The organism is Pseudomonas sp. 8AS, assembly GCF_902506505.1.
Classification (GTDB): Bacteria; Pseudomonadota; Gammaproteobacteria; order Pseudomonadales; family Pseudomonadaceae; genus Aquipseudomonas.
The window spans coordinates 55,602-110,654 of sequence record NZ_LR733406.1 but is presented as its reverse complement, the minus strand read 5'-3'; the positions used below and the strand labels follow the sequence as shown (position 1 = coordinate 110,654).

Genomic DNA, 55,053 nt, shown 5'->3' with positions numbered 1-55,053 from the left:
GTGACCGGCAGGTCGATCGGCTGGCCGGGCAGGCAAGAAAAAGCCGGGTCATGACCCGGCTCGTTCAATGCGGCACAACCGTCAGCGGGGCAGCTTCAGGTTGTTCCAGATCGCCAGGCTCGGCTCGGCCTGGTTCAGGGTGTAGAAGTGCAACCCCGGGGCGCCGCCCTGCAGCAGGCGTTCGCACATCTCGGTCACTACCTGCTCGCCGAAGGCCTGGATGCTCTCCAGGTCGTCGCCGTAGGCTTCCAGCTGCTTGCGGATCCAGCGCGGGATTTCCGCGCCGCAGGCGTCGGAGAAGCGCGCCAGCTTGCTGTAGTTGGTGATCGGCATGATGCCCGGCACGATCGGCAGCTCCACGCCCAGCTTGCGCACGCGTTCGACGAAATAGAAGTAACAGTCGGCGCTGAAGAAGTACTGGGTGATGGCGCTGTTGGCACCGGCCCGGCACTTGCGCACGAAGTTCTGCAGGTCGTCCTCGAAGCTGCGTGCCTGCGGGTGGACTTCCGGGTAGGCGGCCACTTCGATATGGAAGTGGTCGCCGGTTTCGCTGCGGATGAACTCGACCAGTTCGTTGGCGTAGCGCAGCTCGCCGCTGGCCATGCCCATGCCCGACGGCAGGTCGCCGCGCAGGGCGACGATGCGCTTGATCCCGGAGTTCTTGTACTGGCTGAGCAGGCTGCGCAGTTCGTCCTTGCTGTCACCGACGCAGGACAGGTGCGGTGCGGTCGGCACGCCGACTTCGCCGTCCAGTTGCAGCACGGTGTTGAGCGTGCGGTCGCGGGTCGAGCCCCCGGCACCGTAGGTGCAGGAGAAGAAATCGGGGTTGTAGGTCGCCAGCTGACGGGCCACGTTCAGCAGCTTTTCATGCCCGGCTTCGGTCTTGGTGGGGAAGAACTCGAAGCTGTAACGGCGTTCTTGAGACATAAGAAAATCCCGTAGGGTGGGTTAGCCGAAGGCGTAACCCACCGTGGCTCTTGATGGGTTACGCCGCTGCGCGGCTAACCCATCCTACGCATCAGTAGCGGTAGGCGTCCGGCTTGAACGGGCCTTCCTGGGTGACGCCGATGTACTCGGCCTGCTGCTTGGTCAGCTGGGTGACCACGCCGCCGAAGCCGCGGACCATTTCCAGGGCCACTTCCTCGTCGAGTTTCTTCGGCAGCACTTCCACGGTCAGGCGCTCGGCTTTCTGCGCGGCCGGCAGGTCGGCGAACTTCTGGCCGAACAAGAAGATCTGCGCCAGCACCTGGTTGGCGAAGGAGCCGTCCATGATCCGGCTCGGGTGGCCGGTGGCGTTGCCCAGGTTGACCAGGCGGCCTTCGGCCAGCAGGATCAGGTAGTCCTCGTTGCGCGGGTCGAAGGTGCTGGCGCCGGTGCGGTGGATCTTGTGCACCTGCGGCTTGACCTCTTCCCAGGCCCAGGTCTTGCGCATGAAGGCGGTGTCGATCTCGTTGTCGAAGTGGCCGATGTTGCACACCACGGCGCGCTTCTTCAGGGCCTTGAGCATGTTGGCATCACAGACGTTGACGTTGCCGGTGGTGGTGACGATCAGGTCGATCTTGCCCAGCAGGGCCTTGTCGATGCTGGCTTCGCTGCCATCGTTGAGACCGTTGAGGTAGGGCGATACCACCTCGAAGCCGTCCATGCAGGCCTGCATGGCGCAGATCGGGTCGATCTCGGAAACCTTGACGATCATGCCTTCCTGACGCAGCGACTGCGCCGAGCCCTTGCCCACGTCGCCGTAGCCGATCACCAGGGCCTGCTTGCCCGACAGCAGGTGGTCGACGCCGCGCTTGATGGCGTCGTTGAGGCTGTGACGGCAGCCGTACTTGTTGTCGTTCTTGCTCTTGGTCACCGAGTCGTTGACGTTGATCGCCGGGACTTTCAGGGTGCCGGCCTTGAGCATGTCGAGCAGGCGGTGCACGCCGGTGGTGGTTTCCTCGGTGATGCCGTGGATCTTCTCCAGCATGGCCGGGTAGCGCTCGTGGATGATCTGGGTCAGGTCGCCGCCGTCGTCCAGAATCATGTTGGCGTCCCACGGCTGGCCATCCTTGAGGATGGTCTGCTCGATGCACCACTCATATTCTTCCTCGGTCTCGCCCTTCCAGGCGTAGACCGGGATGCCGGCGGCGGCGATGGCGGCGGCGGCCTGATCCTGGGTGGAGAAGATGTTGCAGGACGACCAGCGCACTTCGGCGCCGAGGGCGATCAGGGTCTCGATCAGCACGCCGGTCTGGATGGTCATGTGGATGCAGCCGATGATCTTCGCGCCCTTGAGCGGCTGTTCGCCGGCGTACTTGCGGCGCAGACCCATCAGGGCCGGCATTTCCGACTCGGCGATGATCAGTTCTTTGCGGCCCCAGTCGGCCAGGGAAATATCGGCGACCTTGAAATCGTTAAAAGTGGCGCTCATGCAATAGCACTCCATTCGTTGTCTGCGAATGGGCGCCGTTGATGCGTATGGTTAACGCCCCATCCGAGCCTGACAGGCGCAAGCCTGATTCGAATCCGCCACGGTGCCAGGCTGGAATGCCGGGCTTGGGGGTCAAAACAGATTTGCAGCCTGCTGCAGCGCCCCTCGGATGGGTGGCGGGAGCGACCGGACTGCGCCGGCCGCGTGAAGCGGGGGGATTATAGCCAGGCAAGCGGGCAAGCCCAAGGCTTTCCGTCGCGTGCCCGGGGTACGCAGGCGACCTGCGGCAATCATCCCACTTGGCCGCAGGCCGGTGGGTGGCGATACTGGCGGCCCTTTTCCCAGCCTGTCCGCGCGCCCCATGAAAGCCCAAAGCCTGTTGTTGCTCTGTGTCTGTGCCCTGCTCGTCGCCTGCGGCGGCGTCGACCCCAATTCGCCCCAGGGCCAGCGCCAGACCCTGTTCAAGCAGATGCTGAAGACCAGCGAAGACCTCGGCGGCATGCTGCGCGGGCGCCTGCCGTTCAACGAGCAGCGCTTCGCCCAGGGCGCGCAGCAGCTCGATGAGCTGTCGCGCAAGCCCTGGCAGCATTTCCCGCAGCTGGCCGAAAGCGAGCGCAGCAGCGCCAAGCCCGAGGTCTGGCAGGAGCAGGCGCGCTTCCAGCAGCTGGCCCGTGAGCTGGAGGCGGCCACCGCGACCCTGCGCACGGCCAGCACCCAGAAGCCGCTGGCGGCAGCGGCCATGGCGCCGCTGGTGCAGCGCGTGGAAGACAGCTGCGAGGCATGCCACAAGGCGTTTCGCGCGTACTGACGCCCGCAGTGCGCTTTGCTGGTCGGACGTAGGCCTAGAAGCCGGCCACCCCGGCCGCGTGCAGGCGCTGACGCAGGGCCTGCACGTCCGGGTGGCGGAAGAACGCCACCAGCTGTGCGGCCCGCTGCGGGCCGATGCCGTTGAAGGCATCCCAGGCCTGGGCATCGCGTGCGGCCAGCGTGTCCCAGTCGGTACCCAGCGCTGCCGCGCCGCTGGCCGGCAGGCCGAGGGCCTTGAGCCACTGGGCGAAGGGGCGCCGGCGGGCGCTGGCGAAACTCTGCTGCAGGGTGCGCGCGCGGGTGGCGGCGAAGCCCGGCGTGCGCGCCAGCTCGGCTTCTTCGAGATCGAGCCAGGCGAGCAGGTTGGGCAGCTTTCCCGCCTGTTGCAGCTTGGCCCAGGTTCCCGGCCCGACACCCGCCAGCTGCAGCCCCTGCTTGCCGCCGAGCCAGGCCAGGCGCGCGCTGAACTGGCTGGTGCAGCCTGTGCTCGGCCGCCAGCAGCTCAGGGCGTGATAGGCGGCGGGATCGGGGCCGGCCAGTGCCGGGCGTTCGGCGCTGCGCCAGACCACGCCGTCCAGGCGCGGGATGGTCAGGCCGGCCAGGCTGATCGCCACCTGGTCGCCGGGGCGGATATCCAGCGCCTGCCAGCGCTGCAGCGAACCCAGGCTGACCCGCTGGATGCTGCGCTGTTCCAGGCGCACCGGCTGCAACTGCAGCACCGGGGTGATGCGCCCGCTGCGGCCGATCTGGAAGTGCACGCCGCGCACCTGGGCCAGGGCCTGGCTGAGCGGGTACTTCCAAGCCGCCGCCCACTGCGGCGGTTCGGCGGCCCAGCTGCTGGCGGGCGGGCGTGAGCCCTGGCGCAGCACCACACCGTCGCTGGCGAACGGCAGCGGGCTGCGGTACCAGTGCTCGCGCCAGTGGCGGGCCTGGGCCAGGTCGGTGATGGCCAGGGTCAGTTCGGCGCTGTCGGCGAAACCGAGGGCGCGCAGGCCCCGCTGGCGCTCGTCCATGCTGCTCGGGCCATTGGCCCAGTCCCAGACGAACAGGCCGATCCGCGCGGCGCTGTCGGCATCCAGCCGGCTGCGCTGCAGCGCCCCGGCCACCTGGCTGCGCGCCGTGCCGCTGCCGTCCCGGGCCTGCACATGGCCGGGCAGGCGCCAGTACAGCTCGCCCTGCAGGATCAGCTCGTCGTTACGCGGCAGCTGCTGCGGGATGGCGGCGACCAGCCGGGCCTGGGTCGTCCAGTCCTGGCCGCGCTGCCCGTCGCCGCGGCTGATGGCCTGCAGCAGGCGGCCGTCGCGGTAATGCAGGGTCACGGCCACGCCGTCGACCTTGGGCTGGATCCAAAGTCCACGGCGGCCGTGCAGCCACTGCTGCACGGCCTGCTCGTCGCGCAGCTTGTGCAGGCCGGTGTGGGCGATGGGATGTGCTTGTGTGCCGGGCGGCCCGAGGTCGGCGGGCGCCGCGCTCGGTGCCTGCGGGGCGAAGCACTGCTGCCAGTCCTGCAGACGTTCGCGGGCCTGGTCATACAGCTCGTCGCTGATCGGCGAGCGGCCCTGTTGGTGGTAGGCCTGGTCCCAGCCCTTGAGCTGATGCTGCAAGGTGGTCAGCTCGGCGCCGGCACGGCTGGCGGACCAGTCGGGACAGGGGGCGGCGAGCAGCGGGCAGGCGAGGCAATAGAGGGATAGCGCGATCCAGCGTGGCATCTTGAGCATCCTTGCTCGGTACTTGAACCGGCAAGCCTAGTTCAAGTCGATGCCTTTGCCTGCGGGTGCACCAGCCGGGCGGCTGGTGCAGGGGGGATCAGCCGGCCGGCTGCTGCTGGGTGATGCAGTGGATATTGCCGCCGCCGAGAAGGATCTCGCGGCCCGGCACCATCACTACGCGGTGCTCGGGGAACAGGCACTGCAGGATGGCGCGGGCTTCCTCGTCCTTGGGGTCGTCGAAGCTCGGCGCGATGATGCCGCCGTTGACGATCAGGAAGTTGACGTAGGAACCGGCCAGGCGCACTTGCGGGCTGCGTTCCTGGCTGCCGGCGACCAGGTCGACGCCGGCGCACTCTTGCGCCGTGGCATGCAGCGGGCCGGGAATCGGCATCTTGTGCACGACGAACGCGCGCCCCTTGGCATCCCGGGCGTTTTCCAGCACGCGCATGGCGGCCTGGCAGCGCGGGTAGTTGGGGTCGCCTGCGTCGTCGGTCCAGGCCAGCAGCACTTCGCCGGGGCGCACGTAGCAGCAGAAGTTGTCGACGTGGCCGTCGGTCTCGTCGTTGTACAGGCCGTCCGGCAGCCAGATCACGGTGTCGATGGCCAGGTGCTCGCGCAGCATGTCCTCGATCTGCTCGCGATCCAGGTGCGGGTTGCGGTTGCGGTTGAGCAGGCATTCCTCGGTGGTGATCAGGGTGCCTTCGCCGTCGACATGGATCGAGCCGCCTTCCAGGACGAAGCCTTCGGTGCGGTAGCGATCGCAGCGCTCAATCTCGAGGATCTTGCTGGCCACCTGATCGTCGCGCTGCCAGGGCGCATAGAGGCCGCCGTCGAAGCCGCCCCAGGCGTTGAAGCCCCAGTCCACGCCGCGCACGCCGCCCTGGTCGTTGATCACGAAGGTCGGCCCGGTGTCGCGCACCCAGGCATCATCCGTGCTGATTTCCACCAGGCGGATATTGCCGTGGTCGAGGCGCGCGCGGGCGTTCTCGTACTGGCCGGCGGAAACGCAGACGGTCACCGGTTCGAATTCGGCGATGGCGCGGGCCACTGCGGCGAAGGCGGCCTGCGCCGGCTTGCCGCCGAGGCGCCAGTTGTCCGGGCGCTCGGGCCAGACCATCCAGGCCTGGCTCTGGGTTTCCCACTCGGCCGGCATGCGGAAGCCGTCGGCGCGTGGGGTGCTGGTGAGAGTGGTCATCGGATCTACCTATGTATGGGCTGTTGCCGGAGCCAGCTGGCTGGCTCCGGCCGGGGATGTCAGGACTCGAGGCTGCCGTCGAGGGTCTTGAGCGGGCCGTACAGGTTCGGCCGGCGGTCGCGGAAGCTGCCCCAGGCGCTGCGGATGTGTTCCAGCTGGTCCAGGTCGAAGCGGTGCACCAGGATGCCTTCCTCGGTCTCGTTCAGCTCCTCGACCTTCTTGCCGAACTGGTCGGCGATGAAGGAGGAGCCGTAGAAGTTGATGTGGTAACCGTCCTGGTCTTCGCGACCGATACGGTTGGACGCTACCAGCGGCATCAGGTTGGCGCCAGCGTGACCTTGTTGCACGCGCTGCCAGTGGTCGCGCGAGCTGATGCTCGGGTCGTGCGGCTCGCTGCCGATGGCGGTCGGGTAGAACAGGATCTCCGCGCCGAGCAGGGCCATGCTGCGCGCGGCCTCGGGGAACCACTGGTCCCAGCAGATGCCCACGCCGATCTTGGCGTAGCGGGTGTTCCACACCTTGAAGCCGGTGTCGCCCGGGTTGAAGTAGTACTTCTCATGGTAGCCGGGGCCGTCCGGAATGTGGCTTTTCCGATAAATGCCGAGGTTGCTGCCGTCGGCGTCGATGATCGCGATGCTGTTGAAGCGGGCGCGCCCGGCGCGCTCGTAGAAGCTGATCGGCAGCACCACCTGCAGCTCCCTGGCGACTTTCTGGAAGTGCGCGATGGCCGGGTTTTCCTCGGTCGCGGTGGCCAGCTGCAGGTAGTCCGGGTTGGGCTTCTGGCAGAAGTACGGGGTCTCGAACAGCTCCTGGATCAGGATGATCTGCGCGCCTTCGGCGGCAGCCTGACGGACCAGTTTCTCGGCATTGGCGATATTCGCGGCGCTGTCCCAGGAACAGGCCATCTGGGTGGCGGCGACGGTAACGATACGCGACATGGAACACCTCGTAGCAGCGTTTGAGGAGCATCTGCAGCCTGCAGAACCCCGTGACTGTGCCGTGGCGGTGCGGTGCCACCCGGCAGCGGATGGTCATTTTATATCCGATAAAAATCGGCTTAGGAAGCTATTTTTAGTCTTGGATAGCGAATTTAATCGATTTATATCGAATTAAATCCGGATTTATGACTAGGCAGGGCCAGGCCGAGGCGCGCTGCTCGGGGTTCGGCTGCTGCTGGGGTGTGGTGGGCGGTTGCGCCTCAGCCGAGCGGCTGGCGGCGCTTGGGCAGGGCGGGCGGCAGGTAGAGGCCGAGGTAGGCATCGAACACGCGCATGCCTTCCTCGGCCAGGCGCGGGGTGATCGCGCCGTGCAGCTGCATCGAGCGGGCATAGACGCGGTCGCCCAGTTCCATGGCCAGGGCGAACACGTCGATGTCCTCCGGCAGTTGCGGCAGGGGGAAATGCCGCTCGAACAGGGCCTGCATCAGGCGGCCCAGCTCCAGGTCGTGCTGGCGGTCGGCCTGCAGCACTTCGGCCAGGCCGTGCTGGGCGAGGATCAGCTGGCGCGCGGCATTGTCGCGGGCGTAGATGACCAGCATGCGCTCTTCGACGATGCGCGACAGGTCGCGCCAGTCGCGTAGCGCGGCATGCTCCACCGGCTGCAGCAGGCAGGCGCGGAAGGCGCCGTGGATGTCGGCGGTCAGCGCTTCGAGCAGGGCCGGTACGCTGGCGAAGAAGTGGTAGACGGAGGACGGCGGGATGCCGGCGCGTTCGGCCACGCTGTAGATCGACAGGCCGCTGAAGCCCTGTTCGCCGAGCAGGGCGCGCGCGGCGTCGAGGATCAGGGCGATGCGCGCCTGGCTGCTGGCGCGGGGTTTGCGGGGGCTGGCGGTACGGGTCATGCCGGACTCCTGTCCATCGGAGGCGCTATTGGACGCCAGAGCGACAGGGGAGGCAAGCCGCCAGTGGTGCAACCGGGGCACAGCGCCCCGGTCGGTCGCCTGGCTACTGCGGCGCGGGTGCTGCCGCGCCATCACGGAAGCGGCTCCACACCTCGTCGCGGCTGGCCTTGAGCTTGTCCGGCAGCGGCATGAGGGCGAACAGGCGGCGCTTGGTGTCGCGGTCCGGATACAGCCCCGGCTGGTCGCGCAGCGTCGGATCGAGGAACTCGCGGGCATCGGCGTTGGCGCTCGGGTAGAGGGTTTCCTCGGTGATCTTCGCCGCCACCTTGGGTTGCATCAGGTAGTCGATGAACCGGTGTGCCAAGTCGGCGCGGCGGGCGCTGGTGGGGATCACCAGGTTGTCGATGAACAGCGAGGAGCCTTCCTGCGGCACTACGAACTGCACCGCCTGGCCGGCCTCGCTGGCCGCCAGGGCATCGCCGACCCAGGCCAGGGCGACGCACAGCTTGCCCTGGTTGAGATCGGCGATGTAGCGCTCGCTGTCGACGTAGCGCAGGTTCGGGCGCAGGCCGTCGAGCACCGCGCCGGCCTTGCGGATGCGCCCCGGCGAGCTGTTGTTGAGGCTGCGTCCCTGGTAGTTGAGCAGGCTGTAGAGCAGCTCGTCCGGGGCGTCCAGCACGCTCATGCCGCAGCCTGCCAGGCGCTGGCTCTGCGCGGGGTCGAACAGCAGGCTCCAGCTGTGCGGCAGCGGCCCGCCATAGGCGGCCTCGGCCAGCGGCGTGTTGATCGCCAGGCCGACGGCGCCCCACAGGTAGGGCACGGCGTGGCGGTTGTTGGGGTCGACGGCGGCCAGTTTGTTGAGCAGCTGCTTGTCGAGGTGCTGGCGATTGGGCAGGCGGCTGAAGTCCAGCGGCTGCAGCTTGCCGGCGCGGATCAGCGCCGGCAGCTCGTCGTGGGAGGGCACGGCGACGTCGATGGCGGTGTCGCTGGCCAGGGCCTGGTCGAGTTCGTCGTCGGTGCTGAAGGTGCGGTATTCGACTTCGATGCCGGTGTCCTTGGTGAAGTCGGCCAGCACCTGGGGGGCGATGTAGTCGTTCCAGTTGTAGACCCGGATGCTCTCGGCGGCGGCCGCCAGTCCCGGGGTCAGTGCCAGCAGTAACGGAGCAAGAACGCGAAACATGACAACCTCCTTGGTGTGATGTAGGCAATGCAACGGCAAAGCTTCGCCAAGCCGTGCAGCGGGGCTGACGGCGGGGCGGGAAAGGCGGGCAGCGGATAAGGCGACGCCGGCTCGGGAGCCGGCGTCGGGGTGGTGCTTATACGGTGTGCAGGTACCAGTTGTACTCGAGGTCGGAGATGGTGGTCTCGAACTCCTCGAGCTCGGCTTCCTTGCACGCGACGAAGATGTCGATGTAGTCCGGGCTGATGTACTGGTTCAGCACTTCGCTGTCGTCCAGCTCGCGCAGGGCGTCGCGCAGGTTGTTCGGCAGGCTCTGTTCCAGCTGTTCGTAGGAGTTGCCTTCGATCGGCTCGCCCGGTTCCAGCTTGTTGGTCAGGCCGTGGTGAATGCCGGCGAGGATCGCGGCCATCATCAGGTACGGGTTGGCGTCGGCACCGGCCACGCGGTGCTCGATGCGTACCGAGTCCGGGCTGCCGTTGGGCACGCGCACGGCCACGGTGCGGTTGTCGATGCCCCAGCTCGGCGCGTTGGGCACGTAGAACTGGGCGCCGAAGCGGCGGTAGGAGTTGACGTTGGGGCAGAGGAAGGCCATCGACGCGGGCATGGTTTCCAGGACGCCGCCGATCGCATGACGCAGAGCGTCGTTCTCCATGGGGTCATCGGCGGTGAAGATGTTCTTGCCGGTGGTCTTGTCGAGCAGCGAAATGTGCACGTGCAGGCCGTTGCCCGCCTGGCCCGGGTAGGGCTTGGCCATGAAGGTGGTGTCCATCTCATGGTCGTAGGCGATGTTCTTGATCAGGCGCTTGAGCAGCAGGGCGTAGTCGCAGGCCTTGATCGCGTCGTCGACGTGATGCAGGTTGACCTCGAACTGCGCCGGGGCGCTTTCCTTGACGATGGCGTCGGCCGGGATGCCTTGCTCCTTGGCCGCTTCCAGCATGTCCTGCAGGCAGTCGACGTATTCGTCGAGATCGTCGATCAGGTACACCTGGGTGGAGATCGGGCGCTTGCCGGACAGCGGCGAGCGCGGCGGCTGCGGGCGGCCGTTCACGTTCTCCTGGTCGATCAGGTAGAACTCCAGCTCGAAGGCGGCACAGATGGTCAGGTTCATCTCGTCGAACTTGGCCACCACCTGGCGCAGCACTTCGCGCGGGTCGGCGAAGAAGGGTTGGCCGTCCAGCTCGTGCATGGTCATCAGCAGCTGCGCGGTGGGGCGCTTCTGCCAGGGCTCGTTGCACAGGGTATTGGGGATCGGGAAACAGATGCGGTCGGCATCGCCGATGTCCAGGCCGAGGCCGGTGCTCTCTACCGTGGAACCGTTGATGTCGAGGGCAAACAGGGATGCGGGCAGGTTGATGCCCTTTTCGTACACTTTATGCAGGCTGTTGCGGTCGATGCGCTTGCCGCGCACCACGCCGTTCATGTCTGCAATAAGAAGGTCGACGAACAGGACCTCAGGATGTTCCTTAAGGAACGCGTTCGCTTCGTTGAGCTGAACGGCACGCAGGGGTACCGACATGATGCAACACCTTTTTTGTTAAAAATTTCAATCATGCAATTGCACAAGTATGAGTCAATCTTAAACACCCTGTGCTGTCAATAGCCGCCAATTTTGCCCTGAAATGGGGCTTGATGGCCAGTTTTGGGGCGTTTCAGGGCATCGCAGGCCCCTGCAACGCCTTGCCTGGCGCAGCGCTCAGCGGGCTGTGTTCAATTTTTTACAGGGCTATTGTGTAAAAAATCGAACAAGGCTAATCTCGGCCTCAACCTAATAACAGCAATAAAACAGGTGTTCCATGTCGCGCCTGCCGTTGATCGGCGTAACCGCCTGCACCAAGCAGGTAGGCCTGCATCTCAATCACATCGCCGGGGACAAATATGTCCGTGCGGTGGCGATCGGTGCCGGTGGCCTGCCGCTGGTGATCCCGTCGCTGGGCGAACTGATCGATCAGCCGACTCTTCTAGCCAGTCTAGACGGCCTGCTGTTCACCGGCTCGCCGTCGAATATCGAACCTCATCATTATAGTGGCCCGGCCAGTGCGCCCGGTACGCCGCACGATCCCGAGCGTGACCAGACCACCCTGCCGCTGATGCGTCAGGCGGTGGCGGCCGGCATCCCGGTGCTCGGCATCTGCCGCGGCTTCCAGGAAATGAACGTGGCCTTCGGCGGCACCCTGCACCAGAAGGTGCACGAGGTGGCCGGCATGCTGGACCACCGCGAGCCGGCCGATGAGCCGGTCGAAGTGCAATACGCTCCCCGCCACCCGCTGCGGGTGCAGCCGGGTGGCCTGCTCGCCGGCCTCGGCTTGCCGGACGAGATTCAAGTCAATTCCATTCATGGCCAGGGCGTTCAGCGTCTGGCGCCGGGCCTTCGCGTAGAAGCACTGGCGCCTGACGGGTTGATCGAAGCCTTCTCCGTCGAAGGTGCGCCAAGCTTCGCGCTCGGGGTGCAATTCCACCCGGAGTGGCAGGTGCGATCCAACCCGAATTATCTCGCCATCTTCCAGGCCTTTGGTGAGGCTTGCAGGAAGAGGGCGGGGCAACGCTGAGTAGGTGAGGCAACCGGCGGGCGGAACTGGGAGGTTTCGCCAGGCTGTACCGGTCCGCAGAAGCCGCTCTGAAACCCTGAGGTCTTTATGACTAGCAAGCTCGACCAGCTCACCAGCTGGCTGAAAGAACGCAAAATCACCGAAGTTGAATGTCTGATCAGCGATCTCACCGGCATTGCCCGTGGCAAGATTTCGCCGACCAACAAGTTCCTCGACGAGAAGGGCATGCGCCTCCCCGAGAGTGTGCTGCTGCAGACCGTGACCGGCGACTACGTCGAGGACGACATCTATTACGAGCTGCTCGACGAGGCCGACATCGACATGTTCTGCCGCCCCGACGAGAACGCCGTGTTCCTCGTGCCCTGGGCCATCGAGCCGACCGCGATGGTGATCCACGACACCTTCGACAAGCAGGGCAACCCGATCGAGCTGTCGCCGCGCAACATCCTCAAGAACGTGCTCAAGCTCTACGCCGCCAAGGGCTGGAAGCCGATCGTCGCGCCGGAGATGGAGTTCTACCTGACCAAGCGCAACAGCGACCCGGACTTCCCGCTGGAGGCGCCGATGGGCCGCTCCGGGCGCCCGGAAGTCGGTCGTCAGTCGTTCTCCATCGATGCGGCCAACGAATTCGACCCGCTGTTCGAGGACGTCTACGACTGGTGCGAGCTGCAGGAGCTGGACCTCGACACGCTGATCCACGAAGACGGCCCGGCGCAGATGGAAATCAACTTCCGTCACGGCGACGCCCTGCACCTGGCCGACCAGATCACCGTGTTCAAGCGCACCATGCGCGAGGCCGCGCTCAAGCATGACGTGGCGGCCACCTTCATGGCCAAGCCGATCACCGACCAGCCGGGCAGCGCCATGCACATTCACCAGAGCGTGGTGGACGTGGAAACCGGCAACAACCTGTTTTCCAACGAAGACGGCAGCATGAGCGAGCTGTTCATGCACCACATCGGTGGCCTGCAGAAGTACATCCCCGAGCTGTTGCCGCTGTTCGCGCCGAACGTCAACTCGTTCCGCCGCTTCCTGCCGGACACCTCGGCGCCGGTGAACGTCGAGTGGGGTGAGGAGAATCGCACCGTGGGCCTGCGCGTGCCGGAAGCCGGGCCGCAGAACCGCCGCGTGGAAAATCGCCTGGCCGGAGCCGATGCCAACCCCTACCTGGTGCTGGCCGCCTCCCTGCTGTGTGGCTACATCGGCATGCTCGAAGGCATCAAGCCGAGCGCGCCGGTCAAGGGGCGTGGCTACGAGCGCCGCAACCTGGCCCTGCCGGTGACCATCGAAAGCGCCCTGGAGCGCATGGAAGCCTGCAAGGACGCCGAGAAATACCTGGGCGAGAAGTTCGTCCGCGGCTATGTCGCGGTCAAGCGCGCCGAACATGAAAACTACAAGCGGGTGATCAGCTCCTGGGAACGCGAGTTCCTGCTGCTCTCCGTCTGATGGGGGTGGGTGCCGGCGTGCAATCCGCCGGCACCTCACCGATTGCGTTATCTGAGGTGAAGTATGACTAAGCAAGCGAACAACCCGAAAACCCGCGAGTGGCAGGCCATGAGCCGTGAGCACCACCTCGCGCCGTTCAGCGATTACCAGCAGCTGCACGAGAAGGGCCCGCGCATCATTACCAAGGCCGACGGCGTCTACCTGTGGGACAGCGAAGGCAACAAGGTGCTCGACGGCATGGCCGGCCTGTGGTGCGTGGCGGTCGGCTACGGCCGCGAGGAACTGGTCGAGGCCGCCGCGGCGCAGATGCGCGAGCTGCCGTTCTACAACACCTTCTTCATGACCGCCCATCCACCGGTACTGGAGCTGGCCAAGGCCATCGCCGAGATCGCCCCGCAAGGCATGAACCACGTGTTCTTCACCGGCTCCGGCTCGGAAGGCAACGACACCATGCTGCGCATGGTTCGCCACTACTGGGCGTGCAAGGGCCAGCCGAACAAGAAGGTGATCATCAGCCGCCTCAACGGCTACCACGGCTCCACCGTGGCCGGCGCCAGCCTGGGCGGCATGAAGTACATGCATGAGCAGGGCGACCTGCCGATCCCGGGCATCGTGCACATCCCGCAGCCGTACTGGTTCGGCGAAGGCGGCGATATGAGCCCTGAAGAGTTCGGCGTGTGGGCCGCCGACCAGCTGGAGAAGAAGATCCTCGAAGTCGGCGAAGAGAATGTCGCCGCCTTCATCGCCGAGCCGATCCAGGGTGCCGGTGGCGTGATCATCCCGCCAGACAGCTACTGGCCGCGCATCCGCGAGATCCTCGCCAAGTACGACATCCTGTTCGTCGCCGACGAAGTGATCTGCGGTTTCGGCCGTACCGGTGAGTGGTTCGGTAGCGACTACTACGGCAACCAGCCGGACCTGATGACCATCGCCAAGGGCCTGACCTCCGGCTACGTGCCGATGGGTGGCCTGATCGTCAGCGACAAGGTGTTCGAAGTGATCAATGCCGGTGGCGATTTCAACCACGGCTTCACCTATTCCGGGCACCCGGTGGCGGCCGCCGTCGGCCTGGCCAACATCCGTCTGCTGCGCGAAGAAAAGATCATCGAGCGGGTCAAGGCGGAAACGGCACCATATTTGCAGCAACGTCTTCGTGAGCTGGCGGATCATCCGCTGGTGGGCGAAGTCCGCGGGGTGGGCATGCTCGGCGCCATCGAACTGGCGAAGAACAAAGAGACCCGCGAGCGTTTCCCGAGCGAGCTGGGCGTGGGCATGATCTGCCGCGGCCACTGTTTCGACAACGGGCTGATCATGCGCGCCGTGGGCGACACCATGATCATCGCGCCGCCACTGGTTATCAGCAAAGCCGAGATCGACGAGCTGATCGAAAAGGCCCGCAAGTGCCTCGACCTCACTGCCCGCGCAGTATTGGTCTAGAGCTTGAGAGACGCGCCAGACCTTGCCAGACTGCAGGGTGCGTTGGCCAGGCTCACCGGAGGGTGCGTCGCTCAGGCGACGCAGCTTTCGGATACTTCAAACGACAATGGAGCTAACCCGCATGATCAAGACCTTCGGTAAAACTCTGCTGGCCATGACCCTGGCCGGCGCTGTAGCTGGCGTGGCTCAGGCCGACGACAAGGTGCTGCACGTATACAACTGGTCGGACTACATCGCCCCGGATACCGTCGAGAAGTTCACCAAGGAGACCGGCATCAAGGTCGTCTACGACGTATTCGACAGCAACGAAACGCTGGAAGCCAAGCTGCTGGCCGGCAAGTCGGGTTACGACATCGTGGTGCCGTCCAACAACTTCCTGGCCAAGCAGATCAAGGCCGGCGTCTACCAGCCGCTGGACAAGTCCAAGCTGCCGAACTGGAAGAACCTCGACGGCAATCTGCTGAAAACCCTGGAAGTCAGCGACCCGGGCAACCAGTACGCCTTCCCCTACATGTGGGGCTCCATCGGCATCGGCTACAACGCCGAGAAGGTCAAGGCCGTGCTGGGCGCCGACGCGCCGGTTAACTCCTGGGACCTGCTGTTCAAGCCGGAGAACATCGAGAAGCTGAAAGGCTGCGGCGTGTCCTTCCTCGATTCGCCGACCGAGATTCTGCCGATCGCCCTGCACTACCTGGGCCACAGCCCGGTCAGCCAGGACCCGAAGGAACTCAAGGAAGCCGAGGCGCTGTTCCTCAAGATCCGTCCGCACGTGACCTACTTCCACAGCTCCAAGTACATCTCCGACCTGGCCAACGGCAACCTGTGCGTGGCAGTCGGCTACTCGGGTGACATCTACCAGGCCAAGTCCCGTGCCGAAGAGGCCAAGGCCGGCGTAGCCGTTTCCTACAACATTCCGAAAGAAGGTGCCGGTACCTTCTTCGACATGATCGCCATGCCGAAGGATGCCGCCAATCCGGAAGCCGCCTATGCCTTCATGAACTTCCTGATGAAACCGGAAGTGATGGCCGAGATCACCAACTTCGTGCAGTTCCCCAACGGCAACGCCGCGGCCACTGCGCTGGTTGACGAGGCGATCCGCAACGACCCGGGCATCTACCCGAGCGCGGAAACCATGGCCAAGCTGTATGCCTTCCCGGATCTGCCGGCGAAAGTGCAGCGGAGCATGACCCGCAGCTGGACCACCATCAAGTCCGGTAAGTAACCGACAACAGCGACACCCTCCGGCGGGTGTTCCCGCCGGGGACCCGCCTGGAGGCTCATGTGCCATTTCCGTCTACCGTTACACACGAGCCCCCACACAGCTCCGTGCGCGGGCGGCTGGGCGATTGGTCTGAAGTTCCGGGTCGGTAGGACGAGTTATCAAGCCCCTGGTCGTGTGCAGCGACCTGTAATAGCAACAATAAAGAGGACTGACGTGTGCGAAATTCCTTCCGCAACACCCTGATCACAGCAGCGGTTACCCTGGGCATCGCCGGCGCCGCCCAGGCGGCCCCGACCGTGCACATCTACAACTGGAGCGACTACATCGGCGAAACCACCCTGGCCGACTTCGAAAAGGCCCAGGGCATCAAGCCGGTCTACGACGTGTTCGACTCCAACGAGACCCTGGAAGGCAAACTGCTGGCGGGCCGCTCCGGCTACGACGTGGTGGTGCCGTCCAACCATTTCCTCGGCAAGCAGATCAAGGCCGGTGCCTTCCAGAAGCTGGACCGCGCCCTGCTGCCCAACTGGCAGAACCTCGACCCGGCGCTGCTCAAGCAGCTCGACGTGAACGACCCGGGCAACCAGTACGCCGTGCCTTACCTGTGGGGCACCAACGGCATCGGCTACAACGTCGAGAAGATCAAGGCCGTGCTCGGTGTCGACAGCATCGACTCCTGGGCCACCGTCTTCGACCCGGCCAACATGCAGAAGCTCAGCGCCTGCGGCGTGGCCTTCCTCGACTCCGGTGACGAGATGATCCCGGCGGCGCTCAACTACCTGGGCCTGCCGCCCAACAGCACCAATCCGGACGACTACCAGAAGGCCGAGCAGACGCTGATGGCCGTGCGTCCCTACGTGACCTACTTCCACAGCTCCAAGTACATCGGCGACCTGGCCAATGGCGACATCTGCTTGGCCGTCGGCTTCTCCGGCGACATCCTGCAGGCCGCCGACCGCGCCGACGAGGCCGGCAAGGGCGTGCAGATCGCCTACGCCATTCCCAAGGAAGGCGCCAACCTGTGGTTCGACATGCTGGCCATCCCGGCCGACGCGAAGAACGTCAAGGAAGCCCACGCCTTCATCAACTACCTGCTCGACCCGGCGGTGATCGCCCAGGTCAGCGACTATGTTGGCTATGCCAACCCGAACCCCAAGGCCGGGGCTCTGATGGACCAGGACGTGCGCAACGATGAGTCCGTATACCCCCCCCAGGCGGTACTGGATAATTTGTTCATCTCGGCTGAATTGCCACCGAAAGTACAACGCCTGATGACCCGTAGCTGGACCAAGGTCAAGTCGGGTAAGTGAGTCTTTGCCCGGTCCTGATGACCGGGCCCTAAATGTTCCGGGAGTTTTGCAAAATGGCCGTTGCCTCCAGCGCCTACAAGAAAGCCCTTGAGGGCAACCAGCAACCCAAAGAGGTGCTGGTGAAAATCGATCGCGTGACCAAGAAGTTCGACGAAACCATTGCCGTCGAGGATGTCTCGCTGACCATCAACAAGGGTGAGATCTTCGCCTTGCTCGGCGGCTCCGGCTCCGGCAAGTCGACCCTGCTGCGCATGCTCGCCGGCTTCGAGCGTCCCACTTCCGGGCGCATCCTGCTGGATGGCGTGGACATCACCGACATGCCGCCCTACGAGCGGCCGATCAACATGATGTTCCAGTCCTACGCGCTGTTCCCGCACATGACCGTGGCGCAGAACATCGCCTTCGGCCTGCAGCAGGACAAGCTGCCCAAGGCCGAGATCGACGAGCGCGTGGCCGAGATGCTCAAGCTGGTGCACATGACCCAGTACGCCCGGCGCAAGCCGCACCAGCTGTCCGGTGGCCAGCGTCAGCGCGTGGCCCTGGCCCGCTCCCTGGCCAAGCGTCCCAAGCTGCTGCTGCTCGACGAACCCATGGGCGCGCTGGACAAGAAGCTGCGCTCGCAGATGCAGCTGGAACTGGTGGAAATCATCGAGCGGGTCGGCGTGACCTGCGTGATGGTGACCCACGACCAGGAAGAGGCCATGACCATGGCCCAGCGCATCGCCATCATGCACCTCGGCTGGATCGCCCAGATCGGCAGCCCGGTGGACATCTACGAGACCCCGGCCAGCCGCCTGGTCTGCGAGTTCATCGGCAACGTCAACCTGTTCGACGGGGTGATCACCACCGACGAAGCGGACCACGCCATCATCAGCTGCCCGCACCTGGACAGGCCGATCTACATCGGCCACGGCGTCAGCACCCGGGCCGAGACCAAGTCGGTCAGCTACGCCCTGCGTCCGGAAAAACTGCTGATGGCCACTCAGTTGCCGGCCGACCACGAGCACCCCAACTACAACTGGTGCAGTGGCACCGTGCATGACATCGCCTACCTCGGCGGCCACTCGGTGTACCACGTCAAGCTGTCCTCCGGGCAGATCGTGCAGTGCTTCATCGCCAACGCCGAGCGCCGCGGCAAGCGCCCGACCTGGGATGACGCGGTGGTGGTGTACTGGGAAGACGACAGCGGCGTGGTACTGCAAGCATGAAAATCTCTCGACTCAAGCGCTACCTGCCGAGGGGGCGGCATGCCGTGATCGGCGTGCCCTTCCTCTGGCTGTTCATGTTCTTCCTGCTGCCGTTCTTCATCGTCCTGAAGATCAGCTTCGCCGAAGCGGACGTGGCCATTCCTCCGTACACCGAGGTCTGGACCTGGGCCGAGAATCAGCTGTCGCTGGTGCTCAACCTGGGCAACTACATCTTCCTCACCGAGGATGAGCTGTACGTGGCGGCCTACCTGGGCTCGCTGAAAATGGCGACCATCAGCACGCTGCTCTGCCTGCTGATCGGCTACCCGATGGCCTATGCCATTGCCCGCGCCAGCAAGGAAATGCAGACCACCCTGCTGCTGCTGATCATGATGCCGACCTGGACCGCGATCCTGATCCGCGTCTATGCCTGGATGGGCATCCTCAGCAACAACGGCCTGCTCAATGGCTTTCTGCAGATGCTCGGCATCATCGACGAGCCGCTGCAGATCCTCAACACCAACCTGGCGGTGTACATCGGCGTGGTCTATTCGTACCTGCCGTTCATGATCCTGCCGCTCTACGCCAACCTGGTGAAGCACGATCACAGCCTGCTGGAAGCCGCCGCGGACCTCGGTTCGAGCAACTTCAACAGCTTCTGGAAGATCACCGTGCCGCTGTCGAAGAACGGCATCGTCGCCGGCTCCATGCTGGTGTTCATTCCGGTGGTCGGCGAGTTCGTCATCCCCGAGCTGCTTGGCGGCCCGGAGACCCTGATGATCGGCAAGGTGCTGTGGCAGGAATTCTTCAACAACCGCGACTGGCCTGTGGCTTCCGCCCTGGCAGTGGTGATGCTGGCGATCCTGATCGTGCCCATCATTCTGTTCAACCGTAACCAGGCGAAGGAAATGGAGGGCAGAGCATGATGAATTCTCTCTGCACCATGCCCGGGTCTTTCCTGTTCAACTGTAACCAAGCCAAAGAGATGGAGGGCCGCGCATGAAACGTTTCAGTTTCTCCAATGTAATGCTCTGGGCCGGCCTGACGTTCATCTACCTGCCCATGCTGATCATGGTCGTCTACTCCTTCAACGCCTCCAAGCTGGTCACCGTATGGGGCGGCTGGTCGCTGAAGTGGTATGCCGGCCTGCTCGACAATAGCCAGCTGATGGGCTCGGTGATGCGCTCCCTGGAGATCGCCTGCTACACGGCGATCGCCGCCGTGGCGCTGGGCACCGTGGCGGCCTTCGTGCTGACCCGGGTGACCCGCTTCAAGGGCCGCACCCTGTTTGGCGGTCTGGTCACCGCGCCGCTGGTGATGCCGGAAGTGATCACCGGCCTGTCGCTGCTCCTGCTGTTCGTGGCCATGGCCCAGCTGACCGGCTGGCCGGCCGAGCGCGGTATCCTGACCATCTGGATCGCCCACACCACCTTCTGCGCCGCCTACGTGGCGGTGGTGGTGTCGGCGCGTCTGCGCGAGCTGGACCTGTCCATCGAGGAGGCGGCCATGGACCTGGGCGCCAAGCCGTGGAAGGTGTTCTTCCTGATCACCATCCCGATGATCGCGCCGTCCCTGGCGGCCGGCGGCATGATGTCCTTCGCCCTGTCGCTGGACGACCTGGTGCTGGCCAGCTTCGTCTCCGGTCCGGGCTCCACCACTCTGCCCATGGAAGTGTTCTCCGCCGTGCGCCTGGGGGTGAAGCCGGAGATCAACGCGGTGGCCAGCCTGATCCTGCTGACCGTGTCGATCTTCACCTTCTTCGCCTGGTACTTCGCCCGCCGCGCCGAGGAAAAGCGCAAGCGTGCGATCCAGCAGGCCATGGAAGAAACCACCAGCGAGACCTGGTCGGCGCAACCGGCCTGAGTCTCTTCGGCAACACCGCAAAAGGGCCACTGATGTGGCCCTTTTGTTTTTTCGGCATCCGCTCCCGCTGCACTCGGCTGGAGTGCTAGTCGGTCCGGAAGGGGATCTGTAGGTGGGGGAGATGGCCTGCGCGCGGGCCGGCCACTGCGCACCCCCGGTCATTGCTGCCGGCCTGGTTGTGGAGCGGGAGCGGGGTTTCAGCTCTGGATGGTCGCCGCCGGGTTGATCACCCGGCCCAGGCCGAGGTTGCGCAGGGCCAAGTGCAGGGTGCTGTGGATCACCTGCGGGTTGTCCATGCGCAGCAGCTGCTCGAGCAGTTCCCGGGCCTTGCTCAGGCTGATCTGGCGCAGCAGCCACTTCACCTTGGGCAGGTTGGTGGCGTTCATCGACAGGCTGTCGAAGCCCATGGCCAGCAGCAGCACGGCCGCGGCCGGGTCGCCGGCCATCTCGCCACAGATGCTCACCGGCTTGCCCTCGGCGTGGGCGCCGGCGATGACCAGGGTCAGGGCGTGCAGCACGGCCGGGTGGAGGAAGTCGTAGAGGTCGGCGACCCGCGGGTTGTTGCGGTCGACCGCCAGCAGATATTGGGTCAGGTCATTCGAGCCGACCGAGAGGAAGTCGACCTGGCGCGCCAGGTCGCGCACCTGGTAGACCGCCGCGGGAATCTCGATCATCACCCCCACCGGCGGCAGCGGCACGTCGACGCCTTCGTCGCGCACTTCGCCCCAGGCGCGGTGGATCAGGTGCAGGGCCTCTTCCAGCTCCTGGATGCCGGAAATCATCGGCAGCAGGATGCGCAGGTTGTTCAGGCCCTCGCTGGCCTTGAGCATGGCGCGCACCTGGACCAGGAAGATTTCCGGATGGTCGAGGGTGATGCGGATGCCGCGCCAGCCGAGGAAGGGGTTGCTTTCCTTGATCGGGAAATAGCTCAGCGCCTTGTCGCCGCCGATGTCCAGGGTGCGCATGGTCACCGGTTGCGGATGGAAGGCGGCCAGCTGCTCGCGGTAGGTGGCCAGCTGTTCCTTCTCGCTGGGGAAGCGCTCGCCGTTCATGAACGGCACTTCCGTGCGGTACAGGCCGACGCCTTCGGCGCCACGTTCCTGGGCGCGCTTCACATCGGCCAGCAGGCCGGTGTTGACCCACAGCGGCAGGCGCCGGCCGTCGAGGGTCTCGCAGGGCAGCTCGCGCAGGGCATCGAGGCCCTGGGCCAGCTGGCGTTCTTCCTCGACCACTTCGGCGTACTGCTTGCGCAGCAGTTCGCTGGGGTTGGTGAAGACCTCGCCGTGATAGCCGTCGACGATCAGCTGGATGCCGTCGACCTTGGAATAGGGCAGGTCGACCACGCCCATGACCGTGGGGATGCCCATGGCGCGGGCGAGAATGGCCACGTGCGAGTTGCCCGAGCCCTGCACCGAGACCAGGCCGACCAGCTTGCCTTCCGGCACCTCGCCGAGCATGGCCGGGGTGACTTCCTCGCTGACCAGGATGGTCTGGTCGGGGTAGACCAGGTTCTGCTTGCGCTCTTCCTGCAGGTAGGCGAGCAGGCGCCGGCCGAGGTCGCGCACATCCGAGGCGCGCTCGCGCAGGTAGGCGTCGTCCATCAGCTCGAAGCGCTTGACGTGGTCCAGCACCACCTGGCGCAAGGCGCCCTGGGCCCACTGGCCGGTGGTACGGATCACGCGTTTCACTTCGAGGCCCATGGAGGCGTCGTCGAGCATCATCAGGTAGACGTCGAACAGCGCGCGTTCTTCCGGGCGCAGCTGGTTGGCCAGTTTGCTGGACAGCGCGCGCATGTCAGCGCGGACGGCCTCCAGGGCCAGCTTGAAGCGTTCGACCTCGGCCTCGACATCGTCGATCGGCTTGTCCGGCACCACGTCCAGATCGGCCGGCGGCAGTACCACCACGGCGCTGCCGATGGCGGCGCCGGGCGAGCCGGGCACGCCGACGAAGCGCGCTTCCTGGATGCCCTTGCCCTGCTTGCCCAGGCCGCGGATCGAGCCGGTCGCCTCGGCATGGGCGATGACCCCGGCGAGCTGGGCGCTCATGGTCACCAGGAAGGCTTCCTCGCCTTCGTCGAACTGGCGGCGCTCCTTCTGCTGCACCACCAGTACACCCATCACCCGGCGGTGGTGGATGATCGGCGCGCCGAGGAAGGAGGCGTAGCGTTCCTCGCCGGTTTCCGGAAAGTAGCGGTAGCGCGGGTGTTCGGAGGCGTGTTCGAGGTTGAGCGGCTCCTCGCGGGTGCCGACCAGGCCGACCAGGCCCTCGTTCAAGGCCATGCTGACCTTGCCGATGGAGCGCTTGTTCAGGCCTTCGGTGGCCATCAGCACGAAACGCGAGGTCTCCGGGTCGAGCAGGTAGACCGAGCAGACCTGGCTGCCCATGGCCTCCTTGACCCGCTGCACGATGATCGTCAGCGCTGCCTTGAGATCCTTGGCGGCGTTTACTTCCTGGACGATCTTGCGCAGCGTGTTGAGCATGCTCGTTTCCGTCAGTCGCGCGCCAGCAGGCGCGGGGCTAGTTCCTTGAGGGCGCGACGGTAGACCTCGCGCTTGAATGTAACGACCTGGCCCAGCGGGTACCAGTAGCTGACCCAGCGCCAGCCGTCGAACTCCGGCTTGCCGGTCAGGTCCATGCGCACCCGCTCTTCGGCGCCGGTCAGGCGCAGGAGAAACCATTTCTGTTTCTGGCCGATGCACAGCGGCTGGCTGTGGGTGCGTACCAGGCGTTGCGGCAGACGATAACGCAACCAGCCCCGGGTGCAGGCGAGAATCTTCACATCCTGCTCTTCGAGGCCGACTTCTTCGTTGAGTTCGCGGTACAGGGCCTGCTCCGGCGACTCCTGGGGGTTGATGCCACCCTGCGGGAATTGCCAGGCATCCTGGTTGATCCGCCGCGCCCAGAGCACCTGGCCAATATCATTGGTCAGGATGATGCCGACATTGGGGCGGAAACCATCGGAATCGATCACGACAAAACACCTTGAAAACGCATATGCCCGCATTGTTCCACAAAGGCCGCGGGCGCAGCAAACGCGCGGCCCGGCGAATGGGCAGCGAAGGCAAAAGCGGCTATTCTGGCGCCCTTTTCGACCCCCAGATTCAGGTGAAACGACGTGCGCCTCGCCCTCTTCGACCTCGACAACACCCTGCTCGCCGGCGACAGCGACCACAGCTGGGGCGAATTCCTCTGCCAGCGTGGCCGGGTCGATGCCGCCGAGTACCAGGCGCGCAACGATGCCTTCTATGCCGACTACTGCGCCGGCAAGCTCGACGTGGTGGCCTACCAGAACTTCAGTCAGGCGATTCTCGGTCGCACCGGCGCCCAGGAGCTGGCGCAGTGGCAGGCGGAGTTCATGGCCGAGGTGATCGAGCCGATCATCCTGGCCAAGGGCGAGGCGCTGCTGGCGCAGCACCGCGAGGCTGGCGACAAGCTGGTGATCATCACTGCCACCAACCGTTTCGTCACCGCGCCGATTGCCGCGCGCCTGGGCGTCGACACCCTGCTGGCCACCGAGTGCGGCATGCAGGACGGCCGCTACACCGGGCAGCTGGCCGGCATTCCCTGCTACCAGGAGGGCAAGGTGGTGCGCCTCGACGAGTGGCTGCAGGACAGCGGCCTGAGCCTGGATGACAGCTACTTCTACAGCGACTCGCGCAACGACCTGCCGCTGCTGGAACGGGTCGCCCACCCGGTGGCGGTGGACCCGGACGACACCCTGCGCGGCATCGCCAGCGAGCGTGGCTGGCCGGTGATTTCGCTGCGTTGAGCGTCGATTCGGTCAAGGCACCCTACGCCATAGTTCCGCTGCTACAGCGGCTTGGCCACCATCAGCCAGAAGATCGCGATAAAGGCCAGGAAGGCCGGCCAGCCCAGCACGAACCAGATGCGCATATAGCGGTTGGCCCGTTCCGGCAGCGGCGTGCCGTTGCGCAGGGCCTGGCCGGCCAGGTTGCGCACGCGGATCTGCAGCCACAGCACCGGCAGCCAGCACAGCCCGGCGAACACGAACAGTCCCGCGCTCCACAGCAGCCAGAACTGGCTCAGCGGCCAGCCGGCCAGTCTGGCCAGGGCCAGGCCGCTGAGCGGCTGGAACACTGCCGTGGTGGCGATAAACAGCCAGTCGGCGGTGACCAGATGGCGGAAGGTCGTGGCGATCACCTGCACTTCGCCGCTGCGCCAGGCGCGCAGGGCGTAGTAGGCGGACCCCAGCCCGGTGCCGAACAGCAGGGTGGAGGAGAGGATATGCAGGGTCTTGAGCAGCAGGTACAGGCTCATCGGTGTCTCGTCGTGGAAGTGGAAAGTCCCAGCAGCCAGGCACTCAGCAGCAGGACCGCGAAATTCTTGCCCAGCGCCATGTAGGGGTCGAACCAGTAATGGGGCAGCAGCAGGCTGATGATCAGGCTATAGACCAGCATCAGGCCGATCTGCGCCTGCAGGGCCCGGCTGCGCCAGCGCCGGGACAGCAGGGCCAGGCCGAGTACGCCGTCCAGCAGGGCGCCGCCGATCACCGCCAGCCTGGCCGGCCGGCCGTCGATGCCGGCTTCCGCCATGATCCGCAAGCCCCAGTCGAAGCCCGGTCCCAGGCAGACCACCGCCGTGCCCAGCCAGATCAGCGCGAGCACCAGCAGTACCAAGGGTTGCAGCGCCAGGGCCAGGCTCTGTGCCGGCTGTGGCCAGTGGCGCAGGCGGCTGGCCAGGGGCGCGGTGCGGTAGCCGCAGGCCTGTTCCAGGGCCGCGGGATCGGCGAGGTTGTCGTGCTGGCTCAGCTGCAGGGTCTGGCGATTCAGGGCTTGCCAGCCCAGGTGATCGCCCAGCACCGCGCCGAGTCGTGCGAGCGGTTCCGGCACTGTCAGATAGCGAGCCGGGCGCCAGCCCTGGGCCTGGCGCAGCATATCGAGCAGTTCGCTCTGGGTGAATGCCTGCGGGCCCACCAGCGGCAGCAGGGTCGGTTGTACCGGCCAGCGGCGCAGCAGGGCCAGCACGGCCGCGCAGAGGTCGTCGATATGCAGCGGCTGCAGTCGTGCCCGGTTGCCCAGCAGCGGTATCAGTGGCCAGGGCGACAGGCGCTGCAGCCATACACTGCTGGTGCCGCCAGGACCGACGACCAGCGAGGGCTGCAGCACCACGGCAGGAATGCCTAGGTTCAGGAGATACCGGTCGGCCTCGGCCTTGCTGGCCAGGAAGGGGATGTCGGGATGCTCGCCGGCGCCCAGGGCGGAAATCTGCAGCACCGCGGCGCCATGCTGCCTGGCCAGCTCGAACAGGGCGCAGGCGCCATCGTGCTGCAGGCGCTGCATTTGAGCTGCATCGGTGGACAGTTCGCCGCTGGTGTTGATCACCAGCTCGATGCCCTCCGGCCAGGCGAAGCCGTCCGGTTGCAGCAGATCGAGGCAGCGCCATTCCACCCCCGGCAGAGTCTCTGTCGTCGGGGTGCGGCGGGTGGCCACCAGCGTATGGCCGGCCAGTATCAGGGCGTCGAGCAGGTGCCGGCCGATGAAGCCGCCGGCACCGACCAGCAGGATGCGCATCAGGCCGGCTTGGCCCCCATCAGGGCGAAGATCGCCAGCAGCAGGATCAGCACCAGCACGCCATAGGCGCTGACGAAGTGCAGCAGGGTCACCGGTACCGCGCCGTCGACCGCGGCCTGCCAGGCGCCCAGGCGGCCATGCAGGAGCAGGCCGGCCAGCACCAGCAGGGCGAACAGGATGGCGCTGAGCAGCAGCCACAGCTGGCCCAGCGGCCAGCCGGCACCATGCACCAGCCACCAGCCGCTGACCGGCAGGCTCAGGGCCAGCACGCCGAGGGCCGGCAGGCTGTACCGGCGGGTCACGCGCAGCTTGCGCGCGAGCACGGCGGCATCGCCGCTCTTGTTGGCTTTCCACAGCATGAAGGCGTGTGCCAGCACGCCGAGCAGCAACAGCGCGGCCGGCAGGCTGTGGGCGATCTTCAACAGCAGGTAGTGCTCCATCACTAGGCTCCGTTATCCGAGAAACAGCTGGTAGGCCGGGTTGTCGGTCTCGTCCCAGTAGGGATAGCCGATGGCATCCAGCGCCGCCGGAATCAGCTGGCGCTGGTCCTGCGGTACCTGCAGCGCGGCCAGCACGCGGCCGTCGGCGGCGCCGTGGTTGCGGTAGTGGAACATGCTGATGTTCCAGCGCCCGCCGAGTTTGTTGAGGAAGTTGAACAGCGCCCCCGGGCGCTCCGGGAATTCGAAGCGGAACACGCATTCGTCCGGCACCGCCGCCGCGTGGCCGCCGACCATGTGGCGGATGTGCAGTTTGGCCAGCTCGTTGTCGGTCAGGTCCAGCACCGGGAAGCCCTGGTCGCGCAGGCCCTGCACCAGGGCGGCGCGCGGGTCGTTCTCCGGGTGGGTCTGCACGCCGACGAAGATGTGCGCCTCGCCGTCGGTGTGGTAGCGGTAGTTGAACTCGGTGATCTGGCGCTTGCCGATCGCCTCGCAGAAGGTCTTGAAGCTGCCCGGCTGCTCGGGGATGGTCACCGCGATGATCGCCTCGCGCTTCTCGCCCAGCTCGGCGCGCTCGGCCACGTGGCGCAGGCGGTCGAAGTTGACGTTGGCGCCCGAGTCGATGCCGACCAGCACCTGGCCGCTGACGCCTTCGCGTTCCACGTACTTCTTGATTCCGGCCACGCTCAGCGCGCCGGCCGGCTCGGTGATCGAGCGGGTGTCGTCGTAGATGTCCTTGATCGCCGCGCAGATCTCGTCGGTGCTGACGGTGATCACCTCGTCGACATAGTGCTTGCACACATCGAAGGTGTACTGGCCGATCTGCGCCACGGCCACGCCGTCGGCGAACAGCCCGACGGTCGGCAGCACCACGCGCTCGCCGGCCGCCATGGCGGCCTGCAGGCAGTTGGAGTCGTCCGGCTCGACGCCGATCACGCGGATCTCCGGGCGCAGGTATTTGACGTAGGCGGCGATGCCGGCGATCAGGCCGCCGCCGCCGCACGGCACGAAGATGGCATCCAGCTGGCCCGGCTGCTGGCGCAGGATCTCCATGGCCACGGTGCCCTGGCCGGCGATCACCAGCGGATCGTCGTAGGGGTGGATATAGGAATAGCCCTTCTCCTCCACCAGTTTCAGCGAATAGGCCAGGGCCTCGGGGAAGGCGTCGCCGTGCAGCACCACCTTGCCGCCGCGCGAGCGCACGCCCTGGACCTTGAGTTCCGGGGTGGTGCGCGGCATGACGATGGTGGCCTTGACCCCCAGGTGCTTGGCCGCCAGGGCCAGGCCCTGGGCGTGGTTGCCGGCCGAGGCGGTGACTACGCCGCGCGCCAGTTCCTCGGGCGACAGCTGCGCCAGCTTGTTGTAGGCGCCGCGAATCTTGAACGAGTACACCGGCTGCAGGTCTTCGCGTTTCAGCAGAATCTGGTTGCCCAGCCGCTCGGAGAGCTGACGGGCAGGCTGCAGCGGGGTTTCCACGGCGACGTCATAGACGCGCGAGGTGAGGATCTTCTTTACGTACTGTTCGAGCATCGCGGCTTCACTGGCGGGCATTTCACGGAGTCTGGAGTCTACCCCAGCGCTTCGGCCGGCGGCCACCGACAGTCGGCCCTGAAAACCCCATAACAGTAGGGCGCGTCGATAAAACGCAGCCGCAGGGCCGGGTGGCGAGGCTATAATTCGCCCCTTCCCGTACTCCCCAGGCGCAGACTCCGTGATGACCCAGGATCAGCTCAAGCAGGCCGTGGCCCAGGCCGCCGTCGACCATATCCTTCCCTTTCTCGACAGCAAGAGCGTGATCGGCGTCGGCACCGGCTCCACCGCCAACTGCTTCATCGACGCCCTGGCCCAGCACAAGATGGCCTTCGACGGCGCCGTGGCCAGCTCCGAGGCCACCGCCGCGCGGCTCAAGGGCCACGGCATCCCGGTGTACGACCTGAACAGCGTCAGCGAGCTGGAGTTCTACATCGACGGCGCCGACGAGAGCGACGAGCACCTGCACCTGATCAAGGGCGGCGGCGCCGCGCTGACCCGCGAGAAGATCGTCGCCGCGGTGGCCAAGACCTTCATCTGCATCGCCGACGCCAGCAAGCTGGTGCCGGTGCTGGGCGCCTTCCCGCTGCCGGTGGAAGTCATCCCCATGGCACGCAGCCACGTGGCGCGCCAGCTGGTCAAACTGGGCGGCGACCCGGTGTACCGCGAGGGCGTGCTGACCGACAACGGCAACATCATCCTCGACGTGTTCAACCTGCAGATCACCAATCCGGTGGAGCTGGAGCGCGAGATCAACGCCATAGTCGGCGTGGTCACCAATGGTCTGTTCGCCGCGCGCCCGGCCGACCTGCTGCTGCTTGGCACCGCGGACGGGGTGAAGACCCTCAAGCGTGACTGAGCGGCGCCGCGCCTGACCCGGCAGCCCCGCCACGCTCGGGGTTGGTGGTAGGGTCCGGGGCTGGCGGGGTGGAGGCGAGCGACTAAGCTTGCCTGACACCCCGTCCGACAGGAGCTCTGACATGGCCGCGAAATTTCATCTGAAGCAGGCCGCCGACGGCCAGCTGCATTTCAACCTGCTGGCCGGCAACGGCGAGATCATCCTCAGCAGTGAGCTGTACAAGAGCAAGGCTGCGGCGCTGGCCGGCATCGAGTCGGTGCGCAAGAACTCGCAGCGTGAGGGGGCCTTCGAGATCAAGGCGGCAGCTTCCGGCAAGTTTCACTTCGTGCTCAAGGCCACCAATGGCCAGGTGGTCGGCAGCAGCCAGCTATACGCCAGCGAAGCCGGCGCCGTGGCCGGCAGCGAGTCGGTCAAGCACAACGCCGCGCCGGCATCGCTGCAGGACGACAGCTGAGTGCCACCTGGGCCGGCTCAGTCGCCGGCCTGTTTCTTGAATACGTAGAACAGGTTCGGCTCGCTGACCAGGTACAGGGTGCCGGCATCATCCATGGCCACCCCTTCGGCCTGCGGTACAGCCTTCTTCAGGTCCTGCCGGCCGCCGAGCAGCGACAGGCTGCTGATCGGCCGGCCATTGGCATCCAGCTCCAGCACCAGGCGCGACTCGTCGGACAGCGCCAGCAGATGGCCGCTGGCCTCGTCGTACTGCAGGCTCGACAGGTCGCGCACGAACAGCCGCGCATCGCGCTTGGCGTCGCCGGCCACGTGCACGGCGAAGGGCTTGTCCGGGTTGGTGTGCGGAAAGCCGTGGATTTCGTAGATGCTCACCGGGTCGCGCTCCTTGGCGACGAACAGGCGCTGCCCCCGGCTGTCGTAGGCCAGTCCCTCGAAGCCCTTGTTGCCGTTGCGGTCGATGCCCAGGGACAGCTGCTGGGAGTCGGCGGCGTCGATGAAGCGGGTGTGGTCGTCCAGGCGCACCTTGATCAGGCGCTGCAGGCGCTCGTCGGTGATCACGTAGATTCCGCGGCTGATGTATTCGATGGCCTCCGGGTCGCCGAAGCCGACCAGCGGGACCTGGCGCAGGATCCGCCCGTCCAGCGACAGCTCGATCAGCTGCGGCTTCTGGTTGGTCACGGTGAACAGGCTGCGCCGGTCCGGGTCGTAGGTCAGTGCCGAAACGTCGTCGTCCAGGCCGGCGATCGGCTGGGCCTGCAGGGTGGCGACATAGTCCGGCAACCAGATCGAGCGTTCGCGCCACTCGGCGGCATGCCGCCATTCCTGCAGCATGAACCAGGCCCGTTCGAACAGGCGGAACTGCTGGGCCGCCACCGCGCCGAGCAGCAGGGCGGCCAGCAGCAGGGTGGCCACGATGAAGCGGGCTGGAGTCGGGCGTGGCATGGAGGGCACCTTGTCGATAGGGGGGGCATCAATAGCACAGTCCAGCTGAATTCAAGCTTAAAGAGCGTTACCGCAGTCTTCCAGGCTGTCGTCCCGCGCTGCGACGCCTGGTCGCGCGCTGCCGCGCCCCGGCCATGACCTCGGGCAAGGTTTGCCCGTCCTGGCGCGCCTAGACTCGCTGCACTGTCAGTTACCCTGGGGGAACGCTCCATGTTCTGCGATGTCGCCATCATCGGTGCCGGCCCGGCCGGCCTGTGCCTCGCCCGCGCCCTGTCGGGCCACGGTCTGTCCATCGTGCTGGTCGAGCGCCAGGGCGAGCAGAGCCTGGCCGAGCCGGCCTTCGACGGCCGCGAGATCGCCCTGACCCATGCTTCGCAGGCGCTGCTGGAGCGCCTCGGCCTGTGGCAGCGCCTGCCGGCCAGTGAAGTGGCGATCCTGCGCGATGCCCAGGTGTTCAATGGCCCCTCGCTGTTCGCCCTGCAGATTCGCGCCGAGCAGGCCGGCGCCGAGCGTCTCGGCCACCTGGTGGCCAACCAGGCGCTGCGCCGGGCGGCCTATGCCGCGCTGGAGGACTGCGCCGATGTGCAGCTGCTGTGCGACAGCCAGGTGCGGGCGATCCGCCATGCGCCGCAGCAGGTCAGCCTGGAGCTGGCCGACGGCAGTTGCCTGCGCAGCCGCCTGCTGGTGGCCGCCGACAGCCGCTTCTCGGAAACCCGTCGCCTGCTCGGCATCGGCGCCCAGCTCAAGGATTTCGGCAAGACCATGCTGGTCTGCCGCATGCAGCATGCCCGGCCGCACCAGCAGGTGGCCTGGGAATGGTTCGGCTACGGCCAGACCCTGGCCCTGCTGCCGCTCAACGGCAACGTCTCCTCGGTGGTGCTGACCCTGCCGCCGCGCGAGATCGAGCGCCTGCAGCAGCTGGACGAGGCGGCCTTCGCCGGCGAGATGGAGCGGCGCTTCGACCGCCGCCTCGGTGCCATGCAGCTGCTCGGCAGCCGGCATGCCTACCCGCTGGTCGGGGTCTATGCCCAGCGCCTGGCAGGGCCACGTTGCGCGCTGATCGGCGATGCCGCGGTGGGCATGCACCCGGTCACCGCGCACGGTTTCAACTTCGGCCTGGGCAGTGTCGAGCGACTGTCCACCGCCGTGCTGGCGGCTCACGCCAGGGGCCGGGATATCGCCGTCGCCGGCGTGCTCGGCCGTTACGAGCGCCAGCATCGCCTGGCCACCTGGCCGCTGTACCAGGCCACCCAGCTGCTGGTTGGCCTGTACACCGACGAGCGCCTGCCCGCCCGTCTGCTGCGCGGGGCCGGCCTGCGCGTGGCCCAGGGCCTGGTGCCGCTGCGCAGCGCCATTGCCCGCCACCTGACCGCCCGCGCGGGCTGAGGCACGGGTCGTGCTTCAGCTGCGCGGGGTGGCGTCGGGCTCCTTGTTGAACACGTAGAACAGGTTGGGCTCGCTGACCATGTAGATGGTCCCCGCCTCGTCCATGGCCACCCCTTCGGCGCGCGGGATGCGCCTGTCCAGGCCGTTCATGCCGCCGAGCAGGCTGATGAAGCTGACCGGCTGGCCCTGTCGGTCCAGCTCCAGCAGCAGGCTGGATTGCGCGGAGAGGGCGAGGATGTGGCCGGTGCGCGGGTCGACGCTCAGGGCCGAGAGGTTGCGCATGCCCAGGCCGTAGTCGGGCAGCGGCTGCAGGGCCGAGGACAGCAGCTGTTCGCCATTGCTGTCCAGGCTGAACAGGGCCAGCGGATTGCGCTCCTTGCCCAGCAGCAGGCGCTGCCGGGTCGGGTCCCAGGCGATGCCTTCGAAGCCCTTGTTGCCGGCATCCGGATAGCCGAGGTCGAACGGTTTGCCGTCGGCCAGGTTGAGTTCGCGGGTCAGCGGGTTCAGTTCGAAGATCGACAGGTTGCGTCGGCGCTCGTCGATCACCGCGACGTTGCCGTTTTCCAGTACGGCCACCCCTTCCGGGTTGGCGAAGCCGCTCAGGGCGATGCGGCGCAGCACCTCGCCTTCGCGGCTGATCTCCACCAGCGTGGGATGCTTGCCGGTGACGGTGAACAGGGTGCCGGTGACCGGGTTGTAGGCCAGATCCGAGGTTTCCCCGCTTTCCAGGCCGGCCAGTGCCTTGCCTTGCAGGGTGGCGTGGTAGCCGGGCAGCCAGATGCTGGCGGCGCGCTCGGCGCCGGGCAGGTTGCGCTCCTTGAGCCAGAGCAGGGTGCGGTCATCCCAGTGCATGTAGCTGATGAGCGCGGCGGTAGCGGCGAGGCTGCCGGCCAGGGCCAGCGACAGCCAGGAGCGACGGGGAAGGGAGGGGGCAGGCATCGGCGTTGCTCGGTTGGATCGAGCTTTTGAGACTACGCCGGCGAGGTGAAAGTTCTGTGAAGCGCAGGTGAAAGCCGTGTCGGTTCGGCTTCACCCGGCGTTCCCGGCGGCCAGGCCGCCGCGGGTTTCAGAGGACCCGGCTGGTGAAGGCGCGCTGCCCGCTCAGGGCGATTTCCAGCTGGTCGCCGCTGGCCAGTGGGCCGACGCCGACCGGCGTGCCGGTGGAAATCACGTCGCCCGGTTGCAGGCTGAAGTGCCCGGCGATGTGCTGGATCAGGCCGATGATCGGGTTGAGCATGTCACGGCTGTTGCCATCCTGGCGCAGTTCGCCGTTGAGCGACAGGCGGATGCCGATATCGGCCAGGTCGGCGTAGGCATCGCCGGCGACGAACGGCGCCAGCACGTAGGCGCCATCGAAGGACTTGGCCAGCTCCCAGGGCAGGCCCTTTTCCTTGAGTTTGGCCTGCACGTCGCGCAGGGTCAGGTCCAGGGCCGGGGCGAAGCCGGAGATGGCATCGCGCACTTCCTCAGTGGACGGTTGCTTGGACAGCGGCTTGCCGATCAGCACGGCGATTTCCGCCTCGTAGTGCACCACGCCGCGATCCTGCGGGATGGCGAAGCTGTCGTTCAGCGCCACCGTGCAGCTGCCCGGCTTGATGAACAGCAGCGGCTCGCTCGGGATCGGGTTGTTCAGTTCGGCGGCATGCTCGGCGTAGTTGCGCCCGACGCAGACCACCTTGCCCAGCGGGAAGTGGATCAGCGTGCCGTCGGTGTACTGGTGCTGGTAGCTCATCCGGAACTCCTGGAAATCGGTAGGGTGCGCCGTGCGCACTGTCATATGCCTGTGCGGGCTTGCTGGTGCGCGTGGCGCACCCTACGGATCAAAGGGGGAAAATCTTGCCGGGGTTCATGATCCCGTTGGGATCGAACACCGCCTTGATCGCCTTCATGTAGCCGATCTCGGCGGGGCTTCGGCTGTAGTGCAGGTAATCGCGCTTGGTCATGCCGACGCCGTGCTCGGCGCTGATCGAGCCGTTGTACTTCTGCACGGTCTCGAACACCCACTTATTGACGATGGCGCACTTGGCGAAGAACTCGTCCTTGGACAGGTTCTCGGGCTTCAAGATGTTCAGGTGCAGGTTGCCGTCGCCGATATGGCCGAACCAGACCACTTCGAAGTCGGGGTAGTTGGCCTCGACGATGCGGTCGATGTCGTGCAGGAAGGCCGGCACCTGGCCGACCGTGACCGAGATGTCGTTCTTGTACGGCGTCCAGTGGCTGATGGTCTCGGAGATGTACTCGCGCAGCTTCCACAGGTTCTGCAGCTGCTGCTCGCTTTGGCTCATCACGCCATCCAGCACCCAGCCCTGCTCGACGCAATGCTCGAAGGTGGCCAGGGCCTGCTCGGCGACCTCTTCGGTGCTGGCCTCGAATTCCAGCAGGGCATAGAACGGGCAGTCGGTGTCGAAGGCCGGCGGCACGTCGCCGCGGGCCAGGATCTTGGCCAGGGCCTTGTCCGAGAAGAATTCGAAGGCGGTCAGGTCCAGCTTGTTCTGGAAGGCGTGCAGCACCGGCATGATCGAGTCGAAGTCCGGGGTGCCGAGGACCATGGCGGTGAGGTTCTTCGGCGCGCGTTCCAGACGCATGGTGGCCTCGACGACAAATCCGAGTGTCCCCTCGGCGCCGATGAACAGCTGGCGCATGTCGTAGCCGGTGGCGTTCTTGATCAGGTCGCGGTTCAGCTCCAGCAGCTCGCCGGTGCCGGTGACGACCTTAAGGCCAGCCACCCAGTTGCGGGTCATGCCGTAGCGAATCACCTTGATCCCGCCGGCATTGGTGCCGATATTGCCGCCCAGCTGGCTGGAGCCGCTGGAGGCGAAGTCCACCGGGTAGTACAGGCCCTTGTCCTCGGCGAACAGCTGCAGCTGCTTGGTCACCACGCCCGCCTGGCACACCACGGTGCGGTCGTACTCGTTGAACGCGAGAATCTGGTTCATGTAGTCGAAGGCCACCACCACTTCCCCGTTGGCCGCCACGGCGCCGGCGGACAGGCCGGTACGGCCGCCGGACGGCACCAGGGCAACCTTGTGCTCGTTGGCCCAGCGGACGATGGCCTGCACCTGCTCGGTGGTCTTGGGAAACACGATGGCGCTGGGGGCCGGGGCGAAATGCTTGGTCCAGTCCTTGCCGTAGGCGTTGAGGGAGTCGGCATCGGTGAGCACCTTGCCGGGCTCGACCAGGGTCTTCAGCGCTTCGATCAGGGCGGGATTGGTCATCTGGGGAACTCTCAAATGATTCATGGTCACCCTGAGCACGCTTCATCGGCCAGGGGTGGGTCTTTCGCGGGGCTCGTATGCTAGCATACGCACCCCGTGAATCGTGCCCCGCGCCGATCTGCGGGGCCCGCTCAGCAACGCTGCTGACGCTTCTCCTGACACTATTCGTGGGACAACAGGTACTCCGATGAGCAAGACCTCTCTCGACAAGAGCAAGATCAAGTTCCTTCTGCTGGAAGGCGTGCACCAGAATGCCGTCGACACGCTGAAGGCCGCCGGCTACAGCAACATCGAGTACCTCAAAGGCGCGCTGTCCGACGACGAGCTGAAGACCAAGATCGCCGATGCCCATTTCATCGGCATCCGCTCGCGCACCCAGCTGACCGCCGAGGTCTTCGACTGCGCCAAGAAGCTGGTCGCCGTCGGCTGCTTCTGCATCGGCACCAACCAGGTCGACCTGAATGCGGCCCGCGAGCGCGGCATCGCCGTGTTCAACGCGCCGTTCTCCAACACCCGCTCGGTGGCCGAGCTGGTGCTGGCCCAGGCCATTTTGCTGCTGCGCGGCATTCCGGAGAAGAACGCCTCCTGCCACCGTGGCGGCTGGATCAAGTCGGCGGCCAACTCCTTCGAGATCCGCGGCAAGAAGCTGGGCATCGTCGGTTACGGCTCGATCGGCACCCAGCTCTCGGTACTGGCCGAAGCCCTCGGCATGCAGGTGTTCTTCTACGACGTGGTGACCAAGCTGCCGCTGGGCAATGCCACCCAGGTCGGTAACCTGCACGAGCTGCTGGGCATGTGCGACATCGTCTCCCTGCATGTGCCGGAGCTGCCGTCCACCCAGTGGATGATCGGCGAGAAGGAAATCCGCGCCATGAAGAAGGGCGGCATCCTGATCAACGCCGCCCGTGGCACCGTGGTCGAGCTGGATCACCTGGCCGCAGCGATCAAGGACGAGCATCTGATCGGCGCCGCCATCGACGTGTTCCCGGTCGAGCCCAAGTCCAACGACGAAGAGTTCGAAAGCCCGCTGCGCGGCCTGGATCGCGTGATCCTGACTCCGCACATCGGCGGTTCCACCGCCGAGGCGCAGGCCAATATCGGTCTCGAGGTCGCGGAAAAGCTGGTCAAGTACAGCGACAACGGTACCTCGGTGTCCTCGGTCAACTTCCCCGAAGTGGCCCTGCCGGCGCACGCGGGCAAGCACCGTCTGCTGCACATCCACCAGAACATCCCGGGCGTGATGAGCGAGATCAACAAGGTGTTCGCCGACAACGGTATCAACATCTCCGGGCAGTTCCTGCAGACCAACGACAAGGTCGGCTACGTGGTGATCGACGTCGACGCCGAGTACTCCGAGCTGGCCCTGGAAAAACTGCAGCACGTGAATGGCACTATCCGCAGCCGCGTCCTGTTCTAAGGTCGCGCCGCAACGAAAAAGGGAGGCCTCGGCCTCCCTTTTTCGTTTCCGACTGCTTATTTCACCGTGATGCTGATCTTCTCCGACATCACCGGCGGGTCGAGCGGCACGTGGTTCTTGTCGCCCACCAGCAGCTGCAGGCTGTGCTGGCCCGGCGGCAGGGTTATTGCGGTCTCGGTCTGGCCCTTGCCGAAATGCCGCACCTGTTCGCTGGCCGGCAGCGGCAGGTTCATCGCCGGCAGTTCGGCGTTGTCCACCAGCAGGTGATGGTGGCCGGTGGCGGGCAGGTCGACCCCAGCCGGGGCCACGCCCATGCCCCTGAGGCCGAACTTGACGGTGAAGGTCTGGCCGAGCGTGGCGCCGTCGGCCGGTTCGATGAAGTACACCGCCGCGCCGGCCGGCGCGGCGGTACGCGGCAGGTCCGCCGCGGCGGCGAAGGTGCTGGTGCAGAGCAGGGCGGCGAGGCCCAGGGTGCGCAGGGGGAAGGTCATGCGGGTGCTCCTTTGGCGAGGGTCCAGCACTGACCTTAGGCGATGGCGCGGGTTCCGCCCGGTCAGCCGTCGAGTTGCTCCAGCTGTTGCAGTTCGGCGGCGGCCTCGGCCAGCTGGTGCTCGTTGAACACCCGCACCCCGGCGCGGCGCAGCAGGGCGGCGGTGACGCCCTCGCCGGCGACCAGGGTTGCGCTGAAGCTGCCGTCGTAGGTCTGCTGGTTGCCGCAGGACGGGCTGCGCGCCTTGAGCACGGCGACCCGCAGGCCGTGCTGGCGGGCCAGTTGCAGGGCGATCTGTGCGCCGGCGATGAAGGCCTCGGTGACCTCCTCGCCGGTATCGGTCAGCACCGGACGCTGGCCATCCAGGACCAGCCCGCCCTGGCCGCCGGGGATTTCCGCCGGCGCGCGCGGGGTCGGCAGGCCGCCGGCCACCTCGGGGCAGAGCGGTACGATGCGGCCCTCGGCCTGCCAGCGCTGGAGCAGGTCGAAGGGGCCGTGGGCGCCGCCGTCGTAGCGCACCTTGTGGCCGAGCAGGCAGCGACTGACCAGGAGTTTTTCCAGGGGACCTCCCGTTACAGGGCGCGGCGGCGGAACCAGCCGGTCAGTGACAGGCGTTCGCGGCTGGCCGGCAGCACTTCGTGGGGCAGCTCGGCGGACATGAACAGCAGCAGCGTGCCGCTCTGCGGCAGCACGTCCAGCGCCTCGCCGCCTGGCGGGTAGAGGCGCAGGGCGCCGCCCTGCTCGGCCTGCCAGGCCTGGTTGAGGTAGAACACCGCCGATACGGTGCGCCGGTCGTCGTCGCGGAAACGGTCGAGGTGCTTCTGGTAGAAGCTGCCCGGCGGGTAGAGGGCGAAGTGGCTCTCGTAGTCGGCCAGGCCGAGGAAGAAGGCCTGGTTGAGGGCCGCGCGCAGCTCGTCCATGGCCGCCAGGTAGCGGTCGCAGGCGGCGTGCTGGCCGGCTTCCAGCCACTGGATGCGGTCGCCGCGGATGCCCTCGCGCACCGTCAGCGCCTCGCCGCGGCCGACCCCGGCGGGGGCCAGGGCGCCCCTTTCGGCGCGCTTGCGGCACTCGCGGGCCAGTTCGCGGGTCAGACTGTCTGGCAGGAAATGCTCCTGCCGAGACCAGCCCTGGCGGGCGAGGTCGTCGATGATCGGTGGCAGCAGCTGCGGGTCGAGGTCGGTAGGCATGGCGGCGATTCTAGCAGTGCTGCGCGTGCGCCTCGACAAGCTTGGCGCCGCCCCGGAAAATGGCTGCGCCAGAAAGGAGCCCCCCATGCGTGCCGTGTTCGCCTTCGTATTGCTGTTGTGCAGCCTGACTTCCCTTGCCGACGAGCAGGCCCGCCTGTACCAGGCCGGCGGCTGGCCCGAGCAGCGGGCGAATTTCAGCGCGGCCCTGGCCGCGGCCCAGCTGCGCTACCGCGACAGCCTGCCGCCGGGGGTGTACCAGGCCCTGGTCGACAACAGCAACCGCCGCTTCGCCCCGCAGGCCATGGACCAGCGCGCCCAGGCCACCCTGCGTGCGCAGCTGGCCGACCCGCAGCCGGCGCTGCAGTTCTTCGAGTCGCCGCTGGGGCGCAAGATCATCGCCGCCGAGACCCTGGCGACCCGCCGTGATCAGCTGGCCGCCCATGCCAACGGCCTGCCGCGCAGCGAGGCCAGCGCCACCCGGCGCCTGCTGATTCGCCACCTGGCCCAGGCCCTGCCGGCCCAGGAAGCCGGCACCGAGGTGAGCATGGCCCTGGCCGGCGTGGCCGCCGACAGCCTCAGCCAGATGCTCCCCGGCCTGCTCGGCGGCGGGCAGACCGAGGCGCTGATGCAGGGTCAGCGCGAGCAGCTGATGACGCAGATCGGCAACAACCTGGACGACACCCTGCTGTACGTCTACCGCGAGCTGTCCGACCCGGAGCTGGAGGAGTTCGTCAGCTTCGCCCAGTCGCCGGCGGGCCAGGCCTACTACCAGGCGGCCCTGGCCGCCCTGCGCAGCGGCCTGGCGGTCAGCCGCTAGCCCAGGCGCTCGCGCAGCGCGGCGAAATAGCGCTGGCGCAGTTCGTCGCTCTCGTTGGCCAGATGGTGGCGGGCGCCGGGCAGGCGGATGATCTGCGGCTGGCTGAACTTGTCCTGCAACACCCCGAGGTTGTGCTGCCAGTCCACCGTCATGTCCTCTTCGCCCTGCACGATCAGCGGGCTCAGGGCGCTGCGCGGCGCCGCCTCGATCCGCGGGATCCACTTGGCCAGGGCGCCGACCCAGGCGGTCGGCAGGTGACGGGGCTGCAGCGGGTCGCGGTGCTGCACGAAGTCGAGGAAGGCCGCGTCGTTGGAGTTGGCCGAGAAGCGCCGCGGGATCTGCTCGCGGAACGGGCTGAGCAGCTGGTAGCTGAGCTTCGACAGGCCCCAGGCACGCGGACGCACCAGCGGGGCCAGGAGGATGCTGGTGCCGGCCTCGGGGCGCGCCTGGCCGGTGAGCAGGTGGTCGATCAGGATCGCCCCGCCGGTGCTCTGCCCGCACAGGTGCCAGGGTTGCGGCAGGTCGAGGGCGGCGGCCTCGGCGAACAGCCCCTGCAGGGTGTGCTGGTAACGGGCGAAGTCATCGATGCTGGCCCGCGGCCCGGCAGACAGGCCATGGCCGGGCAGGTCGCAGGCCAGCACGGCGTAATTCATCTGCAGCGCCCAGTCGACTACGTGGCGGTACAGGCCCATGTGGTCGTAGTAGCCGTGCAGCAGGATCAGCGTGGCCTGCGGCTCGGCCGGCAGCCAGAGCTGGGTGACGATGCGCAGGCCGTCCTGCTCGAAGCAGCCGAGCTGCCGGTGCACCGCGCCGCCACCCGGCAGATCCAGGCCGAAGTAGTGCTGATAGGCCTGCGCCTCGGCGCTCAGCGGCTCGCGCGCTGCGGCCAAGGGTCGCAGGCTGCGGCGCAGGCGCTCGGGCTGGAAGGGCTCTGGCAGGGAGCTGGACATGGTCGACTGGGGGCTCGTGAAGGTGGCGGTCATGGATCATGATATTCAGCTGTCGCGGTTGCCGTGGCAAGCTATGGGCCCGCCGCCGAAGTCTTCGCCATGCCCGCCTCGCGTCTGAAAGTCGTCCTCGCCAGCCTGCTCGCCATCGTCTGGCTGGGCGCGATGCTGTTCGCCTTCTGGTGGTTCGAGGCGCGCTATATCCGCCCGTTCGACGAGCGCACCGAGCTGTTCTCCGGCGCGGCCCTGCGCCTGCCGGCCGAGCTGGCCGGCCCGGGGGCGATCCGCGTGGTGCATTTCTGGGACCCGGCCTGCCCGTGCAATGTCGGCAACCAGCAGCACCTCGCCGAACTGCTGCACACCTACGTGCCGCGCGGCGTGCAGTTCTACGCGCTGCAGAAGGCCGGCAGCCAGGGCCGCCTGCCGGATAGCCTGAGCGCCTTGCAGCCATTGGCCGCCTTGCCCGGCAGCGAACAGTTGCCGGCCAGCCCGGCGGTGGCGATCTGGGACCAGCAGGGCCAGCTGGCCTATTTCGGCCCCTACAGCGAGGGCGCGCTGTGCACCTCGAGCAACAGCTTCATCGAGCCGATCCTCGAAGCCCTGAGCGCCGGGCGCCCGGTGCGCGCCGACAGCAACCTGGCGGTGGGCTGCTTCTGCGACTGGCTGGGCGATTGAGGGCTGTCGGTCGAGTGTAGCGGGCGCTTTGCCGAATAATGTTGTACATTGTGTGAAATTGTACAACTTGTTGGTCGTGTGCTCAGGACGAGCCGCCGCCTGGTGAATCGCCATGAGCTCTGCCGTCTTTACCCTCGATGCCCATTACCGCAAGGCCGACCGCATCATGCTCGGCGTGCTGTGGCTGATGTTTTTCTACTCCCTGGGGCTCGCCGCCTGGCATGACAGCTGGTTGCAGGCGCTGCTGGTCGGCGGTGGCAGCGTGCTGGTGCTGAGCCTGCTCAACAGCCTGGCGCCGGGCAGCCGGCTGGTGCGCTGCTGCATGGCGGCGGCCTTCATGGTCATGGCCGCGCTGCAGATCAACCAGGCCCACGGCATGGTGGAAATCCACTTCGGTATCTTCGTCCTGCTGGCCTTCCTGGTGTATTACCGCGACTGGCTGCCCATCGTGGTCGGCGCGGTGGTGATTGCCGTCCATCACCTGAGCTTCTTCGCCCTGCAGCAGCAAGGCCTGGGCGTTTCCGTGGTGCAGCAGGGCAGCTGGTCGATCATCGTCCTGCATGCGATGTATGTGCTGGTGGAGAGTGCCATCCTCATCTACCTGGCCAACCAGACTCGGGCCGAGGCCCTGGAGAACGTGGCGCTGACCCAGGCCGTGGCGGCCATGACCGGGCATGACGAGCGTATCGACCTGCGTCCTCGCAGCCAGGGCTGCGGGCAGGTGGCCAAGCGCTTCAACCACTTCCTCGACCAGCTCGACGAATTGGTCAGCGATGTGGTCAGCGATACCCGGGGTCTGACCAGCACCGGTGACAGCCTGGCTCGTGCGACCCAGCAGCTGCGCGACGGCGCCACCCGCCAGCTCGATGAAACCGCCTACATGGCCAGCGCCATGCAGCAGATGAGCAGTGCCATCGACGATGTGGCCGGGCATGCCGACCGGGCAGCGCAGGCGGCCCAGGGCGCCAATAGCCAGGCGGCCGAGGGCAGTGCAGCGGTCACCGGCACGCGCAACGAGATCGCCCGCCTGGCCGAGCATATCGACGGCACCGACCAGCAGGTGCAGGCCCTGGCCGTGCAGTCCGAACAGATCGGCCGGGTGCTGGAGGTGATCCGCGCGATCGCCGAGCAGACCAACCTGCTGGCGCTCAACGCCGCCATCGAGGCGGCCCGTGCCGGCGAGCAGGGCCGCGGCTTCGCCGTGGTGGCCGACGAGGTACGCAACCTGGCGCAGAAGACCGCGGCCTCCACGGCGGAAATCCAGGACATCATCAGCCGCCTACAGCAGGGCAGCCGCCAGGCCGCCAGCGCCATGCAGGACAGCCGGCAGAGCGTGGCGCGCTGTGTCGAAGACAGCCAGCGCACCGCCCAACTGTTGGTGGCGGTTGCCGCCGAGATCGAGTCGATCAGCCAGATGAACGAGCTGATCGCCTCGGCCACCCATGAACAGGCGGCGGTCAGCAGCGAGGTCAGCCAGCATCTGGGTAGCGTGCAGCAGGTGGCCGAGCAGAATGCCGCCGATGCCGGTGTGCTGGATGGCGAAAGCAGTCGCCTGCGCGAGCTGGCCCGACGCCTGGGCGGCCTGAGCACACGCTTTGCCGTGAGCGACTAGCAGGCCGTTGAGACGGCCATGTTCAGGTATGTGCGGGGCAGGTAGCTCGGCTTTTGTGGGGGCGGATGAAGCCGCTCCTACGAGGCGCCGCCTGACAGGCGCAGGTCGATCTCGCCTTCGACATTGCCTTGGCTATCGAAGCGCCGCTCGACCAGTTGCAGGCGGCCGTCGCCATGCAGCAGCAGGGCGCTGCTGGCGCAGGTGCCATAGCCGGGGCCGACGATGAAGATGCTCGACAGCAGCAGCTCCCAGTCCACGCCGATGCCGGTGTCCGGCAGCAGCACCCGCGGCGGCTGGCTGCAATCGCGCAGCAGGTCGAGCAGCGGTTGCGGCTGCGGGTCGCCGAGGCAGCCGGCGAGATGGGCGGTGGCACGCAGCACCTTCGGCCAGGGCGTATCCAGCTCGGCGTTGGACAGGCCGTAGAGGCCCGGCTGCAGGCGGCGGATGCGGCCGTCCTGGGAATTGAGGAAGAGCAGCTCATGGCGGTTGCCCAGCAGCAGGTTGAAGCCGCTGTACTGCTCCCGGCGTTCCACCACCTCGGCCAGATAGCTCTCGGCGTCCAGCGCACCGCGCAGGAACTCCACCGGCAGTTCGCCGCGCGAGCGCGGGCCCTTGGCCTGGTTCGGGTCGCGGATATTGGTCAGGGCGGCGAAGCGGCCGTCCGCCGTGACCCCCAGCCAGGTGCCGCCGGCCTGCAGGTCGCGTCCGGCGTAGAGGCCGGGGGCGTCCGCCCACTGGCCCAGCGGCAGGCTCGGGCGGTGGTAGAACTCATCGCGGTTGGCCGCCAGCAGCAGGGGCTGGGCATGGCCGGGGCGCCAGGCGAACACGATCAGGCACATGGGCTTCTCCTTGTCGTGGGTAGTCTAACAGGCGCTGGCCAGCTGTCGCGGGGCCCCGGCGCAGCGCCTTCGGCATGCCGCCCGGCTGCGCTCGCCGGCGCTGGTCGCCCGCGGCTGGAGGGGCGGGGGCGCATCCGTTACCATGCCGCTTCGTTTACGGGGGTGTCATGGAATTCCTTCTCTACATGCTGCTGGGGGCGGCGGCGGGCGTGCTGGCCGGGCTGTTCGGCGTCGGTGGCGGCATCATCATCGTGCCGGTGCTGGTGTTCAGCTTCACCGCCCAGGGTGTCGAGCCGAGCGTGCTGACCCATCTGGCCGTAGGCACCTCGCTGGCCACCATCATCTTCACCTCGATCAATTCGGTGCTGGAGCACCAGCGCAAGGGTGCGGTGCTGTGGCCGGTGTTCACCTGGATGACCCTCGGCATCCTGCTCGGTGCCGGCTTCGGCAGCCTCACCGCGGCGGCCATTCAGGGCCCGCTGCTGCAGAAGATCATCGGCGTGTTCGCCATCGTCATCGCCATCCAGATGGGCCTGGAGCTGAAACCCAAGGCCAGTCGCAAGGTCCCAGGCAAGGCTGGGCTGACCGCCGCGGGTGGAGTGATCGGCTGGGCCTCGGCGATCTTCGGCATTGGCGGCGGTTCGCTGACCGTGCCATTCCTCACCTGGCGCAGCGTGCCGATTCAGCAGGCGGTGGCCACTTCCTCGGCCTGCGGTCTGCCGATTGCGGCCGCCAGCGCCCTGAGCTTCATGCTGATCGGCTGGCATAACCCGGCATTGCCGCAGTGGAGCCTGGGTTTCGTCTACCTGCCGGCCATGGCTGGCATCGCCATCACCAGCATGTTTTTCGCCCGCTTCGGCGCGCGCCTGGCGCATAAACTGTCGCCGCGCCTGCTCAAGCGTCTGTTCGCCCTACTGTTGTTGGTAGTGGGCGTGAATTTCCTGATCTAAGGAGTTTTAAATGCTGCCTTACCCGCAGATAGACCCGGTTGCCCTCGATCTGGGCCTGATCAAGATCCACTGGTACGGCCTGATGTACCTGGTCGGCATCGGTGGCGCCTGGCTGCTGGCCTCGCGCCGGCTGGCCGATTTCGACGCGAGCTGGAGCAAGGAGAAACTTTCCGACCTGGTGTTCTGGGTGGCCATGGGCGTGATCCTCGGCGGGCGCCTGGGCTATGTGCTGTTCTACGACTTCGCCGCCTACATCGTCGAGCCGCTGAAGATCCTCCGTGTGTGGGAGGGCGGCATGTCCTTCCACGGCGGCCTGCTCGGCGTGATGCTGGCCACCTGGTGGTTCGGCCGGCGCAACAACAAGAGCTTCTTCCAGCTGATGGACTTTATCGCCCCGCTGGTGCCGATCGGCCTGGGTGCCGGGCGCATCGGCAACTTCATCAACGCCGAGCTGTGGGGCAAGGCTACCGACCTGCCCTGGGCCATGGTCTTCCCCACCGACCCGCAGCAACTGGCTCGTCACCCGTCGCAGCTGTACCAGTTCGCCCTGGAAGGCCTCGCGCTGTTCGCCATCCTCTGGTTCTACTCGCGCAGGCCGCGTCCGACCATGGCCGTGTCGGGCATGTTCGCCCTGTGCTACGGCATCTTCCGCTTTATCGTCGAGTTCGTCCGCGTGCCGGATGCCCAGCTCGGCTACCTGGCCGGTGGCTGGCTGACCATGGGCCAGATCCTCTGCCTGCCGATGGTCCTCGGTGGCCTCGGCCTGGTCGCCTACGCCTACAAACGCCAAGCCGCCCCGGGAGCCGCGTGATGAAACAGTACCTCGACCTGATGCGCCTGGTGCGCACCACCGGCACCTTCAAGAGCGACCGCACCGGCACCGGCACCTACTCGGTGTTCGGCCACCAGATGCGCTTCAACCTGGCCGACGGCTTCCCCCTGGTGACCACCAAGAAGTGCCACCTGAAATCCATCATCCACGAGCTGCTGTGGTTCCTCCAGGGCGACACCAACATCCAGTACCTGAAGGACAACGGCGTGCGCATCTGGGACGAGTGGGCCGACGAGAACGGTGACCTCGGCCCGGTCTACGGCTACCAGTGGCGCAGCTGGCCGGCGCCGGACGGCGGCTCGATCGACCAGATCGGCAAGCTGGTCGAGATGATCAAGAGCAACCCGGATTCGCGCCGGCTGATCGTCTCGGCCTGGAACCCGGCGCTGGTCGACGAGATGGCCCTGCCGCCGTGCCACGCCCTGTTCCAGTTCTACGTGGCCGACGGCAAGTTGAGCTGCCAGCTGTACCAGCGCTCGGCCGACATATTCCTCGGCGTGCCGTTCAACATCGCCAGCTACGCCCTGCTGACCCTGATGATCGCCCAGGTCTGCGACCTGCAGCCGGGCGACTTCATCTGGACCGGTGGCGACTGCCACCTGTACGCCAACCATATCGAGCAGACCGACCTGCAGCTCACCCGCGAGCCGCTGCCGCTGCCGGTGATGAAGCTCAACCCGGTGGTGAAGGACCTGTTCGCCTTTAGGTTCGAGGACTTCGAACTGGTCGGCTACCAGGCCCACCCGCACATCGCCGCGCCGGTCGCCGTTTAAGGCTGGCTGGTCACAGCGGGTCTGGGCGTGGTTGTGGTGGATGCGCTGGGCCTGACGAAGCTACCTATACACAGGGCGGGTTATCCCGCCCTGGTGTTTCTGCCGCAGGCCTGTCGTCACGGTGGTGGGCTTTGTTGCGGAACTTGATCCTGGCCTCAGTTGCAGGGGGGCTGCGCGATAGACTGCCGGCCCACTATCCCCCAAGGACGAGAGATATGGCCAAGCCAGCCGGTCGCCTCAGCGACCTCGACGCCTGTCCACTGCCCGGACATGGCAGCAACCCCACCACCACCGGCTCAGCCAATGTGCTGATCAATGGCCTGCCTGCACTGAGAGTCGGTGACAGCACGGCCTGCGGAGATGCCGTGACTCAAGGCATCGGTAGCATTCTGGTGAACGGCATGCCGATCGCCCACCTCGGCAGTTCCACCGCTCATGGCGGGGTCATCATCACCGGCTCGGGTGACGTGTTGGTGGGTAACCAGCACAGCGCCGCGGCGTTTATCCCTCCCACGCCGATACTGGCCAATAGCGAGCAGTACCAGTTGCTCGACGAGATCAGCGGTCAGCCGGTCGCGGGCATGCTCTATTGCATAGAAGCCGGCGATGGCCAGCGCCTGGTCGGGCATACCGACCAGAGCGGCAAAACCGAGCGGGTCTGCAGCCGCGAGCCGGCATCCGTCATGGTGCGCTGGGGTCGACAGGCCGCCGCACATCTGCGGGCACTGGGCATCGAATACTGAGGAGGCCAGGGATGGCAGAACCACAACCCACCCTGGGCGGCAACACCCAGGAGCATGGCACTACCCGTGTCAGCATGTCGGTGCAGCAGGATTACGTTACGGTGGTAGGTGCATCGCACAGCACCCTGATGGAGGACATTCGCGGTCAGATGGGCAACAAGATGCGCTTCATCAACCAGGGCATCCGTCAGCTGCGCAAGTACCCCGAGGGCAAGCCCGATTTCTCGGTGCAGCGGGTGTTTCTGGTGTTCGTCGATGACTACGAGCGCCAGTTGCTGGATGAGCTGAGGAAGGTTGTTGAGGGGCGCTACGGCGCTCAGTACCGCGAGTACGACAACATTTCGCAGCTGGTGGACTTCATCCTCAGTCGCCAGCGTCGCGGGAGGGAGATCAGGCAGCTCGATTTCTTCTCTCATGGCGTGGTCGGCAGCATCGAGCTGGGCTACGAGCTGGATAAGCGCGACAGCTACCGCCTGCGCGATGCCCAGGCGCGCAGGCTGGTGCCCGAAGCCTTTGCCTATGACGGCAAGATCTTCTCCTACGCCTGCCGCACCGGTCTGGGTATCGATGCCCATCTCGAAGTTGCGGAGGGCGAAGACCCGCAATACGAGCGCAGTCTGGCGCAGATGCTGGCCAACGCGGCGGGCACCGAGGTGCGCGCCTATCCACGCCGTAGTAACTACGACCAGACCTATGGCAATGCCCAGGATCGCGCGCAGCAGGTGACGGCGCAGAACAAAGTCGCGGCAGATGATAGGGGCGAGCGTGCCTATCAGGTGCGACTCAGCAGCTACAGGAAGCGAGTGGACGAGTACCGCAAGGATAAGGGCGACCCCGCTGCGGCGTTGCCTAACGAGTCCGAGCCAAGACGGCCGACTCCAAGTGCCAACGACTACGAGCGAGATTTGGCTCGCCACGCCAACAGTCGCAAGAAATATGAGACAACACTTGGTTACCCGCTGGATGCCGAGGGGGCCATGCGCGACGTACGTTCCGGCGACACGCCCAGGGGGCTGCCGGATGGATTGCGCAGCTATCTGCCGCTATGACCCATAGAGGCCGCTACGTTGCAGTTGCCTTGGTGCTGGCTGCGCTGCTCGGGAGCAACGCTCTCTACCGATCTGTAAAGGAAGACACGATGTCGGAAAAAGTGATGATGTATTACGGCCCCTGGAGCGAAGAGGAGATTCGCTTCGATGCCAGCCACTGGTTCAGCAGTGGCATGTACCGGCCGCGCCATATGGGCGAGCGCAATATCCGCAGTGCCACGACCATGCTGCGTAATCAGCCCAAGGTGTTCACCGCTCAGGATAATGACGAGCTTTGCATCGATGCGATCATGGCGCTGAATTCCGACTACCCCGCTGTGGATAGCAGCCTCCTGTCGGAGACAACGCCGGACGATCTGTATCGACGCGTGCGTTATGTCTTTAGCGCCTTCGACGAGCCGGCCCGTCCCGTTGACTCCTACCAGCTGTACCTGAAGTTGAATGGCGAGCGCTACATCATCACCTTCGCCATCGATGCGCACACGGGCGAGCATCTCGCCACCGGCTCCTACGCCGACAAGTTCGACCCCGAGCAACCTGCGTTTGCCGAAGCCAAGCGGATATTCGCTGAACTCGACGACCAGGACTGAAGATCAGAAAACTCGACAAGGATGCCGGGGTTCACATGAAAGGAAGCATCAAAGCCATCATTGTTCTGGTGGCGGCCATTGGCCTGTCAGTTGCGGGCTACCAGGCGGTGACGCGCGTTTCGCTCGGGAATGGCCTAGCGCCCGGCAGCCAGATTGATGAGTTGCACGGCGTAGCCATTTACTACAACGGCGGGGTCAACCAGAGCCGTGGGCGCAACACCAGTGCCGATGGTTACAATCTCGGCATCAGGTACCAGTGCGTGGAGTTCGTGAAACGCTATTACTTCGAGCGCTTCGGGCATCGCATGCCGGACGCCTATGGCCATGCCAAGTCGTTTTTCGATCACTCCCTGGCCGATGGGGCATTCAATGAAAAGCGCGGTTTGCTGCAGTTCAGCAATGGCGCAGGAGCCGTGCCGCAGGCAGAAGATATCCTGGTCTTCGGGCCCTCGCTGCTGAACCCCTATGGCCATGTGGGGATAGTCGCGCAGGTCAATTCATACGCCGTCATCATTGCCCAGCAGAACGCGGGGCCGATCCTCTCCTCGCGGGAGGCCCTGCCGCTAGTACAGCAGGGCAATGGTTTTCGCGTCGAGAACGCACGGGTCGTGGGCTGGCTGCGCTTGCCAGCCCCCATCATTCCGTAGCCAAGCGCTGATCAGTGCGTGAGATTAATGCGCAGCAGATTGGGCCGCTATCGTGCAGGGACTCAGGGCTGATCATCAACCGGGCGGTTCAGCTCGCTGCACAGGCGTTCGACCTGCGCCTGACGTTCGGCCTGCTCCAGGCGTGCACCGGGATTCAGCGATGACCATTCGGGATGCGCGCGGGCCTTGCGCAGGACCTCGGGCAGTTTGCTCTCGCGCCAGCTTTTGTCCTTCGGCTGATCCAGCTGGATCGCCGTGGTTGCCGCATGGCCGCGGGCATCCAGGGCGGCCAGCAGCAGGCGCTGGCGCAGGGCGAGCAGGCGCAGCACGCCGTCGTCCACCGTCAGTTCGCGCCGGCCCTTGAGCTTGCCGAGCAGGCGCCTGCCGTAGTTGCGCGCGGTCTGCAGGCCGCCGCCGGCCAGCGCGCCGATGGCCGCCGCGGCACCCAGGCTGAGGCCGCCGACCAGCAGGTCGATGCCGGCCCCGGCCGCTGCGCCCGCGGCCATGCCGCCGCCGATATTCACCCCGAGCTGGCGCAGGGTCTCCGGGTTGAACAGGTCGTCGCCCCAGCGCCCGTCCAGCAGCGGCAGGTCGCCGGCGCGGGCGTCGCCTGCGCGGAAGGCATACAGGCGCAGCAGCGCCTCGACACAGGCCTGCTCGCGCTGGCGGATGGCCTGGTGCAGGGCGTGGATCTCGTCCTGTTCGACAGTCGTCTGACTGGCCACGCTGCGCCGGCAGGCGGCGCAATCCAGCAGCAGCTCGGCGATCAGTCGCGCGCCGGCCTGGTGGCGAGCCGCGGCCTGCTCCTCGTGGTCGTCGATCAGCCGTTGCAGCTGCGGGCGCGCGTGTTCCAGCAACAGGGCCAGGCTTTCGTACAGGCGCCGCTCGCCATCCAGCGGCGGCGCCACCGTGTCGAAACGCACCAGCGCATGCAGGCCGAGGCGGGCCAGCGCCTCGCGCCACTCGGCCTCGCGCTGGCTGGGGCTGGCGCTGAAGTTGAGCACCGGCAGCAGCGGCTTGCCGGCCCCGGCCAGCACCGCCAGCTCGTCCTTGTACTTGGCCAGCACCGGTTCGCGGGCGTCGATCACGTACAGCCCGGCATCGCTGGCCAGCAGCTGGCGCAGCACCTTGGCCTCCTGCTCGAAACGCTGGCGCGCCTCGGCCGTGTCGAGAAAACGCGCCAGCCGCGCCGGGCCGTCCAGGCGCTCGCCCGGACGCTGCAGGCGCTCCAGATAGTCGAGCAGGGCGATGGCGTCTTCCAGGCCGGGGGTATCGTACAGCTCCAGCAGCGCCTCGCCGGCCACCGACAGGCGCGCGCCCTCGACGTGGCGGGTGGTGCTGGGGCGATGGCTGACTTCGCCGAAGCCGACGTCGCGGGTCAGGGTGCGCAGCAGCGAGGTCTTGCCGACATTGGTGTGGCCGACCACGGCCAGTTTGAGAGGCTCAGTCATGGCCGCTCTCCAGCCAGGCCAGCGGTGCGCTGTCGGCGAACGGCAGCTGCAGACGTTGCAGCGCGTCGTGCCAGTCGCCCAGGCGCTCAGCGTCCAGGCTTTCGCCCGGCGCCGGCGGCAGCAGCCAGATGCGTGTGGCGGCGGCCGTGCGCGCCAGCTCGCCGAGCAGCGCCAGGGTGCCGCGGTCCGGCGAGCGGCGCGGGTCGAGGGCGATGGCCAGGCGCGCCGGCGGGAAGCGGCCGAGCTGGTCGAGCAACTGCTGGCGCTGCTCGCGGCTGTCCAGCACGCCGGCATCGGCGACGGCCCTGGGCAGGGCCGGCGGCCAGGGGCGTTGCGGGTCCAGTTCGATGGCCAGCAGCACGGCGCCGCTGCTGTCCAGGTGCGTGCTGCCGCCCCGGGCTTCGCTCAGGCTGGCCGGCGCGGCATCCAGCACGCCGAGGCGTTCGCTGGCCGGTTGCAGGCGCTCGCCGAGCAGGCGGTAGCCGGGCAGGTTGAGGTCGAGCGCCAGGCGCGCGCTACCGTGTTGCCAGCGCCACAGGCACAGCAGCAGGAGCAGGGCGCGCGGCAGCAGGCCGAACACCAGCAGTACGCCGAGCAGCCAGCCGGCCCAGGCATGCCGCGCGGCTTCCACGGCCAGGGCGCTGTCGCCGCTGGCGCGGATGGTCTGGGCATCGGGGATGGGGAAGCCGAGCAGGGCGGGCAGGGCGCCGAGCAGCTGGGTCAGGGCGACGAAGGTATCGCCGGCGAGCAGGGTGGTTTCCCAGACGAAGCCGTAACGGCGGGTGCTGAGCAGGAGCAGCAGCATCAGCCCGGCGCTCAGCAAGGCGACCAGCCACAGGCCATGCACCAGCAGGCCGAGCAGCCAGCGGTTGAGCCGGCGGCGTTGCAGCAGCAACACCAGTGCCGGGCCCAGTTGCGCGGCGCGGGCATCGCGCGCCAGTTTTTCGCTGAGCCACAGCCACAGGCGGCCGAGGGCGGCGTTGTGGTCGCCGGCCAGCAGAAGGCCGAGCGCCCAGCCGAGCAGCAGGAGCAGGTGCAGGCCGAGCAGGCTGCCCAGGGCCCAGAACACATTGACCGGGCGGCTGCCGTCGCCCAGGGCGGCCAGGGCCAGGCCGGCGCCGCTGAGCAGGGCCAGCACCAGCAGCAGGCCGAGGGCCAGGCGCGCGCCCTGCAGCCAGTGCTGCTGAGCCTGCAGCTGGCCGTCGCGCTCGGCGAGCAGCAGCGCGCGGGCCTCGATGCGCCCGGCCAGGTCGCCGCCCTGCCGGCGCGCGTGGCGGTTGGCTTCGCCGTCCTCCAGCGGGCCGGCGTGTTCTTCGCGCAGGCGCAGGGTTTCGCACAGCCAGAGGCGTTGCAGGCGGGTGGGCGAGGGCTTGGCAGTCTGGGGCACGCGGCAGTCCGTGGGGGGGTGCAGGCATGAGCATAACCGCTGCGGCGGGCCCCGGGGCAAGCCGTGCGGGGCGAGTATCCGAGCCGATTGCGGGGCCCAGGCTTCATTGCTGGCGGCCGAGCCGTTATCCTGCGCCGATGAAAACGACCCTGCCCCTCTGCCTGATCGCCGCCCTCGCGGAAAACCGCGTGATTGGCGCAGACAACCAACTGCCCTGGCACCTGCCGGCGGACCTCAAGCACTTCAAGGCCCTGACCCTCGGCAAGCCGATCATCATGGGCCGCAAGACCTGGGATTCGCTCGGGCGCCCGCTGCCCGGCCGGCTCAACCTGGTGGTCAGCCGCCAGGCCGATCTGCAACTGCAGGGCGCGGAAGTCTTCGCTTCGCTGGAGGCCGCCATCGCCCGCGCCGATCAATGGGCGCGCGAACAGGGCGTCGACGAGCTGATGCTGATCGGCGGCGCGCAGCTCTACGAGCAGGGCCTGGCCCAGGCCGAGCGCCTGTACCTGACCCGCGTGGCGCTGGCGCCGGAGGGCGATGCCTGGTTCCCGGCCTTCGACGAGGCGGCCTGGGACTGCGTCGCGCGCGAGCCGCAGGCTGCCGTCGAATCGGCGCCGGCGCACTGCTTCGAGACCTGGCAGCGCCGCTGAGCGCTCCCGTGGCAGCGGCTCCGGCCTCGATAGGCGCCACGCCGCGTGCCCGGCAGTCCTCGATGGGGCCGCCTTTTTCTTGATCCACGTTATCTCGCCCCAGCGGGCGTTGCCCTAAGCTCGCGGCAATGCCCGGGCGATGAGATCCTGACCATGACCGACAAAACTGCCGCCAGCGCGCAACCCGAGGCGGTTGCCGAGCTATTCGTCCGCCATCCGCTTTGGGAGGATGCCCTGGCGCTGCTGTTCGGCACCGCCATGGTGGCCCTCGGCATCGCCTTCTACAGCCACGCCGGGCTGCTCAGCGGCGGCACGGTGGGCCTGGCCTTCCTGCTCAAGTACCAGGCCGGCTGGTCGTTCGGCCTGGTGTTCTTCCTGCTCAACCTGCCGTTCTACCTGCTTGGCATCTGGCGCATGGGCTGGGCCTTCACCCTGCGTACCGCCTGCGCGGTGGGCCTGGTCTCGCTGCTGGCCGAGCTGACCCCGCAGTGGGTCAGCTTCGCCCGGCTCAACCCCGTGTATGCCGCGGTATTCGGCGGTTTCGCCATGGGGCTCGGGCTGCTCATGCTGTTCCGCCACCGCGCCAGCCTGGGCGGGGTGAATATCCTTGCGCTGTTCCTGCAGGAGCGTTTCGGCCTGCGCGCCGGGGTGGTGCAGATGGGCGTGGATGCGCTGATCGTGCTGGCCTCGGTGTTCGTCGTGGCGCCGGACAGGGTTGCCTTGTCGGTGCTCGGCGCGGTGGCGCTGAACATGGTGCTGGCCGTCAACCACCGGGCCGGGCGCTACATGGGCTTGAGCTGAGCGATCGTCCGGCTGGAGTCGTGCCTGGCTGAAGCCGCGCCTGTACAGGCGCGCAGACGAAAAAGCCCGGCGCTGGGCCGGGCTTATCAGAATGGGAATGTCGCTGTGGGGATGGCATCCCTGCCGGTGCGCTGGGCAGAGGTGAACCCCAGCCCGGCCATCCCTGGCCGGTCGTTCACCGGGGCAACGCATGCGTTGCCTTAGTCCGGCTCACCCATCCAGCAGCGCCTTGTTGCGCACCGCGCCCTTGTCGGCGCTGGTGGCGAGCAGGGCGTAGGCCTTGAGCGCGGTGGTCACCTTGCGCGCGCGCGGCGCGGCCGGTTTCCAACCCAGCTTGTCCTGCTCGGCGCGGCGCTTGGCCAGCTCGTCATCGGACACCAGCAGGTTGATGCTGCGCTGGTGGATGTCGATGAGGATCTTGTCGCCTTCGCGCACCAGGCCGATGGCGCCGCCCGCGGCTGCTTCCGGCGAGGCGTGGCCGATGGACAGGCCCGAGGTGCCGCCGGAGAAGCGGCCGTCGGTGAGCAGGGCGCAGGCCTTGCCCAGTCCCTTGGACTTCAGGTAGCTGGTCGGATAGAGCATCTCCTGCATGCCCGGGCCGCCTTTCGGACCTTCGTAGCGGATGATCACGATGTCGCCGGCCTTCACTTCGTCGGCGAGGATGCCCTTCACCGCGCTGTCCTGGCTCTCGAAGATCTTCGCCGTGCCTTCGAACACATGGATGGACTCATCCACGCCGGCGGTCTTCACCACGCAGCCGTCCAGGGCGATATTGCCGTAAAGAACCGCGAGGCCACCCTCTTGCGAGTAGGCATGCTCGACGCTGCGGATGCAGCCTTCGGCGCGGTCGTCGTCCAGGCTGTCCCAGCGGGTCGACTGGCTGAACGCGGTCTGGGTCGGGATGCCCGCCGGGCCGGCCTTGAAGAAGGTGTGTACGGCCTCGTCCTTGGTCTGGGTGATGTCCCACTGGGAGATGGCATCGGCCATGCTCGGGCTGTGGATGGTCGACACGTCGGTGTGCAGCAGGCCGCCACGGGCCAGCTCGCCGAGGATGGAGAAGATGCCGCCAGCGCGGTGCACGTCTTCCATATGGTACTTCTGGATGTTCGGCGCCACCTTGCACAGCTGCGGCACCTTGCGCGACAGGCGATCGATGTCGCGCAGGTCGAACGGCACTTCGCCTTCCTGGGCCGCGGCCAGCAGGTGCAGGATGGTGTTGGTCGAGCCGCCCATGGCGATGTCCAGGCTCATGGCGTTCTCGAACGCCTTGAAGTTGGCGACGTTGCGCGGCAGCACCGATTCGTCGTTCTCGCCGTAGTAGCGCTGGCACAGCTCGACAGCCAGGCGCCCGGCGCGCAGGAACAGCTGCTCGCGGTCGGCGTGGGTGGCCAGGGTCGAACCGTTGCCCGGCAGGGCCAGGCCCAGGGCTTCCATCAGGCAGTTCATCGAGTTGGCGGTGAACATGCCGGAGCAGCTGCCGCAGGTCGGGCAGGCGCTGCGCTCGTACTCGGCGACCTTCTCGTCGGAGCAGGAGTCGTCGGCGGCCACCACCATGGCGTCGACCAGGTCCAGGCCGTGGCTGGCCAGCTTGGTCTTGCCGGCTTCCATCGGCCCGCCGGAGACGAACACCACCGGGATGTTCAGGCGCAGGGCGGCCATCAGCATGCCGGGGGTGATCTTGTCGCAGTTGCTGATACAGACGATGGCGTCGGCGCAGTGGGCGTTGACCATGTACTCCACGGAGTCGGCGATGATCTCGCGGCTCGGCAGGGAATAGAGCATGCCGTCGTGGCCCATGGCGATGCCGTCGTCCACGGCGATGGTGTTGAACTCCTTGGCCACGCCGCCGTGCTTCTCGATCTCGCGGGCGACCAACTGGCCGAGGTCTTTCAGGTGTACGTGGCCGGGCACGAACTGGGTGAAGGAGTTGGCGATGGCGATGATCGGTTTCTTGAAGTCTTCGTCCTTCATCCCGGTGGCGCGCCACAGGGCGCGGGCGCCGGCCATGTTGCGGCCGTGGGTGGAGGTTTTCGAGCGGTAATCGGGCATGACGGTTCCTGGGGCTGGTCAGGGTTATCTTCGTAGAGTGAGCCTGTGCTGAACCGGATGCAAACGGCAGGTGGCCGTGCGTTCGGAAGGGCCGTTCGGCGAGGCGGGGTCACCGCTCGCACGGCCTGGGCTCACTGGCCCGCCGGGGATGGTTGGCGAGGAATGGCCCGATTCTACGCCGCCCGCGCCCGCCGGGGAAAGGCTGGCGGTCGGGCGGGTAGCGCTGCGCGCAGCGATCAGCTGTTGGGCAGCAGGCGGCAGGTCAGGCTCTTGATGTAGCGGGTTTCGTGGATCGCCGGGTGCACCGGATGATCCGGGCCCTGGCTGCCGCGCTCGAGCAGCTGGATATTGCGGTCGAGGTGGCGGGCGCTGGTCAGCAGGATGTTCTGCAGATGGTCCTCTTCCAGGTGCATGGAGCAGCTGGCGCTGACCAGGATGCCGTCCTTGCCGAGCAGGCGCATGGCGGTTTCGTTGAGGCGCCGGTAGGCGGCCTCGCCGTTCTTGATGTCCTTCTTGCGCTTGATGAAGGCGGGCGGATCGCAGACCACCACGTCGAAGCGTTCTTCGGCGGCTTTCAGTTCCTTGAGCGCCTCGAACACGTCGCCTTCGACGCAGGTGAGCTTATCGGCCACGCCGTTC

Annotated in this window: 53 protein-coding genes and 1 riboswitch (1 of these 54 cut by a window edge); of the genes, 26 read left to right on the top strand and 27 right to left on the bottom strand. The window is 66.6% G+C overall.

Annotated features, from left to right (window positions below):
• Positions 1 to 81: 81 nt before the first annotated feature.
• Together metF and ahcY are read right to left on the bottom strand one after the other, a co-directional pair.
• Positions 82 to 927 (bottom strand): methylenetetrahydrofolate reductase [NAD(P)H], encoded by an 846-nt coding sequence (gene metF, locus GV001_RS00515; protein ID WP_160077082.1) that lies wholly within the window; start codon positions 925 to 927, stop codon positions 82 to 84.
• A 91-nt stretch (positions 928 to 1,018) separates the two neighbouring features.
• Positions 1,019 to 2,428 (bottom strand): adenosylhomocysteinase, encoded by a 1,410-nt coding sequence (gene ahcY, locus GV001_RS00510; RefSeq protein ID WP_178091788.1) that lies wholly within the window; start codon positions 2,426 to 2,428, stop codon positions 1,019 to 1,021.
• A gap of 8 nt (positions 2,429 to 2,436) precedes the next feature.
• A riboswitch (S-adenosyl-L-homocysteine riboswitch) is annotated at positions 2,437 to 2,586 on the bottom strand.
• Positions 2,587 to 2,774: 188 nt separating this feature from the next.
• Between ahcY and GV001_RS00505 the strand changes: the two genes are divergently transcribed.
• Positions 2,775 to 3,221 (top strand): cytochrome c, encoded by a 447-nt coding sequence (locus GV001_RS00505; RefSeq protein ID WP_160077078.1) that lies wholly within the window; start codon positions 2,775 to 2,777, stop codon positions 3,219 to 3,221.
• 34 nt (positions 3,222 to 3,255) lie between these two features.
• Here GV001_RS00505 and ligB read toward each other — a convergent pair whose 3' ends face one another.
• The 6 genes from ligB to GV001_RS00475 all read right to left on the bottom strand — a co-directional run bounded on the left by ligB (position 3,256) and on the right by GV001_RS00475 (position 10,660).
• Positions 3,256 to 4,929: an NAD-dependent DNA ligase LigB gene (ligB, locus tag GV001_RS00500; RefSeq protein WP_160077076.1), complete on the bottom strand. Its 1,674-nt coding sequence runs from the start codon at positions 4,927 to 4,929 to the stop codon at positions 3,256 to 3,258.
• Positions 4,930 to 5,026: 97 nt separating this feature from the next.
• On the bottom strand, positions 5,027 to 6,124 hold the full coding sequence (aguA, locus tag GV001_RS00495) for an agmatine deiminase (RefSeq protein ID WP_160077074.1): 1,098 nt from the start codon (positions 6,122 to 6,124) through the stop codon (positions 5,027 to 5,029).
• Positions 6,125 to 6,183: 59 nt separating this feature from the next.
• Positions 6,184 to 7,062, bottom strand: a complete 879-nt coding sequence (gene aguB / locus GV001_RS00490; RefSeq protein WP_160077072.1) for an N-carbamoylputrescine amidase — start codon at positions 7,060 to 7,062, stop codon at positions 6,184 to 6,186.
• Positions 7,063 to 7,322: 260 nt separating this feature from the next.
• Positions 7,323 to 7,964, bottom strand: a complete 642-nt coding sequence (locus GV001_RS00485) for a TetR/AcrR family transcriptional regulator (protein WP_160077070.1) — start codon at positions 7,962 to 7,964, stop codon at positions 7,323 to 7,325.
• A gap of 103 nt (positions 7,965 to 8,067) precedes the next feature.
• Positions 8,068 to 9,144, bottom strand: coding sequence for a polyamine ABC transporter substrate-binding protein (locus GV001_RS00480; protein ID WP_160077068.1), 1,077 nt, complete (start codon positions 9,142 to 9,144; stop codon positions 8,068 to 8,070).
• 136 nt (positions 9,145 to 9,280) lie between these two features.
• Entirely contained in the window at positions 9,281 to 10,660 is a 1,380-nt protein-coding gene (locus tag GV001_RS00475) for a glutamine synthetase family protein (protein WP_160077066.1), read from the bottom strand.
• A 277-nt stretch (positions 10,661 to 10,937) separates the two neighbouring features.
• Here GV001_RS00475 and GV001_RS00470 point away from each other — a divergent pair, with 277 nt between their 5' ends.
• From GV001_RS00470 to GV001_RS00435, 8 genes are all read left to right on the top strand, one after another.
• Positions 10,938 to 11,690 carry a gamma-glutamyl-gamma-aminobutyrate hydrolase family protein gene (locus GV001_RS00470; RefSeq protein WP_160077064.1) on the top strand — a complete coding sequence of 251 codons (753 nt, stop codon included), beginning with the start codon at positions 10,938 to 10,940 and terminating at the stop codon, positions 11,688 to 11,690.
• 87 nt (positions 11,691 to 11,777) lie between these two features.
• Positions 11,778 to 13,136: a glutamine synthetase family protein gene (locus GV001_RS00465; protein ID WP_160077062.1), complete on the top strand. Its 1,359-nt coding sequence runs from the start codon at positions 11,778 to 11,780 to the stop codon at positions 13,134 to 13,136.
• 63 nt (positions 13,137 to 13,199) lie between these two features.
• Complete coding sequence (locus GV001_RS00460; protein ID WP_160077060.1) at positions 13,200 to 14,573, top strand: aspartate aminotransferase family protein; 1,374 nt, start codon at positions 13,200 to 13,202, stop codon at positions 14,571 to 14,573.
• 121 nt (positions 14,574 to 14,694) lie between these two features.
• A complete protein-coding gene (locus tag GV001_RS00455; protein WP_160077058.1) occupies positions 14,695 to 15,795 on the top strand; it encodes a polyamine ABC transporter substrate-binding protein in 1,101 nt (366 codons plus the stop codon).
• A 215-nt stretch (positions 15,796 to 16,010) separates the two neighbouring features.
• Positions 16,011 to 17,105 carry a polyamine ABC transporter substrate-binding protein gene (locus GV001_RS00450; RefSeq protein ID WP_160077056.1) on the top strand — a complete coding sequence of 365 codons (1,095 nt, stop codon included), beginning with the start codon at positions 16,011 to 16,013 and terminating at the stop codon, positions 17,103 to 17,105.
• 53 nt (positions 17,106 to 17,158) lie between these two features.
• Positions 17,159 to 18,313, top strand: coding sequence for a polyamine ABC transporter ATP-binding protein (potA, locus tag GV001_RS00445; protein ID WP_160077054.1), 1,155 nt, complete (start codon positions 17,159 to 17,161; stop codon positions 18,311 to 18,313).
• A 23-nt stretch (positions 18,314 to 18,336) separates the two neighbouring features.
• Positions 18,337 to 19,218, top strand: a complete 882-nt coding sequence (locus GV001_RS00440; RefSeq protein ID WP_178091839.1) for an ABC transporter permease subunit — start codon at positions 18,337 to 18,339, stop codon at positions 19,216 to 19,218.
• A 73-nt stretch (positions 19,219 to 19,291) separates the two neighbouring features.
• Positions 19,292 to 20,155 (top strand): ABC transporter permease subunit, encoded by an 864-nt coding sequence (locus tag GV001_RS00435; protein ID WP_160077050.1) that lies wholly within the window; start codon positions 19,292 to 19,294, stop codon positions 20,153 to 20,155.
• A gap of 197 nt (positions 20,156 to 20,352) precedes the next feature.
• Here the strand turns inward: GV001_RS00435 and ptsP are convergent, their stop codons facing one another.
• Positions 20,353 to 22,635 carry a phosphoenolpyruvate--protein phosphotransferase gene (gene ptsP, locus GV001_RS00430; protein WP_160077048.1) on the bottom strand — a complete coding sequence of 761 codons (2,283 nt, stop codon included), beginning with the start codon at positions 22,633 to 22,635 and terminating at the stop codon, positions 20,353 to 20,355.
• Between the two features lie 11 nt (positions 22,636 to 22,646).
• Positions 22,647 to 23,126: an RNA pyrophosphohydrolase gene (locus GV001_RS00425; RefSeq protein ID WP_160077046.1), complete on the bottom strand. Its 480-nt coding sequence runs from the start codon at positions 23,124 to 23,126 to the stop codon at positions 22,647 to 22,649.
• 144 nt (positions 23,127 to 23,270) lie between these two features.
• On the opposite strand from GV001_RS00425, the gene GV001_RS00420 reads away from it, so the two are divergent.
• Positions 23,271 to 23,924: an HAD family phosphatase gene (locus tag GV001_RS00420; protein ID WP_160077044.1), complete on the top strand. Its 654-nt coding sequence runs from the start codon at positions 23,271 to 23,273 to the stop codon at positions 23,922 to 23,924.
• A 41-nt stretch (positions 23,925 to 23,965) separates the two neighbouring features.
• Here the strand turns inward: GV001_RS00420 and GV001_RS00415 are convergent, their stop codons facing one another.
• From GV001_RS00415 to ilvA, 4 genes are read right to left on the bottom strand one after another with little or no spacing between them, the layout of a single operon-like run.
• Positions 23,966 to 24,433, bottom strand: coding sequence for a DUF2269 domain-containing protein (locus tag GV001_RS00415; RefSeq protein ID WP_160077042.1), 468 nt, complete (start codon positions 24,431 to 24,433; stop codon positions 23,966 to 23,968).
• Positions 24,430 to 25,686, bottom strand: a complete 1,257-nt coding sequence (locus tag GV001_RS00410; protein WP_160077040.1) for an SDR family oxidoreductase — start codon at positions 25,684 to 25,686, stop codon at positions 24,430 to 24,432. The genes GV001_RS00415 and GV001_RS00410 overlap by 4 nt, the downstream gene beginning before the upstream one ends.
• Positions 25,686 to 26,126 (bottom strand): DUF2269 family protein, encoded by a 441-nt coding sequence (locus GV001_RS00405; protein WP_160077039.1) that lies wholly within the window; start codon positions 26,124 to 26,126, stop codon positions 25,686 to 25,688. The genes GV001_RS00410 and GV001_RS00405 overlap by 1 nt, the downstream gene beginning before the upstream one ends.
• A gap of 12 nt (positions 26,127 to 26,138) precedes the next feature.
• A complete protein-coding gene (ilvA, locus tag GV001_RS00400) occupies positions 26,139 to 27,674 on the bottom strand; it encodes a threonine ammonia-lyase, biosynthetic (RefSeq protein ID WP_160077037.1) in 1,536 nt (511 codons plus the stop codon).
• 163 nt (positions 27,675 to 27,837) lie between these two features.
• Between ilvA and rpiA the strand changes: the two genes are divergently transcribed.
• Positions 27,838 to 28,512, top strand: a complete 675-nt coding sequence (gene rpiA / locus GV001_RS00395) for a ribose-5-phosphate isomerase RpiA (RefSeq protein ID WP_160083085.1) — start codon at positions 27,838 to 27,840, stop codon at positions 28,510 to 28,512.
• A gap of 121 nt (positions 28,513 to 28,633) precedes the next feature.
• Positions 28,634 to 28,966 (top strand): YegP family protein, encoded by a 333-nt coding sequence (locus tag GV001_RS00390; protein ID WP_160077035.1) that lies wholly within the window; start codon positions 28,634 to 28,636, stop codon positions 28,964 to 28,966.
• Positions 28,967 to 28,983: 17 nt separating this feature from the next.
• Here GV001_RS00390 and GV001_RS00385 read toward each other — a convergent pair whose 3' ends face one another.
• Positions 28,984 to 29,907, bottom strand: a complete 924-nt coding sequence (locus GV001_RS00385; protein WP_160077033.1) for an SdiA-regulated domain-containing protein — start codon at positions 29,905 to 29,907, stop codon at positions 28,984 to 28,986.
• 210 nt (positions 29,908 to 30,117) lie between these two features.
• Between GV001_RS00385 and ubiM the strand changes: the two genes are divergently transcribed.
• The gene (ubiM, locus tag GV001_RS00380; RefSeq protein WP_160077031.1) at positions 30,118 to 31,293 is read left to right on the top strand and encodes a 5-demethoxyubiquinol-8 5-hydroxylase UbiM; all 1,176 of its coding nucleotides are present in this window, start codon (positions 30,118 to 30,120) and stop codon (positions 31,291 to 31,293) included.
• A gap of 15 nt (positions 31,294 to 31,308) precedes the next feature.
• Here ubiM and GV001_RS00375 read toward each other — a convergent pair whose 3' ends face one another.
• From GV001_RS00375 to GV001_RS00365, 3 genes are all read right to left on the bottom strand, one after another.
• Positions 31,309 to 32,232, bottom strand: a complete 924-nt coding sequence (locus GV001_RS00375; RefSeq protein ID WP_160077029.1) for an SdiA-regulated domain-containing protein — start codon at positions 32,230 to 32,232, stop codon at positions 31,309 to 31,311.
• A 127-nt stretch (positions 32,233 to 32,359) separates the two neighbouring features.
• On the bottom strand, positions 32,360 to 33,025 hold the full coding sequence (locus GV001_RS00370) for a fumarylacetoacetate hydrolase family protein (RefSeq protein ID WP_160077027.1): 666 nt from the start codon (positions 33,023 to 33,025) through the stop codon (positions 32,360 to 32,362).
• Between the two features lie 88 nt (positions 33,026 to 33,113).
• Positions 33,114 to 34,508: an FAD-binding oxidoreductase gene (locus tag GV001_RS00365; protein ID WP_160077025.1), complete on the bottom strand. Its 1,395-nt coding sequence runs from the start codon at positions 34,506 to 34,508 to the stop codon at positions 33,114 to 33,116.
• Between the two features lie 187 nt (positions 34,509 to 34,695).
• On the opposite strand from GV001_RS00365, the gene serA reads away from it, so the two are divergent.
• Entirely contained in the window at positions 34,696 to 35,925 is a 1,230-nt protein-coding gene (serA, locus tag GV001_RS00360) for a phosphoglycerate dehydrogenase (protein ID WP_160077023.1), read from the top strand.
• A gap of 56 nt (positions 35,926 to 35,981) precedes the next feature.
• On the opposite strand, the gene GV001_RS00355 is transcribed toward serA, so the two are convergent.
• The 3 genes from GV001_RS00355 to GV001_RS00345 form a co-directional block, all read right to left on the bottom strand.
• Complete coding sequence (locus GV001_RS00355) at positions 35,982 to 36,416, bottom strand: DUF4399 domain-containing protein (protein WP_160077021.1); 435 nt, start codon at positions 36,414 to 36,416, stop codon at positions 35,982 to 35,984.
• Positions 36,417 to 36,478: 62 nt separating this feature from the next.
• The gene (locus GV001_RS00350) at positions 36,479 to 36,976 is read right to left on the bottom strand and encodes a DUF523 domain-containing protein (protein WP_160083083.1); all 498 of its coding nucleotides are present in this window, start codon (positions 36,974 to 36,976) and stop codon (positions 36,479 to 36,481) included.
• A gap of 11 nt (positions 36,977 to 36,987) precedes the next feature.
• Complete coding sequence (locus GV001_RS00345) at positions 36,988 to 37,602, bottom strand: 2OG-Fe(II) oxygenase (protein WP_160077019.1); 615 nt, start codon at positions 37,600 to 37,602, stop codon at positions 36,988 to 36,990.
• 85 nt (positions 37,603 to 37,687) lie between these two features.
• Here GV001_RS00345 and GV001_RS00340 point away from each other — a divergent pair, with 85 nt between their 5' ends.
• Positions 37,688 to 38,419 carry a DUF2059 domain-containing protein gene (locus GV001_RS00340; RefSeq protein WP_160077017.1) on the top strand — a complete coding sequence of 244 codons (732 nt, stop codon included), beginning with the start codon at positions 37,688 to 37,690 and terminating at the stop codon, positions 38,417 to 38,419.
• On the opposite strand, the gene GV001_RS00335 is transcribed toward GV001_RS00340, so the two are convergent.
• Entirely contained in the window at positions 38,416 to 39,357 is a 942-nt protein-coding gene (locus tag GV001_RS00335; protein WP_160083081.1) for an alpha/beta hydrolase, read from the bottom strand. The two genes, GV001_RS00340 and GV001_RS00335, sit on opposite strands and share 4 nt — an antisense overlap.
• A gap of 111 nt (positions 39,358 to 39,468) precedes the next feature.
• Here GV001_RS00335 and GV001_RS00330 point away from each other — a divergent pair, with 111 nt between their 5' ends.
• Both GV001_RS00330 and GV001_RS00325 read left to right on the top strand, forming a co-directional pair.
• Positions 39,469 to 40,041, top strand: a complete 573-nt coding sequence (locus GV001_RS00330) for a DUF6436 domain-containing protein (RefSeq protein ID WP_160077015.1) — start codon at positions 39,469 to 39,471, stop codon at positions 40,039 to 40,041.
• A gap of 112 nt (positions 40,042 to 40,153) precedes the next feature.
• Positions 40,154 to 41,653, top strand: coding sequence for a methyl-accepting chemotaxis protein (locus GV001_RS00325; RefSeq protein ID WP_160077013.1), 1,500 nt, complete (start codon positions 40,154 to 40,156; stop codon positions 41,651 to 41,653).
• A gap of 77 nt (positions 41,654 to 41,730) precedes the next feature.
• On the opposite strand, the gene GV001_RS00320 is transcribed toward GV001_RS00325, so the two are convergent.
• Entirely contained in the window at positions 41,731 to 42,492 is a 762-nt protein-coding gene (locus GV001_RS00320) for an NRDE family protein (RefSeq protein WP_160077011.1), read from the bottom strand.
• Positions 42,493 to 42,659: 167 nt separating this feature from the next.
• On the opposite strand from GV001_RS00320, the gene GV001_RS00315 reads away from it, so the two are divergent.
• From GV001_RS00315 to GV001_RS00285, 7 genes are all read left to right on the top strand, one after another.
• On the top strand, positions 42,660 to 43,442 hold the full coding sequence (locus tag GV001_RS00315; RefSeq protein ID WP_160077009.1) for a sulfite exporter TauE/SafE family protein: 783 nt from the start codon (positions 42,660 to 42,662) through the stop codon (positions 43,440 to 43,442).
• Positions 43,443 to 43,452: 10 nt separating this feature from the next.
• Positions 43,453 to 44,253, top strand: coding sequence for a prolipoprotein diacylglyceryl transferase (gene lgt / locus GV001_RS00310; RefSeq protein ID WP_160077007.1), 801 nt, complete (start codon positions 43,453 to 43,455; stop codon positions 44,251 to 44,253).
• Positions 44,253 to 45,047 carry a thymidylate synthase gene (locus GV001_RS00305; protein WP_160077005.1) on the top strand — a complete coding sequence of 265 codons (795 nt, stop codon included), beginning with the start codon at positions 44,253 to 44,255 and terminating at the stop codon, positions 45,045 to 45,047. Before lgt ends, GV001_RS00305 begins: the two co-directional genes overlap by 1 nt.
• 215 nt (positions 45,048 to 45,262) lie before the next feature.
• On the top strand, positions 45,263 to 45,790 hold the full coding sequence (locus GV001_RS00300; protein ID WP_160077003.1) for a PAAR domain-containing protein: 528 nt from the start codon (positions 45,263 to 45,265) through the stop codon (positions 45,788 to 45,790).
• A gap of 11 nt (positions 45,791 to 45,801) precedes the next feature.
• The gene (locus tag GV001_RS00295) at positions 45,802 to 46,839 is read left to right on the top strand and encodes a hypothetical protein (RefSeq protein WP_160077001.1); all 1,038 of its coding nucleotides are present in this window, start codon (positions 45,802 to 45,804) and stop codon (positions 46,837 to 46,839) included.
• A gap of 89 nt (positions 46,840 to 46,928) precedes the next feature.
• A complete protein-coding gene (locus GV001_RS00290; RefSeq protein WP_160076999.1) occupies positions 46,929 to 47,429 on the top strand; it encodes a hypothetical protein in 501 nt (166 codons plus the stop codon).
• 35 nt (positions 47,430 to 47,464) lie between these two features.
• Positions 47,465 to 48,076, top strand: coding sequence for a CHAP domain-containing protein (locus GV001_RS00285; RefSeq protein ID WP_160076997.1), 612 nt, complete (start codon positions 47,465 to 47,467; stop codon positions 48,074 to 48,076).
• Between the two features lie 62 nt (positions 48,077 to 48,138).
• On the opposite strand, the gene GV001_RS00280 is transcribed toward GV001_RS00285, so the two are convergent.
• Both GV001_RS00280 and GV001_RS00275 read right to left on the bottom strand, forming a co-directional pair.
• On the bottom strand, positions 48,139 to 49,527 hold the full coding sequence (locus tag GV001_RS00280; protein ID WP_160076985.1) for a DUF3482 domain-containing protein: 1,389 nt from the start codon (positions 49,525 to 49,527) through the stop codon (positions 48,139 to 48,141).
• Complete coding sequence (locus tag GV001_RS00275) at positions 49,520 to 50,914, bottom strand: DUF2868 domain-containing protein (protein WP_160076983.1); 1,395 nt, start codon at positions 50,912 to 50,914, stop codon at positions 49,520 to 49,522. Before GV001_RS00275 ends, GV001_RS00280 begins: the two co-directional genes overlap by 8 nt.
• 137 nt (positions 50,915 to 51,051) lie before the next feature.
• Here GV001_RS00275 and GV001_RS00270 point away from each other — a divergent pair, with 137 nt between their 5' ends.
• The gene (locus tag GV001_RS00270; protein WP_160076981.1) at positions 51,052 to 51,564 is read left to right on the top strand and encodes a dihydrofolate reductase; all 513 of its coding nucleotides are present in this window, start codon (positions 51,052 to 51,054) and stop codon (positions 51,562 to 51,564) included.
• 153 nt (positions 51,565 to 51,717) lie between these two features.
• Positions 51,718 to 52,365, top strand: coding sequence for a YitT family protein (locus GV001_RS00265; protein WP_160076979.1), 648 nt, complete (start codon positions 51,718 to 51,720; stop codon positions 52,363 to 52,365).
• Between the two features lie 210 nt (positions 52,366 to 52,575).
• Here GV001_RS00265 and ilvD read toward each other — a convergent pair whose 3' ends face one another.
• Together ilvD and GV001_RS00255 are read right to left on the bottom strand one after the other, a co-directional pair.
• Entirely contained in the window at positions 52,576 to 54,414 is a 1,839-nt protein-coding gene (gene ilvD / locus GV001_RS00260) for a dihydroxy-acid dehydratase (protein ID WP_160076977.1), read from the bottom strand.
• A 236-nt stretch (positions 54,415 to 54,650) separates the two neighbouring features.
• Positions 54,651 to 55,053, bottom strand: partial view of a class I SAM-dependent rRNA methyltransferase gene (locus tag GV001_RS00255; protein WP_160076975.1) — the 3' portion only. It continues 794 nt past the right edge of the window; only the last 403 of its 1,197 coding nucleotides appear in the window; its start codon lies beyond the right edge, outside the window — the gene reads right to left on this strand; the stop codon is at positions 54,651 to 54,653.

Excerpts from the sequence above, each read along its gene's own strand:
- GV001_RS00405 (WP_160077039.1), bottom strand. The coding sequence starts at position 26,126 with ATGGAGCACTACCTGCTGTTGAAGATCGCCCACAGCCTGCCGGCCGCG.
- GV001_RS00475 (WP_160077066.1), bottom strand. The coding sequence starts at position 10,660 with ATGTCGGTACCCCTGCGTGCCGTTCAGCTCAACGAAGCGAACGCGTTC.
- GV001_RS00465 (WP_160077062.1), top strand. The coding sequence starts at position 11,778 with ATGACTAGCAAGCTCGACCAGCTCACCAGCTGGCTGAAAGAACGCAAA.
- GV001_RS00355 (WP_160077021.1), bottom strand. The coding sequence starts at position 36,416 with ATGACCTTCCCCCTGCGCACCCTGGGCCTCGCCGCCCTGCTCTGCACC.
- GV001_RS00315 (WP_160077009.1), top strand. The coding sequence starts at position 42,660 with ATGGAATTCCTTCTCTACATGCTGCTGGGGGCGGCGGCGGGCGTGCTG.
- GV001_RS00370 (WP_160077027.1), bottom strand. The coding sequence starts at position 33,025 with ATGAGCTACCAGCACCAGTACACCGACGGCACGCTGATCCACTTCCCG.
- aguA (WP_160077074.1), bottom strand. The coding sequence starts at position 6,124 with ATGACCACTCTCACCAGCACCCCACGCGCCGACGGCTTCCGCATGCCG.
- GV001_RS00325 (WP_160077013.1), top strand. The coding sequence starts at position 40,154 with ATGAGCTCTGCCGTCTTTACCCTCGATGCCCATTACCGCAAGGCCGAC.
- GV001_RS00505 (WP_160077078.1), top strand. The coding sequence starts at position 2,775 with ATGAAAGCCCAAAGCCTGTTGTTGCTCTGTGTCTGTGCCCTGCTCGTC.
- GV001_RS00390 (WP_160077035.1), top strand. The coding sequence starts at position 28,634 with ATGGCCGCGAAATTTCATCTGAAGCAGGCCGCCGACGGCCAGCTGCAT.
- GV001_RS00290 (WP_160076999.1), top strand. The coding sequence starts at position 46,929 with ATGTCGGAAAAAGTGATGATGTATTACGGCCCCTGGAGCGAAGAGGAG.
- aguB (WP_160077072.1), bottom strand. The coding sequence starts at position 7,062 with ATGTCGCGTATCGTTACCGTCGCCGCCACCCAGATGGCCTGTTCCTGG.
- GV001_RS00375 (WP_160077029.1), bottom strand. The coding sequence starts at position 32,232 with ATGCCTGCCCCCTCCCTTCCCCGTCGCTCCTGGCTGTCGCTGGCCCTG.
- GV001_RS00410 (WP_160077040.1), bottom strand. The coding sequence starts at position 25,686 with ATGCGCATCCTGCTGGTCGGTGCCGGCGGCTTCATCGGCCGGCACCTG.
- GV001_RS00470 (WP_160077064.1), top strand. The coding sequence starts at position 10,938 with ATGTCGCGCCTGCCGTTGATCGGCGTAACCGCCTGCACCAAGCAGGTA.
- metF (WP_160077082.1), bottom strand. The coding sequence starts at position 927 with ATGTCTCAAGAACGCCGTTACAGCTTCGAGTTCTTCCCCACCAAGACC.
- GV001_RS00455 (WP_160077058.1), top strand. The coding sequence starts at position 14,695 with ATGATCAAGACCTTCGGTAAAACTCTGCTGGCCATGACCCTGGCCGGC.
- GV001_RS00280 (WP_160076985.1), bottom strand. The coding sequence starts at position 49,527 with ATGACTGAGCCTCTCAAACTGGCCGTGGTCGGCCACACCAATGTCGGC.
- GV001_RS00270 (WP_160076981.1), top strand. The coding sequence starts at position 51,052 with ATGAAAACGACCCTGCCCCTCTGCCTGATCGCCGCCCTCGCGGAAAAC.
- ilvA (WP_160077037.1), bottom strand. The coding sequence starts at position 27,674 with ATGCCCGCCAGTGAAGCCGCGATGCTCGAACAGTACGTAAAGAAGATC.
- ubiM (WP_160077031.1), top strand. The coding sequence starts at position 30,118 with ATGTTCTGCGATGTCGCCATCATCGGTGCCGGCCCGGCCGGCCTGTGC.
- GV001_RS00295 (WP_160077001.1), top strand. The coding sequence starts at position 45,802 with ATGGCAGAACCACAACCCACCCTGGGCGGCAACACCCAGGAGCATGGC.
- rpiA (WP_160083085.1), top strand. The coding sequence starts at position 27,838 with ATGACCCAGGATCAGCTCAAGCAGGCCGTGGCCCAGGCCGCCGTCGAC.
- GV001_RS00485 (WP_160077070.1), bottom strand. The coding sequence starts at position 7,964 with ATGACCCGTACCGCCAGCCCCCGCAAACCCCGCGCCAGCAGCCAGGCG.
- GV001_RS00340 (WP_160077017.1), top strand. The coding sequence starts at position 37,688 with ATGCGTGCCGTGTTCGCCTTCGTATTGCTGTTGTGCAGCCTGACTTCC.
- ilvD (WP_160076977.1), bottom strand. The coding sequence starts at position 54,414 with ATGCCCGATTACCGCTCGAAAACCTCCACCCACGGCCGCAACATGGCC.
- GV001_RS00320 (WP_160077011.1), bottom strand. The coding sequence starts at position 42,492 with ATGTGCCTGATCGTGTTCGCCTGGCGCCCCGGCCATGCCCAGCCCCTG.
- GV001_RS00480 (WP_160077068.1), bottom strand. The coding sequence starts at position 9,144 with ATGTTTCGCGTTCTTGCTCCGTTACTGCTGGCACTGACCCCGGGACTG.
- ahcY (WP_178091788.1), bottom strand. The coding sequence starts at position 2,428 with ATGGAGTGCTATTGCATGAGCGCCACTTTTAACGATTTCAAGGTCGCC.
- lgt (WP_160077007.1), top strand. The coding sequence starts at position 43,453 with ATGCTGCCTTACCCGCAGATAGACCCGGTTGCCCTCGATCTGGGCCTG.
- GV001_RS00300 (WP_160077003.1), top strand. The coding sequence starts at position 45,263 with ATGGCCAAGCCAGCCGGTCGCCTCAGCGACCTCGACGCCTGTCCACTG.
- ligB (WP_160077076.1), bottom strand. The coding sequence starts at position 4,929 with ATGCCACGCTGGATCGCGCTATCCCTCTATTGCCTCGCCTGCCCGCTG.
- GV001_RS00305 (WP_160077005.1), top strand. The coding sequence starts at position 44,253 with ATGAAACAGTACCTCGACCTGATGCGCCTGGTGCGCACCACCGGCACC.
- GV001_RS00415 (WP_160077042.1), bottom strand. The coding sequence starts at position 24,433 with ATGAGCCTGTACCTGCTGCTCAAGACCCTGCATATCCTCTCCTCCACC.
- potA (WP_160077054.1), top strand. The coding sequence starts at position 17,159 with ATGGCCGTTGCCTCCAGCGCCTACAAGAAAGCCCTTGAGGGCAACCAG.
- GV001_RS00385 (WP_160077033.1), bottom strand. The coding sequence starts at position 29,907 with ATGCCACGCCCGACTCCAGCCCGCTTCATCGTGGCCACCCTGCTGCTG.
- GV001_RS00435 (WP_160077050.1), top strand. The coding sequence starts at position 19,292 with ATGAAACGTTTCAGTTTCTCCAATGTAATGCTCTGGGCCGGCCTGACG.
- ptsP (WP_160077048.1), bottom strand. The coding sequence starts at position 22,635 with ATGCTCAACACGCTGCGCAAGATCGTCCAGGAAGTAAACGCCGCCAAG.
- GV001_RS00265 (WP_160076979.1), top strand. The coding sequence starts at position 51,718 with ATGACCGACAAAACTGCCGCCAGCGCGCAACCCGAGGCGGTTGCCGAG.
- GV001_RS00285 (WP_160076997.1), top strand. The coding sequence starts at position 47,465 with ATGAAAGGAAGCATCAAAGCCATCATTGTTCTGGTGGCGGCCATTGGC.
- GV001_RS00345 (WP_160077019.1), bottom strand. The coding sequence starts at position 37,602 with ATGCCTACCGACCTCGACCCGCAGCTGCTGCCACCGATCATCGACGAC.
- GV001_RS00365 (WP_160077025.1), bottom strand. The coding sequence starts at position 34,508 with ATGACCAATCCCGCCCTGATCGAAGCGCTGAAGACCCTGGTCGAGCCC.
- GV001_RS00460 (WP_160077060.1), top strand. The coding sequence starts at position 13,200 with ATGACTAAGCAAGCGAACAACCCGAAAACCCGCGAGTGGCAGGCCATG.
- serA (WP_160077023.1), top strand. The coding sequence starts at position 34,696 with ATGAGCAAGACCTCTCTCGACAAGAGCAAGATCAAGTTCCTTCTGCTG.
- GV001_RS00330 (WP_160077015.1), top strand. The coding sequence starts at position 39,469 with ATGCCCGCCTCGCGTCTGAAAGTCGTCCTCGCCAGCCTGCTCGCCATC.